Source organism: uncultured Selenomonas sp. (genome assembly GCA_905372355.1).
GTDB lineage: Bacteria > Bacillota > Negativicutes > Selenomonadales > Selenomonadaceae > Selenomonas.
Map to the genome: position 1 here is coordinate 57,672 of CAJPOT010000001.1, position 57,671 is coordinate 115,342.

Genomic DNA, 57,671 nt, shown 5'->3' on the forward strand with positions numbered 1-57,671 from the left:
GATTTCTGAAGCTCGACTCCTCGCGCATCAAGGCGCATCTCGGCTGGCAGCCGCGCTGGCACATCGAGGAAGCGATCGCGCATACCGTCGATTGGGCGAAGGCATGGCGGGCAGGCGAGGACGTCGGTGACGTCATGGAGGCGCAGATTGCCGCCTACTTCGAGGAGGCGGAGGCGTGAATCGACAGGATGAGTGCTTGAAAAAGGTTGCGGCACGGGGGCTGGAGAGCGATGAAGGCGACGGGAAGGGCGCTGCGTCCATCTTCGCGCCTGCCGCCGCGTCGCGACTGTGCCTGCAGCCCGTTTACATGCGCCGCTTCGTCTGCGACGGCAGCCGATGCGGCTCGCTCTGCTGCTGCGCGAAGTGGGGCGTCGCGCTCGATGCGGCGACATTGGCGCGCTATGAGGGGCGGCCGGAGCTTCTGCACGAATTGAAAAAAGGCTTGGAACGCAGCGAGGCGACGGGCGGCTGGATCATGCGCCACGAGAACGGACGCTGCGTTTTTTTGCGCGCTGACGGACTTTGCTCGCTGCAGCGACGCTTCGGCATCGGCGCGATCTCCGACGTCTGCGCTGAGTATCCACGCAAGATGCACGAGGTTGGCGATACGCTTGACCGCGCCCTGTGCCTGAGCTGTCCTGTGGCGGCAGAGGAAGTCTTGTTCACCGAAGAGCCGCTGGCGTTCGAGTGGATGGAATTTGCCGCACCGCGCCCCGATTATGTTGACCGCACGCCGCTTGGCGCACCACTGTCGGCGGCGGCCTTCCGCAGCCTGCAGCTTGCCGGAATCGCGCTCTTGACCGAGCGCCGTCTCTCGCTCGACGCGCGTCTCGCGGCGCTCGGACTCCTGCTCGCGCGCGCCGAAGCGTATGTCGAGCAGGGGGCGGCGGAAGATCTGACAAGGGACGTCGCCGCCATCGCCGATGCCGCCGCAGGGGAGGCAAAGGCTCTCCTCGCGGCGAATCCCTTCGACGCGGCGCTGTATCTGCGCTTCTTCCAACGGCTCTTTCCTGCTCTGGCAAAGGCGACGAAAGATGATTTGCCCGAAACAGCGGCATATTTGGCGAGGATTCGCAGACTCTTCGGCGAAGGGGACGGCGATGTGCCGGGAGAACGGGCAGATGCGGCGCATACGGGCGCGGCGCAGTCTCGGCAAAGCGGCATCGCCGCTTTTTTGGAACGGCGCAGACAATATGCGAAGAGCATCCATTCAAAGTACGGCAATGCTTTGGAGAACTGGCTCGTCAACGAATTTATGCTCGGACGCTACCCTCTGACAGGAGGCACGAGCTTTCTGGCAAACTATGAGGTCTTCGTCGTGCTTTACAAGCTGCTGGAGTTCCTGCTTCTTGTGGATGCCTCGCTCGATGGGGGCGGTGTGTCTGCGCCGCACAGCGTGGTGCGGACGGCTTTTGCTGGCGTGGAGAGTGCAGAAGACGAGGATGATCGTACAAAGAAGTGCATCCTTGCCGCTGTCGAATGGCTTGCCGTGCGCACGAATCACTTTTACGGTTATATCGATGCGTTGGCGGAAGAGATCGCCCGCCTGTTGCCCGGCGGGCGTTTGCTTAGTTTGCTTGATGGCGAGCACATTGTTTAATCAACGCAGCAGGGTGCGGGAAATTGGCAGCTAAGCCGCAGAAAAAAGAGGAATTTTTCCCTTCGTTGGCGAAATAAGAAAATACTTATGGGAGTTTGGGAAATTCCGGGAGGTAAGCAAGATGATGGATTTTAAGGACAGCGAGATTCGGCGGATTCTCGTGCCTTATGATGGTTCGGAGCAGGCGCAGCAGGCCGTGCGGCAGGCGGCGCACATCGCGCGGCTGCAGGGGGCGACACTCATGCTGCTCTCGGTCGTCGATCTCAATGCCGAGGTCGCGGCCTTCGAGCGCGTGAGCATGGACGGCTATGATCCTGCGGCTCTGAAGGAGGGCGCTTACAAGGAGCTGGCGAAGATCCTGCGGGAGGTGCCCGCAGACATCCGCACGAACAGCGTGGTGGAACTTGGCTCGCCCGCCGAGGTCATCGTGGAGACGGCGGACGATGAAGGCTACGACCTCGTCGTCATGGGCAGCCGCGGTCTCGGCCGTCTGACGGGATTCTTGATGGGCAGCGTCAGCCAGTATGTGCTGCAGCACGTCCACTGCCCTGTCATGGTGGTTCGCTGATATGCAGAACGACAAGAAAAAAAGCTTCCTTTCCCGATTCTTTCAGAGCAAGGATGACGCAGCGCGACTGAGGCGCGGCGTCGTCCTTTTTGCGGTCTTTTTCCTCGCAGCGTTCCTCGCGCTCGGCTATCGCGCCTACGACAGCGCACGCACGTCGAACGCGACGATCTGGAAGGAGAAGGTCGACGCTGACATGCGCGGCATTCTCTTGCTGATCGACTCGACGCATCCCGGCGATTGGACGGTGCAGGACGGACGCATCTACAAGGGAGGCAGACTGCTCAACGATAATGGCAGTTTCGTCGATCACTTGAAAGAGGTTACGGGATCGGACGTCGCTCTCTTCGTCGGCGAGCAGTGCGCATCCTCGACGTACGAGACGAGCGGTAAGAGGCTCGTCGGACAGAAGGCGGATGCCGCCGTCACGAGGATCGTGCTCACGGGCTGTACGCCGTATCTCGGTCGCTCCGATTTCGGCGGCGGGCGACCCATCGGTTCGTATCGTACGCTCTTCGATGCGGACGGCGAGGCGGTCGGCATGATTTTCGTCGGCGTGCCCGAGGCGGAGGAGGAACGCTCGCTCGGCGCACTGACGAACTCCATGACTCTGGCGGGGTTGCTGCTGCTCTTGCTCGTGCTCACGGGATTGGGGCTTCTGCTCGCTTATGCCGGGCGCATCGCACTCCCGCTGCAGGGGCAGAAAGAAGAGGAACAGGTTCCTTTGCCAGAGGTCTCGGATGTTCCTGCAGGTGAAGTGCTTGCCGCGCAGGAATTGGGGACGCCTCAAAGAGATGCAGCGTTCGAGGCCGTGCCATCGGAGACGCTTTCGCGCATGGGCGCCTTTTGCACGAAACTTCTCGCGGGGGCGCGGGAGCAGGCGCAGGCGATGGAGTCGGCTCTCGCACAAGCGGGGACATTGAAAGAGCGGGCGGAGAAAGCGGCTTCGGTGCTCGCCGAAGCCGCGGACGGCATGGACGAAGACGCGTCGGACGAAGCGCAGAAAGAAGCCGAAGAAGTGCGCCGTCAATTTGGCGAGAGCCGGAGGGCGGCGCACGATGCGGCAGAGCGCACGAACGCGCTCGCGAAGGAGTTGAAGGCGGCGGACGAGATGGCGCGCGATCTGGGAAAACGTGCAGCGGCGATCGGCGATACGCTCGCCGAAGTCGCGGAGCTTGCGAGCCAGACGAACCTCCTCGCGTTTAACGCGGCGGTCGAGGCGGCGCGTGCGGGTGATGCGGGCAGGCGCTTCGCCGCTGTCGCCGACGAGGTGCGCCGCCTGTCGGAGGATGCGGGTAAGCTTTCCACAAATGCGGCAGAGCTTCTGACGGCGCTCGCCGGCGACGTCTCCAAGGCAGCCGAGGCCATCGAGGCGGGCGGCCGAGGCGCACGGGAAAACCGCACGGCGCTTCGTGCGCTCGCCGATACGGCGGCGCGCCTGGAGGAGGCGGCAAGGCGCACGGCAAGACGCGGAAGTGGGACGGCAAGATCCCTGCCGGCGCTCGTCGAGGCGCGTGCGCTGCACGAGAAGATGGCGCAGGATGCGGGGAAACTCCTCGCAATCAAGGAGGGCGAGGAAGCGAAGATCGCCGAACTGCACGCCGCTGCCGACGGCCTGCGCGCCCTTCTGGGCACGGTTCTGCCGACGCTTGGAGCGGCGGGCGGCACGGATGAAACGTCTGAAGCGGGGGAAGCGAGCGACGCGGATGCCGCAGACAGCGCGACGGAATCGTCTGAGATGCGAGGGGAGGAAAAGCCATGATCATATCGTGGGATGAATACTTCATGGGCATCGCCCTTTTTTCCAAGTACCGCAGCAAGGATCCGCACACGCAGGTTGGCGCCTGCATTGTCAACGAGGACAAGCACATCGTCGGCGTCGGTTACAACGGTATGCCCAACGGCTGCTCCGATGCGGAGTTCCCGTGGGGCAGCACGGGCGAGTTCGGCGACAAGAAGTATGCCTATGTCGTGCATGCTGAGCTGAACGCCATATTGAACGCGAGCACCTCCTTGAAGGGCTGCCGCATCTACACGTCGCTCTTTCCCTGCAACGAGTGCTGCAAGGCGATCATCCAAAGTGGCATCAAGGAGGTCATCTACCTGTCGGACAAGTACGCGGCGACCGACAGCACGCGCGCCTCGAAACGCATGTTCGCTGCTGCCGGCGTTCACTATCGGCGGCTGGAAACGGACATCGAAGAGCTGCCCGTGAATTTTGCGCTGCCAAAAGGCGAGCAGGAAGGATGAATAGTGCGCCGCCCTTACCAGAAACCTAGCCAATCAGTCTGCACCCTTCGGGTTTGACTTCTTGGGGTTTCATGGTACAATAATAAAATGTTGAAACGGATTCTACTGAAAAGCCGCCTAATAACTATTATGCGTCCTTATTTCATGGTACAATAATAGAACGTTGAAACGGAGGGCTGCATTTGGCAGCTGCGACTTTATATTGCCGGCTTTTGCATTTTCCAGCGGAGGAGGATTTCTATTGCCCTTTCAGACGACGATCGCCCGGCGCGTTGATTACGACGGCGTGGGGCTTCATTCCGGCGTCCTCGTGCATCTCTCGCTCCTGCCGGCGCCTGTCGATGCGGGAATCGTCTTCGTGCGCAAGGATGTTGCGGGCGAGCCGAAGATTCGCGCGACCGCGCCGCATGTGACGTCGACGGTGCGCGCGACGACGCTCTCTGAGGGCGGCGTGCGCGTCTTCACGGTCGAGCATCTGATGAGTGCGCTCGCGGCGTTCGGCATCGACAACTGCTTTGTCGAACTCGATGCCGAGGAGCCTCCCGTCGCGGATGGCTCCTCGCTCGTCTTTTTCTCTCTTTTGAAAGAAGCGGGGAAGGTGCAGCAGGAAAAGGAGCGGCAGGAGATCGTCATCGACCGCGTCTACCGCATCGACGACGGCGAACGCTTCCTCGTTGCCGTTCCCTATGGCGGCGGCCTGCGTGTGAGCTTTACGTCGCTCAATGAGCATGCGCTCGTCGGCACGCAGTACCGGGATTTCCTCGTGCGAGAGGACGCTTACGAGAAGGAAATCGCCCCTGCGCGTACGATTGCTTATGAAGGCGAGGTCGAGGCGCTGAAGAAAGCGGGACTCGGACTCGGCGGCACGCTTGAAAACGTCATCGTCTACAACGATGAGCGCTGGCTCAACGAGCTGCGCTTCCCCGACGAGCTTGTGCGCCACAAGATCCTCGACCTCATCGGCGATCTGCGTCTCGCGGGCTTCGTGCGCGGGCATATTCTCGCCGTGAAGTCGGGTCATGCGCTGAACGCGCAGCTCGCGAAGGCGCTCTGCGCCTCGCTGGTGTGAAAGCGCAGAAAGGTGTTTCTGCTTACGGTGAAATCCGGTGCATTTCGTGTCGGTTCCAATTAAGAAAGAAGGAGCGAAACTATATGATTTTGGACATCAATGAAATTCAGAAGATCCTGCCGCATCGCCCGCCGATGCTTCTCGTCGACCGCATCATCGAACTCGTGCCGTTCGAGTCGGCGACGGGCATCAAGTGCGTGACGATGATGGAGGACTTCTTCCGCGGTCATTTCCCCGGCTCGCCGATCATGCCCGGCGTGCTCCTTCTGGAGGCCATGGCACAGGTCGGCGGCATCACGATGCTCTATCCCGAGGAGAACCGCGGCAAGCTCGCACTCTTCGGCGGCATGGAGGGCGTGAAGTTCAAGAAGCCCGTCGTGCCTGGCGATCAGCTCGTGACGAAGGCGAAGATCACGAAGGTGCACGGCGACTTTGGCAAGCTTCATGCCGACGGCTACGTCGACGGTGTGCTCGTCGCCAAAGCGGACTTCACCTTTGCCCTGCAAAGAGCTGAAAATCTCTCTTAAGGGGCAGATTTGCCGGGAAAATGAGTGCCAGTCTTTTATCAACCCCCGAAAATTGCCGATTTTGCCTGAATATCACAGGCAAAAAACGACAGGATTTGCAGGATTATAACAATATGGCGCTTTATCCGCACAGGAATCGCGGATAGTTTCAGCGATTTCTATAGAAAGCATAGATTGAAAATCCTGTCAGCTCTTTTCGAGTGGAATAAGGGGTGGAAAAAATGATGGACAGCAAAGTAGTGGCATATATCCACGAAACAGCGGTCGTAAGCCCTCGTGCCCATGTGGCGAAGGGCGTGGAGATCGGTCCGTATGCTGTGATTGAAGAGAATGTGACGCTCGCTGAGAACGTCAAGGTCGGTGCGCACGCCGTCATCGGTGCGAACGTTTCGATCGGCGAGGGCACGCGCATCGAGCCGCATGCCGTCATCAACAGTTGGACGAGCATCGGCAAAGACAGCCATATCTTTCAGTTCGCTTCGGTCGGCGCGGAGCCGCAGGACTTGAAATTCAAGGGCGAGAAGAGCTATACGATCATCGGCGACCGCACGACGATCCGCGAGTATTCGAGCATCCACCGTGCGACGGGCGAGGGCGAGGAGACGCGCATCGGCAGCGACAGCCTGCTCATGGCTTGCACGCATGTCGCGCACAACTGCGTCGTTGGCAATCATGTCATCATGTCGAACGCGGCGATGATCGCAGGCCACGCCATTGTCGAAGATCGCGCGGTTCTGGGCGGCATGTGCGGCATTCACCAGTTCGTGAAGATCGGCCGCAACGTCATGATCGGCGGCATGTCGAAGATCGTGCAGGACTGCGTGCCCTACACGATCGTCGACGGTCATCCGGCGCGCGTCGTCGGACTCAACAGCGTCGGAATCGCGCGTGCGGGCATCGCGGTCGAGGCGCGGCGAAATATCAAGCGCGCCTACAAGATCCTCTTCCGCTCGGGCTTGAGCCTCGCACAGGCGATCGCCGTCATCGAGCAGGAGGTCGAGACGTCCGAAGAGGTCGAGCATTTCCTGCGCTTTTTGCGCAACGTGGACCGCGGCATCTGCCGCGAGCGCCGCGAGAACGAATAGAAATCGGAGGGAAAATCTTTGGAAAAGATCGGTCTTTTGGCCGGCGTGGGGCGATTGCCCGTCGTCTGCGCACAGGCGGCGAAGGCGCTCGGCATCGAGGTCAGCGCCGTTTCGCTTCTCGCGGGCACGGATAAAGAACTTGCGGAAGTCGCTTCCGATCATCGCGCGATCAACGTCGCACAGCTCGGCGCGATCATCGACTATCTCAAGGAGCGCGGCGTGACGAAGGTGACGCTTCTCGGCAAAGTTACGAAGGAGCTTCTTTTTGCGGGCAGCCACGAGCAGCCCGACATGCGCATGATGCAGCTCCTGATGTCGCTGCCCGACAAGAAGGACGACACGATCATGCTCGCTTTCGTCAGGGAGCTTGCGAAGGAAGGCTTGGAAGCCTTCGATCAGACGGCTCTCTTAAAGGCGCTGATGCCGCCTGCGGGCACGCTGACGAAGCGTGAACCTACCGCAGAGGAACGCGCCGATATGGAGATGGCGCTCGCCATGGCAAAGGAGATCGGCCGGCTCGACATCGGACAGACCGCCGTCGTCAAGGCGAAGGCGGTCATGGCGCTCGAAGCGATCGAGGGGACGGACGCCTGCATAAGGCGCGGCGGGGAGCTTTCGGGCGGCGGTGCTGCCGTCGGCAAGGCGGCGAAGCCCCAGCAGGACATGCGCTTCGATGTGCCGGCGATCGGCACGGCGACGATCGAGTCGATGATCGCCGCCGGGGCGAAAGCCCTCGCCATCGAGGCGGGCAAGGTACTCGTCGTCGATCAAGCGAAGGTCACGGCGCTCGCTGACGAAAACGGCATAGCGATCGCGGCGATTTGACGATTTGCGCGGTGGATGCAAGATCTGCATCCTCGCGCTTTTTCGGCTTAAAGAAGCGCTGATAAAATGAAGTTCTCGGATTTGCGCAGATGGCAGATGCGTGAAGATGGGGGCGGTGTTTGTCCGTGCTTTTCGAAGAGGAGGGGCAAGATGAAGATCATGATGTCGGCGGGCGAGGCGTCAGGCGATTTGCACGGCGCACGCCTCGCGAAAGAAATGCTGGAGATGGAGCCGGACGTGGAGCTTTTCGGCTTCGGCGGAGCCAAGATGGCGGAGGCGGGCGTGCGCCTCGTGCGCGACTGTCGCGACTACAGCATCATGGGCGTGTGGGAGGTTGTCCTGGGACTCGGTCGCCTATTGCAGTTGGAAAAGACGCTCGTCGAGTCCATGCGCGAGGAAAAGCCCGATCTCCTTCTCATCATCGACTATCCCGACTTCAACTGGCGGCTTGCGGCGAAGGCGAAGGCACTCGGCGTCCCCGTCTTTTCCTACATCCCGCCGTCGGCTTGGGCATGGCGCAAGGGGCGTGCGAAGAAGTGCGCGGCGATCGCCAAGGAGATCGTCACGATCTTCCATCACGAGATCGGCCCCTACGTCACGGCGGGCGCGAACGTCTCCTTCCTCGGCAACCCGCTCGTCGACACCGTACGCGCCGATATGGAACCGGAGGCGGCGCGCGCCTTTTTCGGACTCAAGGAGGGCGAGCGTGCCGTGCTGCTCCTGCCCGGCAGCCGACGGCAGGAGATCTCGTTTCTTCTGCCCGACATGCTCAAGGCGGTGCAAATCTTGAAGGAGAAGCGCCCCGAGACGCGCTTTTTCCTGCCCGTCGCGCCGGGACTCGAGCGCCAAGAGCTCGAACGCCATATCGAAAAGTCGGGCGCTTCCGTCGAACTGACGGAGGAGCACGTCTACGACCTCATGGGCATCGCCGACTTCGCCATAGCGACATCGGGAACGGTCGTCATGGAAGCGGCGCTTATGGATCTGCCCGCTGTCGTCTGCTACCGCATGGGCAGGCTCAACTACGCCATCGGCAGGATGCTCGTGAAGATCGACCATTTCAGCCTGCCGAACATCATCCTCGGAGAGGAGGCGGAGCCGGAGCTGCTGCAGGACGAGGTGACGCCGGAGCGCATCGCCGAGGAAGCTGCGAAGCTCTATAAGGGCGAGCCGCAGCGCGACTCCGTCATGGCGCGTCTCAAGGTCGCCGTGCTGCAGCTCGGGCCGCCGGGCGCTTCCGTGCGCGTCGCGGCGCATGTGCTCGCGGCGGCCGCAGGAAGGGAAAACGAGAGGGAAGCATGAAGAACTACATCCGTTTGATGAACTACATACGGCCCTATGTGAAGCATCTGGCGTTTGCCATCGTCTGCATCGTGCTTGCGGCGGCAGCGAACCTTTATGTGCCGTGGATCATCAAGGACATGATCGACAAGGTGCTCATGGAGCGCGACATGGCGATGCTCAACCTCATCGCGGGTGGCATCATCGTCGTCTTTTTCTTCCGCGGCATATTCTACTATGGGCAGAGCTACCTCGTTTCCTTCGTTGGGCAGCGCGTCGTCATCGACATCCGCGAGGCGCTCTTCGAGAAGTTCCAGCGCATGCCGCTCGCCTACTTCGACCGCCATCAGACGGGGGAGATCATGAGCTACGTGACGAACGACGTGCAGGCATTGCAGAATGCTCTCGTTGACAAGCTCATCGAGCTTGTGACGGAAAGCTCCGTGCTTGTTGGCTCCATCGTGCTCATGTTTTATCTCGACTGGAAGCTCACGTTCATCACGCTCATCACCGTGCCGCTCGTCGGACAAGCGATGAATATTTTTGGCAAAAAGCTCAAGCAGTCGGGCATCGTCATACAGGAAAGGCTTGCCGACATCAATTCGCTTCTGCAGGAAAGCATCTCTGCCGTGCGCGTCGTCAAGTCCTTCGTGCGCGAGCGCTACGAGATTGAACGCTTTCATCGGCAGAACGAGTTGAATTTCCAGGCTGAGATGAAGAACGTGCAGCTTACGAGTCTCCTGACCCCGACCGTGGAGTTCCTAGCGGCGATCACGGTCACCTTTATCTTGTGGATCGGTGGCTACGAGGTTGTGCAAGGCGATCTGACGGCAGGCGCTCTCGTTGCGTTTCTGACGTATGCCGTGAATCTCGCGAACCCGGTCAAGCGCATCAGCCGCATCTACGGCACCGTGCAGCGTGCGATGGCGGCGGCCGATCGCGTCTTTGACGTGATTGATATGGAAGAGACGATTCATGACAAGGAAGGTGCCGTTCCGCTGCCCGAAATCGAAGGGCGCGTCGCTGTCAAGGACGTGTCCTTTTCCTACAAGGAGGGCGCTCCCGCGCTCTCCCATGTGTCGCTTGAGGCGAGTCCCGGCCAGCTCGTCGCCTTCGTCGGTCCTTCGGGCGCGGGCAAGTCGACAATCGCGAACCTCATCCCGCGTTTCTACGAGGTGAACGAAGGTGTGATCGAGATCGACGGTCACGACGTGCGCGACGTGACGCTCGACTCTTTGCGCGAGCAGATCGGCATCGTGCCGCAGGAAACGATGCTCTTTTCGAGCAGCGTGCGCGAGAATATCCGCTATGGCAGGCTCGACGCGACGGATGAGGAGATCGAGGAGGCGGCGCGTGCGGCGAACGCCGAGGAATTCATCCTGCAGCTTCCTGAAGGATATGAGACGAAGATTGGCGAACGCGGCTTGAATCTTTCGGGCGGCCAGCGTCAGCGCATCGCTATCGCACGCGCCATCCTGAAGAATCCGCGCATCCTGATCCTCGACGAGGCGACGTCGGCGCTCGATACGGAGAGCGAAAAGATCGTGCAGGCGGCGCTCGACAAGCTCATGGTGGGCAGGACGTCCTTTGCCATCGCGCACCGGCTGTCGACGATCTTCAACGCCGACTGCATCTACGTCATCGACGGAGGATGCATCGTCGAGCAGGGAACGCATGCGGAACTTCTGGCGGCGGGCGGGCTTTACAGCACGCTCTACAATATCCAGTTCCGAGGCGAGGGAGAAGGCGAGAAGAAGGGCGAAGGAGCTTTGCAGCCCGCTACATGAAGGAGAGGAAATATGCGGTTACTCTATAATCTCGCGGCGATCCTCGCCGTCGTCCTCATCATACCCGTGTTCCTCGTGCGCGCCGTGCGTGAGCGCGGCTTCGTCGAGCGCGTGCGCCAGAGCCTCGGCTTCTTTCCTGAGCACGCGCTCGACAAGGTGGCGAAGAAGAACTGTATATGGGTTCATGCGGCGTCCGTTGGCGAGATCGTCGCCGCCAGCCCACTGATCCGCGAGTTCCACAAGGAATTCCCGAAGAACCCGATCCTCGTATCCGTTGTCACGACGGCGGGGTACGAGATGGCGAATCGCATCATCAAGGATGCGGACAGCATCATCTACTTCCCGCTCGACCTGCCGTGGCGCGCCGGCAGCATCCTGCGCCGCATCCATCCGCGCGTCTTCATGCCCGTCGAGACGGAGCTGTGGCCGAACTTCCTGCGGATGGCGAAGAAGCTCAAGATTCCCGTCATGATGGTCAATGGGCGCATCAGCGACAAGAGCGTCAAGCGCTATAAGCATCTGCACAGTGTCCTTGATGACATGATCGGCACGGTCCGAAAGTTCGCCATGCAGTCACCCATCGACGCCGAGTACATCATGCGCCTCGGCGCACCGCCCGAGCTTGTAACCGTCACGGGGAATACGAAATTCGATCAGACGTACACGGACGTGAGCCTCGCGGAGAAGGAAAAGCTCCTGCGTGAAATGGGACTTCGCAAGAATGGTGGCATTTTTCTCGCAGGCAGCACGCATCGCGGTGAGGAGACGCCCGTCCTCGAGGCGTTTGCCGCACTCCGGGAAAAGTTCCCCGAGGCCAAGCTCATCATTGCGCCGAGGGAGCTTCTGCGCACGACGGAAGTCGCCACGCTCTGCAGGCACAAGGGATTTTCCGTCGCGCGCCGTACAGAACTTTTGAAAGAGCCGAGCGAAGATCACGACATTGTGATCCTCGATACGATCGGTGAGCTCGGCAAGGTCTATAGCATCGGCGACGTCGTCTACGTCGGCGGCAGCCTCATCGCGCACGGCGGTCACAACATCTTGGAGCCTGCGGCGCACGGCAAGGCGATCGTCGTCGGGCACAACATGTTCAACTTCAAGGATACACATGTACTCTTCACGAAGAGGAACGCCTGCATCACGGTGCACGATGGAGAAGAACTTTCCACAGCTGTCTGCAGGCTCTTTGAGGACGAAGGGGAACGGCGGCGCATGGAGCGCGAGACGCTCGCCATCATCGGCGAGAACAAGGGCGCGTCCCGAAAGACGGCTGTGCTCCTGCATGACTTCCTGGAGGACTTCGAGCAGGGCGAGAATGCGGGCAAGGTGCGCACGACGGAGCGCGTTGAAAACTTCCGCACCTATGTCACCGACCTCATGCGCCGCCGTCATGCCGATGGCTTTTGTCTGCGCGTCGTCATGGGGACGCTCTACAGTTTTTCCCTCATCTACCGCCAACTCGTGAACTTGAAACTCTGGGGCTACAAGGCGAGACTTTTCAAGCGCAAGCATCTCTCCTGCTACGTCATCAGCCTCGGCAACATCACGGTCGGCGGCACGGGCAAGACGCCGACCGCACAGTACTTGGCGGCGGCGATCCGCGACATGGGATATCGCGTCGTCATCTTGAATCGCGGCTACCGTGCGAAGTGGCGCGGCGACGTCGGCATTGTCTCCGACGGGCAGAAGCTCTACATGGACGCGACCGAGGCGGGCGACGAAGCCTTCATGCTCGCCAAGCATCTGCCTGAAGTGCCCGTGCTCATCGGCGCCGAACGATCGCTTACGGGGCAGTACGCGATCGAGCACTTCGGCGCGGAGGTCGCGATCTTGGACGATGGATACCAGCACTGGCAGCTCGCGCGCGACATGGACATCCTGCTCGTCGACGCGGTCAATGTCTTTGGCAACGGCTACATGCTGCCGCGCGGCACGCTCCGAGAGCCTGTTTCGCACATCGAGCGCGCCGACGTGTGCCTTTTGACGAAGGTCGATCAGGCGGTCGGCGTCTCGCGCGAGCACATCAAGAACACGATACGCAAGTACAACGAAAAGGCGCTGATCATGGAGAGCATCCATCAGCCGCGCCGCTTCGTCAACCTCAAGGACTGGCATCGCGACATCGCAGGCGAGGGCGTCGACATCAAGACGCTCGCGGGGAAACGCGTCATGGCGGTCTCCGCCATCGGCAATCCGATGTCGTTCGAGCAGACGCTCTTCGATATTGGCGCGAAGATCGTCGAGAGCCTGCGCTTCCCCGACCATCATGAGTACACGACGAAGGAACTGCAGGACGTCCTCGATCAGGCGATCTCCCTCGGGGCGGAAGCCATCGTCATTACGGAGAAAGACGCCGTGAAGATTCCGCTGACGATCATTGAGGCGAAGGTGCCGATCCCTGTATTCGTCATCTGCGTCGAGGTCACGTTTCAGGAGGGAGCGAAGGAGTTTCAGAATATGCTCGCCGCACATCTGCAGGAAAGGATCGCTGCCTTGCGAAAGGGAGGAGAAGAAACATGAGGACACTTTGCGTGATTCCGGCGCGCTACGCGTCGACGCGCCTGCCGGGAAAGCCGCTTGCCGACATCTGCGGCAAGCCCATGATCTGCCGCGTCCTGGAGCGTGCGAACCGCGCGCAAAAGCCCGAGAAGGTGATCGTGGCGACGGACGACCAGCGCATCTACGATGTCGTGCGAGCGGAAGGCGGCGAGGCGCTCCTGACGCGTGCCGACCATCCGACGGGCACGGATCGGCTCGCTGAGGTGGCAGAGGCGTACCCTGAGGTCGACCTCATCGTCAACGTGCAGGGAGACGAGCCTCTGATCGAGCCGGCCGTGATCGACGATCTCATCGCGCCTTTCGAGATGGATGAGAACCTGCCGATGGCGACTGTCATGACGCGCATGGAAGACGCGGCGGAACAGCTCAATCCGAACAACGTCAAGGTCGTTGTGGACAAGCTTGGCTACGCACTCTACTTCTCGCGCTCGCTCGTGCCCTATCCGCGTGCAGCGGCTGGCCCCGTGTACAAGCATATCGGCATCTACGCCTATCGACGCGACTTTTTGCTGCGCTACGCGCGCCTTGAACCGACGCCCTTGGAGAGGGCGGAGTCGCTGGAGCAGCTTCGGGCGCTGGAAAACGGCTATGGCATCCGCGTGCTGGAAACAGACTGCCGCTTCGTCGGCGTCGATACGCCGGAAGATCTCGCGCTCGTGAACAAGATTTATCGCGAGCAGGGGCTGGCGTAAGAAATGTGTTTCGGATCAAAACGATATGGCGCAAGGAATCTATCAGCGAATCCTTAATTGTTTTTAAGAATTTGCTGATAAAATGAGGTCGCTCGGATGTGTGAAGCTGGGCAGTTGAGTTTATCCGTGACTCCCCAAGAGAAAGGCGGTACTATGATGATGAACAAGGTGAAGGTCAGAGATTTCACGATCGGCGGGGGAAGCCCGCTCGTGCTCATGGCGGGGCCGTGCGTCCTTGAGGAGATGGAGCGCTGCCTTTTGATCGGACGCACGATCAAGGAAATCACATCGAGGCTCGGCATCCCCTACATCTTCAAGGCCTCGTTCGACAAGGCGAACCGCTCGTCTTTCAACAGCTTCCGCGGCCCGGGGCTCAAGAAGGGACTCGAAATGCTGCAGGCGATCAAGGAAGAGCTCGATGTGCCCGTCGTGACCGACGTCCACAAGGAGTCGCAGATCGCGCCTGCGGCGAAGGTTGTCGACGTGCTGCAGATCCCTGCGTTTCTGTGCCGCCAGACAGACCTCATCTACGCGGCGGCAAAGTCCGGCTGCGTCGTCAACGTCAAGAAGGGGCAGTTCCTCGCGCCGCGCGACATGGGAAACGTCGTCGACAAGCTGCACGAAGGCGGCTGCTCTGACATCCTTCTGACGGAGCGCGGCGCCTCGTTCGGCTACAATAACCTCGTCGTCGACATGCGCAGTTTTCCCATCATGCGCACGTTTGGTGCTCCCGTCATCTTCGATGCGACACACAGCGTGCAGCTGCCGGGCGGCGCGGGCACATCGTCAGGCGGCAACCGCGAATTCGTCGAGCCTTTGGCACGCGCCGCCGTCGCCGCTGGCGTCGACGGACTTTTCATGGAAGTGCACGACAATCCTGAGGAGGCGCTCTGCGATGGCCCGAATAGCCTCTACCTCGACAAGCTCGAAGAGCTTTTGAAGGAAGTGCTGGCAATCTACGACGTGGTGAAAGGGAAGCTGGTCTAAATGATTCTTTCTGCAGATGCGATGGAGCGTGCGCGTCGCGTGCGCTTCCTCATCTTCGATGTCGACGGTGTCCTGACGGATGGCGGCATTTATACGGGTGAGATGGGCGAACTGATGAAGCCGTTCCATGTGCGCGACGGTCTCGGTATATGTCAGTGGCAGAACGAAGGTTTCGGTACGGCGATTATCACAGGGCGCGACTCTGCCATTGTATCCCGACGTGCCGCCGAGTTGAAGATCGGGGATGTCTACCTCGGGCACGCCGACAAGCGCAGCGCCTATGCTGAGATCAAGGAGCGTCATGGTCTTCAAGATGATGAGGTCGCTTATGTCGGCGATGACCTCATCGACCTCGCTGTTATGGCGCAGGTCGGCTTTCCTGCCGCGCCCGCTGATGCGGTGGCCGAGGTGCAGAGACTCGCATGCCTTGTGTCCGGAAAGCCGGGAGGCAAGGGAGCTGTGCGCGAGATCATCGAGTTCCTTCTGAAGGCGCAGAGGCGCTGGGAAAACGTCGTCGCACGCTTCACCGCGTCGGCGAAGGTCACAAACGTCTCGCAGTGATGGCTTTGGCAAGGGCGACGCAGCGCTATATGAGGCGGACGTGCGTGCGCCCAAGATCTCACATATCTGAAGACAGCAGGTGAATGTTCATGCTCTACAACTCGTTAATGGCGCTGAGCCGTGCGCTGCGCTTCCTGCCGCACGGCGCGTTGCTCTTACTCGGCGCGCTGCTCGGCAGGCTCTATTATATGATCATCAAGAAGCAGCGCGAGCGTGCCGTGCGCCAGATGATGCAGGGGCTTTCCATTTCGGAGAAGGAAGCACGGAAAATCGTGCGCGCCTCCTTCGTGAACCTCGCGCAAAACATGCTGGAGATTCTCTACATGCCGAAGCTCAACCGAGAGAACCTGCATGAATACATCGAGATCGAGCACCTGGAGCGCCTTAAAGACGCGCTAGCCGAAGGGCACGGCGTCGTCGTCCTCACGGGTCACATCGGCACGTGGGAGTGGCTGTCCGCCGCTTTCTCACTGTCGGGCCTGCCCGTCACGGCAATCGCTAAGACGCAGCCGAATGCCGAGTATTCGCGCGTCCTCGATGATCTTCGTGCGACGATCGGTGCGGAGATCTTTTCGCGCGGCACGAGCGAACTTTTGGCGGCGGGGCGCGCCTTGAAGAATGGCAAGATCCTCGGTTTTCTCGCTGATCAGGATGCAGGTCCCGGCGGCGCTTTCATCGAGTTTCTCGGCAAGACGGCTGCGACGCCCTTGGGACCTGCCGTCTTTTCGCGCAAGTTTCGTGCGCCCGTCATTCCCGCGTTCATCCTGCGCCGCCCCGACGGCAAGCATACGGTGCGCGTCTATGAGCGCATGGAGTACGTCGACACGGGCGATACGGAAAAGGATCTCTACGACCTGACCGTGCGCATGACGCGCCTTATGGAGGAGGTCATCCGCGAAAATCCGACGCAGTGGCTGTGGTTTCAGAAACGCTGGAATACGCCGCCTGAGATGAAGAAGGAGAAGCGCCACGGCGCGATGCTGCAAGGAGGGAAAGATGAAGCATAGGAAGACTCTTCTCGCAGTCCTCGCCGCAGCCCTCTTCGCCGCTGCACTCGCATGGGCAGTGCTCTCCGTTCCCGAGGTTCCGGCCTTGAACGATCCTGCGCGCACGTTGCGTTATGAGGGAAATACGCTGAGCTTGGAGAAGGACGGGCGTACCGTCTGGCAGCTGACGGCGGAATCGATCGAGGCGGATGCTGATGGCAAGGCGGCAGAGGCGAGAAACATCGAAGGCGTTTTTCATGAGGAAGGCGGGTGCGAACTGAAGCTCACTGCGCCTCGTGCTCATTATGATCTGACGTCTAAGGATCTTACCGTCGACGGCGGCGTGAGGATCGAGACATCGGACGGCATACACCTGACGAGCCGAGAGGTCATCTGGTCGTCAGAAAAGGAGACGCTCGCCGCCGTCGGCGACGTCCTGCTCACGCAGGATAAAGAGAAGCTTCGCGTGAGCGCGGAGCGCATCGAAAGCTCAGACGGCTTCGCGAAGTTCACGGCGAGTGGCAAGGAAGGCAAGAAGGCGCGGATTGAAAAGGGGAGTGGAGCGAATTGAGGAAGAGAAAAGGGAAGGCTGCACTCGTAGCTGCCGCCTTGGCTGCAGCTCTGAACATGGGGACGCTGCAGGCGGCGGATGAGCCATCGTCCTTGGAGGGAGAGAGCGTCAGCTACGACATGGCGACGGGCGAGATCACGGCGGAGGGCGGCATTACATTGAAGCGAGGCGCGGCGACCATCACAGGGGCGAGAGCCAGCTACAACACGAAGACACAGCAGGGCGAGATCACGGGCGGCGTCATCGCTGTGCGCGATGCGATGCGTCTGACGGCACAGACCGTGACGCTCGAATCTGTCGACGCCATCCATGCGACGGGCGGTGCAGAGATCACGAAGGATGATCTTTGTCTGACTGCTGCAAGCCTCTCTGTATTTGATAAGGATCGTTACGTCGCGGAAGGTGACGTTCGTGCCGTGAAGGCGGATAAGACGTTTACAGGCACGCGCGCCGAATTTACGCAGTCGGCGAACTACATGCTCGTTCCGGCGGGCGGCACGATGACGACGGCGGACGGCACCTTCACGGCAGATCGCATGGAAGGCTGGCTGACAGAAGAGCATTACCGCGGCACGGGCAACGTGCATGTCGTCAGTCCGCCGAGAAGCTTCGAGGGCGGCGGCGATACGGTCGACTACTTTGCCAAAGCTGAGGACGGCAAGGGCAAGTGCGTGCTCGATGGCAACGCCTGGGCATATCAGGGAAATAACATGCTCAAGAGCAAGCATCTGACGGTTTACCTTGCCAACACAGGCAATCTTGCGGTAGAATGAGAAGGATTCAATATAAGAAGAGAGGTGGAGGGTCTTGCATCTGGAAGCGAAAGATCTGGTCAAGACGTTCAAGCGGCGCAGTGTCGTCGATCATGTGTCCCTGCGCGTCGACAAGGGCGAGATCGTCGGGCTTCTAGGGCCCAACGGCGCGGGCAAGACGACGACGTTCTACATGATCACGGGGCTTGAGCGGCCGACCTCGGGCGATGTCTTTGTTTCCGATGTGCGCATCACGAGCATGCCCATGTATGCGCGTGCGCGTCTCGGCATCAGCTACCTCGCGCAGGAAGCCTCGATCTTCCGCAAGATGACCGTAGAGGAAAACCTCCTCTCGATCTTGGAGATGACGAAGCTCTCCGCGCAGGAACGCAGAGAGAAGATGGAGAATCTGCTCGCGGAGTTCCGCATCGGCCATGTGCGTGACCGTCTCGGCACGGAGCTTTCGGGCGGTGAGCGCCGCCGCGTTGAGATCGCGCGCTGCCTCGCCATCGAGCCGCAGTTCATCCTGCTCGACGAGCCGTTTGCCGGCGTCGATCCCATTGCCGTCGCCGACATACAGGAGATCATCGCGTATCTGCGCAGGCGCGGTATCGGCATCCTCATCACCGACCACAACGTGCGCGAGACGCTGCACATCGTCGACCGCGCCTACATCCTGAACGACGGCAAGATCCTCCTCGAAGGGGACAGTGCGACCATCGCTGCGAGCGATCTCGCACGCAAGTTCTACCTTGGCGACAACTTCACGTTATAGGAGCGTCCTTATGCAGATACGACTTTTGGACAAATACATCTTTCGTGAGGTCTGCCTCGCCTTCTTCTTCGGTATATGCGGCACGTCTGCCGTATTCGTTGGCTCAGGCACACTCTTTCGCATCGCACAGTACATTACGGAATACGGCGCATCGTTTGGCTCTGTCGTAAAGATGTTCATCTTTAGCCTGCCCGCTATCGCCATCTATACATTTCCCATGTCGATGCTCTTGGCGGCACTCTTGACGTTCGGCAGGCTGTCGAGTTCGAGTGAGATCACGGCGATGAAGTCGTGCGGCGTGAGCTTCTACCGCATCGCTGCGCCCGTCATTGTGCTCGGCGTCGTCGTCAGCATCTTTTCCATCCTCTTCACGGAGCATGTCGTACCGCGAGCGAACAACGCCTATGAGAATGTCATCGCCTACGAGATTCAGGGAAACGCCGCACCCAAGTCGCAGGATCATATCGTTATCAAGGAGATCAAGGACGGCGAGATGCAGCGCCTCATGTATGCGCGTCGCTACGATGCTGCAACGGAAACGCTCGAAGGCGTGACGCTGCAGTCGTTCGAGCAGGGTGAGACGAAGTACGTGCAGGATGCCGCTTATGCGAAGTGGGAGGGCACGCAGTGGACGATGTATCGGGGAGCGATCTACGAGGTTTCCGGCGGCAAGTCGGAGCATACGATGCGCTTCGACAAGCAGGTGCTGCCCATCAACGCTGGTCCCGGGCGCATCGTGCGTGAGCAGAAGAAGCCGGAGGAGCTGACGATGAAGGAGCTGCGTCAGCAGATCGAACTCATGCGCACGCAGTTCGTCGATACGAAGAAGTTGGAGACGGAGCTTTATCAGCGCATCACGATTCCGATGGCGAGCCTCGTCTTCGCCATCATCGGCGTGCCGCTCGGCATCCAGCCGACGCGCAGCAGCTCCTCGCGCGGCATCGGCTTGAGCCTCTTGATCTTCTTTTGCTACTACGTTCTCATGACGCTCGCGGGGGCGCTCGGGCAGTCGGGTGCACTGAACCCCGCTTACGCCGTCTGGCTGCCGAATGTCGCAGGGCTTCTCATTGGAGCGTATCTGATGCGCGAGGCGGCGCACTGATAAGGAAAAGGCGGATTTTCCCGCCTTGCCAAGGGAAAACTCTCGGGAGAGAAAGGAGCATGTCTTGATGTACGGGATCGTCTTGATACTCGTGCTGATCATCACGGGTGGCGTCATTGCCGTCATCGGCGACCGCGTGGGCACGAAGGTCGGCAAGAAGCGCTTGTCTCTCTTCGGCCTCAGGCCGCGTCATACGTCGACCATCGTTACCATCGTCACGGGCTTCGTCATCACGACGCTGACGTTCATCATCCTTGCCGCCGCTTCAGAAAACGTGCGCACGGCGCTCTTCGGCATGGAGCAGCTCAACCGCTCGATGCGGGAAACGGAGGAAAAGCTCAAGGATGCGTCGGCCGAACTTACGTCGGCGCGCGCCGAGCAGGCGGCGGCGGACAAGGCGCTTGCCGATCTCAAGGGCAGTGTACGCTCACTAGAGGAGGAAGCCGAAAAGCTTTCTGCGGGCAACCGTGCGCTCGCAGCGAAGAACGATGAGCTCGCAAAGGAAAACACTGCGCTCGATGGGGTGAACCGTACACTTGCGGCAGAAAACGATGCGCTCGGTGCGGCGAACGAAACGCTTGGCACGGAGAATGCGGCGCTTGCGACGAGCAACGCGCAGCTTGCCGGCGATAAGAAGGCGCTGGAAACGCGCACGCAGGAGCTGCGCCGCGGGCTTGAGATCATCCGCGAGGGCGACATCGTCTATCGCGCGGGCGAGGTCATCGCGGCGGGCGTCATCAAGGGCGGACGGCCCGAGGACGATGTGCGCGCCGATGTCGCTGCACTCGCACAGCTCGCGAGCCGCAACGTCTCAGCACACCTCGGCAAAGATCTGCCCGACGGCGAGATCTGGGTCTACTCGCCCGAGGTCGATGACGCCGTCGCACGCATAGCCAAAGGCCCGGGCGATATGGTCGTGCGCATCGTCGCAGCGGGCAATCTCGTGCGCGGCGAAGCCGTGCGCGCCGCCCTCGACTTGCATCCGAACAGCATCGTCTATCGGCAGGGAGAATTCATCCTCGCGCAATCGTACCGTCTGACGGGTACGGGCGGTGCGCAGGCATCACAGGAAGTCGTCATGGACTTCTTGAAGCGCGTGAATGCCGCTGCTTCGGCACACGGCATTCTGCCCGATCCGATCCGCGGCACGGTCGGCGTCATCGATGGTGAGCAGATGTATGGCATCATGCAGACACTCGAACCGCTTTACGGCATGATCCTCCTCTCCGCCTATGCGCGAGATGACACCGATGCACTCGGTCCTCTGCGGCTCAACATCAAGGTTGAGCGAGCAGCCGAATGATGGAGAACGGGACGCTCGCCGCCGTCGATCCCGGTCGCGAGAAGTGCGGGATTGCGGTTCTCGATGTACATGGCGTGGTGCTTTTTCAAAAAGTGATCGAGACGCTTAATCTTGCGCGTGAAATCAACGATAAATATTCTAGGTATGCGTTTACTGTTCTTGTGCTTGGAAACGGCACGACGAGCAAGGAAGCGAAGGAACGCATAGAAGAGGCCGTGCCTGGTTTGCGCGTGGTGCTTGTCGACGAGTACCGTACGACGGACATGGCGAAGCGGGCGTACTGGCAGGCACGTCCGCCGCGTGGCTGGCGGAGGCTTCTGCCCGCCTCGATGCTCGTGCCGCCCGAGCCTGTCGATGATTTTGTTGCCATCATCCTTGCACGGCGCTTTCTTGAAAAAGCGCCGTTAAGCGATGTTTGAGAGCAGGAAACCTGGTTTCCGCAAATGTTAAAGATGTGTTGACGAACCTTTGGGCAGCACAATCCTTCCACAATGAAAAGGAGAGTTCACATGGCAGAAAAAGAAGAAAACCTCGAGGTAGAAACGAAAGGCGCGAAGAAGACGGCGAAGGCAGCAGAGGCAGTAGAGACTGCGGAAGCTGTCAAATCCGAAAAAGCCGCGAAGTTTGACGCGATGCTCAAGGAGCTTGACATTCAGGCGTTCCAGAAGCAGGAAGTCGGCGATGAGTACGGTACGGTGCTCTACCGCTCCTCGATGGAAATCAAGGGGCAGTTCCTGCCCGTCATCGTCATCCTTGACGCCTCCATCTACGGTATTGTGCGCGTCATCGTCGGCAGCAAGGTCGTCAACGAGAAGAACGAGAGCGACCTCGCGGCATACATCAACGAGATGAACAGCCGCTACAAGGTGTTCAAGTACTACACGGTGGAAGACGGCAGCCTCGTCCTCGATGCCTGCCTGCCCGCCTCCGACGAGGGATTCGAGCCGGACATCGTGCGCACGATCCTCGACGTCATCCTGCAGCACCTCGATGAGACCTTCGGTGATACGATGAAGACCATCTGGGCGGACAACTGAGAAACGAATCAAGAGGGGCTGCTCCGAAAAGCGAGATTTCGCTTCTTGGAGCAGCCCTCTTTGCTTGGGAAACGCATGAAAAAACTGCCGCAAGCCTTCTGGCTTGCGGCAGTTTTTTCGTGCAAATCAGCCCGCGGTGACAGCTTCGTTCAGACCCTTCATCAAGGCGTCGATGTCGATGCCGTGCGCGAGTGCACCCTGCTCGATGTTCTCGAAGTGCGAGGCGGCGCAGCCGATGCAACCCATGCCGGCACTCATGAATACGGGAACGGTGGCGGGATATTTCTGGACAACCTCTCCGATGCCCATATCTTTCGTTATGGTCATACAAAAACCTCCTTTGTTACAGGGAAACTCCCAAGAAGCCGACAGAAGTCAGCCGGTTGATTGGTTCCTTGTAAGGGCGAGTATACGGCAGAGCCGCATACGAAAAACACCTTACTACTGGCTAAATTATATCATGTTTCCTAGCCGATAGCTAGAGGATATTTCGATTCTTGAGAATAGTTGCTGTCATGTTGCGTGGAATGCAGCGCATCTATAGGATGCGAAAAGGAGCTGTCGTACATGCTTGCGACAGCTCCTTTTCCGTGTTTTGCATTTCGTACGCTATGCCTGCCAGTAGTGGGCGTGCGACTGACGATAGGCGGCGGAATCCTTGCCCTTGATCTGCGCGTCCAACTGGCGCAGCTGCTGCTGAATCGCCGTCTTCTCATCGGGCGAGGCTGCTTCGGCGAGCTGCGCCTGCATCTGCTGCTTCTTGGCCTTGAGCTTCTGAATCTCGTCGTCCACGTTCTTGTCGGAGGACATTGTCACCTCTTGGCCGTCCTCTGCGTCTTTCGCCGCAGGAGCAGCGCTCGCGTTCGCATCTGCGTCCTCGGCAGGGGCAGGGGCGTCGGATGCCGGCGCGTTGGCTGCCTGGACTCCGTACGCCTGCGCGGCTCGCATCTGGTTGATGCCGAGCTGCAGCGAGGCGATTTCCTTCTGCCTGTTTTGCATGGCCTCCGGATTCGTCAGCCGAAGCGCTTCTATGGGATGGTTTGTCGCATAGTCAAGCTCGCGCTCCATGCGCTGTGCTGCAGACTGCGCCTTTGCTGCGAACGCGCCGCTCTCTTTCGACTGCTGCAGCGATGCTCCTGCAGAGAGCAGATTGGCGAGGCGTGCATCTTCTCGGCTCTTCTTGTCGACCTTTTTGTCCTGGACGCTCGCCGTGCCGAAGCGGTCACGAGCGCTGCCGGACGCATCGCTTTCGTCCTCGCTCTTCTTGTCCGCCCGCGTCGCTTCCGCCATTTGCTTCTGCAAATCGGCAAGCTGCTGCATCATCGTTTTCAGCAGGGCGTCCTTCGCCTCCGGGCGCATCTCGTCGTTGCCCTTGACTTCTTCGATGCGTGCCTGCAAGCGTGAAATGTTTTCCTGCAAGGGATTGGCTTTTTTCGAGCCGGCAGGATTTGCAGCAGGAGCACCGTTGGACGACTGCACGAGATTTTCCGTTTTGTTCTGCATGGCTGCAGCAGTCATGCCGCCTGCAGCACGGCGATGCAGGACGGGCGACATCAAAAATCTGGATATCTGCATGATGACCCTCCTCATTAAAAAAAGATTAGACTTCTTCCCTTGATTTATTCGTTTATTTGGGAGGAAAACTTAAGGAATCACTGATAAATTCAGCTACCCATCTTCACACATCTACACTGTCCTGTCGTCGTCGACAAATCCTCGACGTAGCCACTGCTACGCCTGCGGTTTGTCTCCTAGACAGGAACAGCGTATCTGTGCAAATCTGGGCAACCTCATTTTATCAGCGTTTCCTTAAGGCCTTGCTGCCTTAGGGAGAATTTTCCTTGCATTTTTCTACAACTGCGCTATAATGAATACTGCAAAAGGGGAGTCCACGAATGGGCTGAGAGGGAGCTTTTCGCTCCGACCCGAAACCTGATTTGGATCATGCCAACGTAGGGAATAGAAGGCGATTTTGACCGCATACACCACTTTGGCGTGTGCGGTTTTCTTTTTGGGAGGGATGAAGATGGTGAAGGTCAACGGCGAGGAGGCTGCGGCGGACGGCAGGATGCTCTTGGACTATCTGCGAGAAGCCGGCTATGTGCCCGCACGCATCGCCGTCGAGAGAAACGGCGAGATCGTGCCGCGGGCGACGTATGAATCGGTGCGGCTTGCGGCAGGCGATGTCGTGGAGATCGTGAGCTTCGTCGGCGGCGGCTGAGGCGATGAGGCGCGTCGTGCTTTTGTAGGGACGTGCCGTCGATGGAGGGAAGGCTTCTCCCAAAGGGAGGGCGAAGGGGGAAATCGTATGGAAAAGAAGCAAGGGGAAGATATGTTGAAGCTCGGCGGCAAAATGTTCCGCTCGCGCTTCATCCTCGGCTCGGGCAAGTATTCGCTCGAACTCATCCGCGCCGCCGTGGAAAATGCGGGCGCGGAAATGGTGACGCTCGCCGTGCGGCGCACGAATACGCGCGAAGGCGAGAGCATCCTCGATTACATTCCTGAGCATGTGACGCTCCTGCCGAACACGTCGGGCGCACGCACGGCAGAGGAAGCCGTGCGCATCGCACGCATGGCGCGCGAGCTTGGCTGCGGCGACTTCATCAAGGTGGAGATCATGCGCGACGCGAAGTATCTTCTGCCAGACAACGAGGAGACGGTTCGCGCGACGAAACTGCTCGCCGCCGAGGGATTCACCGTCCTGCCGTACATGTTCCCCGACCTCTATGCGGCACGCGCCCTTGAGACGGCGGGAGCGGCGGCGGTCATGCCGCTCGCCGCTCCCATCGGCTCGAATCAAGGGCTGCAGGCGAAAGCGTTCATCAAGATTCTCGTCGAGGAGATCGACGTGCCGATCATCGTCGATGCGGGCATCGGCAGGCCGTCGGAAGCGTGCGAGGCGATGGAACTTGGCGCCGCCGCCGTCATGGCGAACACGGCGATCGCGACGGCGGGCGACGTGGCGCGCATGGCGGGGGCGTTCAAGTCGGCGATCGAGGCGGGGCGCGCGGCGTATCTTGCGGGGCTTGGCCGCGTCTTGGAGCGCGGCGCGTCTGCTTCCGATCCGCTGACGGGCTTTCTGCACGAGGGAGAGGCGACGAGATGAGAGAAGATGCAAGCTACTTCATAGATTCGGTGCGCTTGAGCGGCGCGGCGCTCGAAAGGAAGCACCGCCTCGAAAACGATCCGACGAGCCGCACGGACGTCATGGCGTATGCGAGAGATATGGAGCGGATTGATTCCGATGTGCGCGAAAAGGTGCTTTCTGCGGCAGCGGAGTACGATCCTGCCGCTTACAGCGCCGCCGACGTCGAGCGTGCTCTCGCGCACGAGCGGTGCAGCATCGAGGACTTCGCGGCGCTCCTTGCTCCTGCCGCCGCGCCCTTTTTGGAGCGCATGGCGAGGCGTGCCCAGCAGGAGACGGGGCGTCACTTCGGCAACACGGTCTACGTATTCACGCCGCTTTACATCGCGAATTACTGCGATAATTACTGCATTTACTGCGGCTTCAACCGCTACAACGACATCGTGCGTCGAAGGCTCACAGAGGCGGAGATCGCACGCGAGATGGAGGTCATCGCGGCGTCGGGCATCGAGGAGATCTTGCTGTTGACGGGCGAAAGCCCCGCGATGAGCGACATCGCCTACATCGGCGAGGCGTGCCGCCTGGCGCGGCGGCATTTCCGCAATGTCGGACTCGAAATCTATCCCGTGAATACGGCGGACTATCGCTATCTGCACGAGTGCGGCGCGGACTATGTGACGGTGTTTCAGGAGACGTATGACGCCACGCGCTACGAGGAGCTTCACCTCGCGGGCCGAAAGCGCGTCTTTCCCTATCGTTTCGAGGCGCAGGAACGCGCCATCTTGGGCGGCATGAGGGGCGTTGGCTTCTCGGCTCTTCTGGGACTCACCGACTTTCGGCGCGACGCCCTGGCGACGGCGCTGCACGTCTACTTCCTGCAGCGCAAATATCCGCATGTCGAATACTCGCTCTCCTGTCCAAGGCTTCGCCCCATCGTCAACAATGCGGGAATCAACCCGCGCGACGTGCATGAAAGGGAGCTTTGCCAAGTGCTATGCGCCTACCGCATCTTCCTGCCCTACGTCGGCATCACGGTTTCCTCGCGCGAGTCGGCGAGTTTTCGCGACGGCATCGTGAAGATCGCGGCGACGAAGGTGTCGGCGGGCGTCTCGACGGGCATCGGCGACCACGAGGAAAAGTACGAGGGAAAGGAAGCGCAGGCGGCGGGCGACGAGCAGTTTGAAATCGCCGACGCACGCTCACTCGCTGAGATGTACGCAGGACTCTCGCGCGGCGGTCTGCAGCCCGTGCTGAACGATTACGTCTATGTATAGGGGAAAAATCATCGCATGCATCACGAATCGCCGTCTGGTCGAGGGCGATTTCCTCGCCCAGATCGAGCGTGTCGCCGCGATGGAGATGGTGGACTGGATCATCGTGCGCGAAAAGGATTTGCGGTTTGAGGAGTATCGGCAGCTTTTCGTGCAGGTCGCACGCATCGCGCATAAGGGCGGCAAGAAGTGTCTCGCGCACGGTCGGATTGCGCTCGGCATGATGTCGGAACTGGGCGCGGACGGCATCCATCTGCCGCTCGACGTCCTGCGCGAATGGCGAGCGGCGAGCGGGCGGCAGTCAGGCGGCGAGGGCGCTGTGCAGCTCGTCGGCGCATCGGCGCATTCCGCCACCGAAATAGCCGAAGCCGCCGCCCTTGGCGCAGACTACGCGACGCTCAGTCCCATCTTCGCCACGGCGTGCAAGCCGGGTGTTGCCCCTCTCGGCACGGCCGCCCTCGCCGCCGCCTGCAAGGCGTCGCCGCTCCCCGTATTCGCGCTCGGCGGCATCGGCATGGACAAGCTCGACGCTTGTATCGAAGCCGGCGCGGCGGGCTGCTGCATGATGTCGGAGCTGATGCGGTGCATTTGTTCGATCTGCTCTGTACCTTTGGGGCTTGAGTTCTTGAAGGTTCATGGTACAATAAAATAGAAGGGCGGGAAAGGACGATGTCCTTTCCCGCCATATCCTTTTGTGCTGCTTTCAAGGAGGTGAAAGCGGCGCCTTGCCTGTGCGATGCGTCGCGAAGTGTATGGGAATCTTATTTATCGGAGGAATTGTTGGCGCCGTTGTGCTGGTCGTCGTGCTCTTGGCGATTTTAGCAGGCGGCTATGTGAAGGCTTCGCCGTCGACGGCACTCATTATTTCCGGCATCAAGAAGCGCCCGCGTATCCTCATCGGGCGGGGCGGAGCGCGCATCCCTTTCTTTGAGCGCATGGACAAGCTTTTCCTCGGGCAGATTTCTGTGGACATCAAGACGGAGACACCCGTGCCGACGAACGATTACATCAATGTGAATGTCGATGCTGTCGCCAAGGTCATGGTCGGGCGCGACGAGGAGAGCGTGCAGCTTGCAGCGCGGAACTTCCTGAACTTCACGGGAGAACAGATCGCGAAGGATCTGCAGGATTCCCTTGAGGGCAACATGCGCGAGATCATCGGTACGTTAACGCTGGAAGCCATCAATACGGATCGTGATAGCTTCTCTGATCAAGTGGTCAACAAGGCGGCGCAGGATATGAAGAAGCTCGGCATCGAGATCATTTCCTGCAACATACAGAATGTCACGGACAACAATGGTCTCATCGTCGACCTCGGCGCGGACAACACGGCGCGAATCAAGAAACGCGCGGCCATCTCGCGCGCCGAGGCGGAGCGCGATGTCGCTGTGGCCAAGGCGCAGGCGCAGAAGGAAGCGAACGATGCGCAGGTCGAGGCGGACCTTGAGATTGCACAGAGGCAGACCGATCTTGCCATCCGACAGGCTGAGCTTAAGCGGGCGTCCGATATCAAGCGCGCGGAGGCGGATGCGGCCTACGAAATTCAGGCGCAGGAGCAGCAGAAATCCGTTCAGGCCGCTACGGTCAACGCGCAGATCGCGAAGGCGGAGCGTGAGCAGGAGCTGAAGAAGCAGCAGGTGTCCGTGCGTGAGCAGGAGCTTGCGGCGCAGATTCAGAAGCAGGCGGACGCAGAAAAGTATGCCGTCGAGCAGAAGGCGGCTGCCGATCTTGCCAAGCGTCAGCGTGAAGCGGAAGCCGCGCTCTACGAAACGCAGCGCAAGGCGGAGGCGAAGAAGGCTGAGGCGGAGGCCTCGCGCTATGCGGCAGAGCAGGAAGCGGCAGGAATCAAGGCGCAGGGCGAGGCTGAAGCTGCCGCAATTCAGGCGAAAGGCGAGGCGGAAGCCGCTGCAATGGATCGCAAGGCAGAAGCGCTGAAGAAATACGGCAAGGCGGCTATGGCGCAGATGATCGTTGAGATTCTGCCGCAGATCGCTTCGGAAGTGGCAAAGCCGCTTGAGCGCATCGGCAATGTATCCATCATCGGCGGCAGCAGCGCCTCTGCGGTCGAGCCGATGGCAGATAACGTGCCGCTCGTCATGGCGAAGACGTTTCAGACGGTCAAGGCGGCGACGGGCATCGACCTCGCGGACATCGTGCGCGGCGAGAGCTACGAGGCGAAGGTCACGAAGAATGTCAACGTCACGGGGGCGGATGCTGATGCTATAAAAGCGGCTGCCGTCAAGGCGGCGACGATTGCCAATGCGATTCGCGACTGAGGAGGAAAGAGATGACAAAATTTCTGCGGCGGTTTCTGCCGCTCTTCGTGCTGTCCTTTGCGCTGCTTCTGGCGGCGGGCACGGGGGATATTGACGCGCGTATCGCGCAGGAAGTCGAGCAGGGGGCGAAGGTGCGCATTCTGAACTACCACATGGTCAACGACATGAATCATTCACTCGCCGTCGCACCGAAGGACTTTGATCGCCAGATGGCGTGGCTCAAGAAGAACGGCTTCCAGTCGATCACGCCTGAAGAGCTTTACGGCGCATTGACGGGAGCAGGCGATTTGCCTGAAAAGCCCGTGATGATTACATTTGACGACGGCTATGTCGACAACTATGAGAAGGCGTACCCGATTCTCAAGAAGTACGGCTTCAAGGCGACGATCCTCGTCGTCACGGAGATGGTGGGAAAGAAGAAGGGCTATCTGACGTGGGAACAGCTGCGCGAGATGGAACAGAACGGCTTTTCCATCGAGGGGCACACGATGACGCACCGCGCCTTGACGAGCCTCACGGATGATGAAGTCAAGGAGGAGCTTTCCGCTTCGAAGCGCATGATCGAGGAGAAGCTTGGCAAGACGGTCACATGTTTCGCCTACCCGGGGGGCGCGTACAACCTGCACATCGCGAATCTCGTGAAGGAAGCGGGCTACAAGATGGCGTTCACCGTGCGCTACGGCAACGCGGATCGCGCGAGCAATCTCTATGCGATCGACCGCGTGCCGATCTTCCATACGGAAAATACGGAAGGATCGTTTCAGAAGCGTCTGCGCTACTTGCCGATTTTCGAGCATTCCGGCTGGCAGAAGCGGTAGGGAAAAGCGCGGCTTCTTCTTGCCTAAAAAAGAAAATATGTTTGTGGGAAAGCAGTCCCTTGCCTTTGGCAAAGGGGGTGCTTTCTCTTTATTTTTGCGGCAAAAAGGGGCGCATGAAGAAAAAAATGAAAGCGAGAGGCAGGAAAAAGACGGGAAAGAAAGAATTAAAACTAGACAATGAAGTGGCGAAAAGTGGGGAAATGTGGTTTAATATAGAGAGCACTGGTGAAGGAGGTGGCAAGCGAGATGTTGATGGGCGAATACACGCATACGATCGACGCGAAGGGGCGCGTGATCCTGCCTGTGGATTTTCGCCCGGAGCTCGGCAGCTCGTTTGTCATCACGAAGGGGCTTGACAACTGCCTCTTTCTCTACGGCGAGGAGGAATGGGAGCGGCTGTCGGCAAAGCTCAAGGCGCTGCCGATGTCGAAGCCCGAGGCTCGCGCCTTTGCACGCTTCTTCTTTGCGGGCGCACGCAAGCTGGAATTGGACAGGCAGGGACGCTTCCTCGTGCCTGCGAACCTGCGCGCCTATGCGAGCCTCAAGAAGGACGTCGTCCTGAACGGCGTCATGACGCGCGCCGAGATCTGGAGCCGCACGGCTTGGGATGCTTACAACGCCGAGGTGAATCCGATGGTCACGAAGATCGCGGAGACGCTGACGGATCTCGGGATTTGAGGTGAGTGCATGGAGTTTCGCCATACGAGCGTGATGCCGGAGGAGACTCTGGCGGCTCTCGCCGTGAAGCCTGCGGGCACTTACGTCGACTGTACGCTGGGTGGCGCGGGTCACGCGCGGCGCATCGCTGACAGGCTCTCTCCCGCAGGACGGCTCATCGGACTCGATCAGGACGAGGCGGCGATCCGAGCGGCGAAGGAGCGGCTTGCCGGCGTCTCGTGCCGCGTCGACGTCGTGCGCTCGAATTTCCGTGCGCTAGCCTCGGTTCTGCAAAGCCTCGGCGTCACATCTGTCGACGGCGTACTCTTCGACCTCGGCGTGTCGTCGCATCAGATCGATACGGCAGAGCGCGGCTTTTCCTACATGCAGGACGCGCCGCTCGACATGCGCATGGACACGTCGCGCCTCCTCTCGGCGCACGAGGTCGTCAACGAATATGACGAGGCGGAGCTTTGGCGTATCTTCCGCGACTACAGCGAGGAACGCTGGGCGAAGCGCATCGCCGCATTCATCGTAGCGGCGCGGCAGGAAAAGCCCATCGAGACGACGGGCGAACTCGTCGACATCGTATGCCGCGCCGTGCCCAAGAGCGTGCGCCGCGCGGCGGGCGGCCATCCGGCGAAGCGCATCTTCCAGGCGATCCGCATCGAGGTGAATGACGAACTCGGCATCCTGCAGGCGAGTGTCGAGAATGCGGTGCATGCGCTCGCGCCCGGCGGCAGGATCGCCGTCCTCACGTTTCACTCGCTCGAAGACCGCATCGTCAAGCAGGCATTCAAGGAACTTGCACGCGGCTGCATCTGCCCGCCCGGACTTCCCGTCTGCGTTTGCGGTCACGAGCCCAAGGTCAAGCTCTTGGGCAAGGCGCAGAAGCCGAGCGCTGCAGAATCTGCAGAGAATCCACGCGCCAAGAGCGCGAAATTGCGCGTGGCTGAGAAATTATAGGAAGCCGCTCTTCGGTAGGGCGTATGAGGAAGCAGGCGGAGGCCGCAGGAAGCGGCAGCACCGCTATCAAGGAGGGATCGACAGATGCTCGCAAGACAAAGGGAGTATGAGTATTATGAGGAGGAGCTGCAGCCGCAGCGGATCGAGAAGCCTGCGCCACCTCCTAAGAGGCGGCCGACGCTCAACACGCATCTGCGCTCCCGCTGCTTCTTGCTGCTCGCGCTGGTCTCTATCATGGCGATGGCGGTGACGATCCGAAGCGGCATCACGGCGAGCCGCGGCTACGATCTCGTGAAGATCCAACAGCAGGCGGAAACGCTCGAAAAGGAAAATGAGCATCTGAAGATCGAGATCGCACAGATGAAATCGCCCGAGCGCGTGCGCCGCATCGCGACGGAAAAGCTCGGCATGAGCACGCCGAAGACGGTCTACTTTGCGACAGGTGCGAAGGAATAGGTCCGATAAATTTCATGGAGGGATGGCAATGAAGACGCTTGCCGAGTTGGCGGCGCTCGTCGAGGGCGCTGAAATCAAGGGAGATGCAGCTGCGAAGATCGCGGACATCGTGCACGATTCGCGCGAGGTGACGGAGGGGACGCTCTTCGTCGCCATCGAGGGGCTGCATGTCGACGGCCATTCCTTCATCGCGCAGGCGGTCGAGAAGGGCGCGTGCGCGATTCTGACGGAGCGCGAGATCGAGATTCCCGAGGGTGCGGCGGCGGTTCTTCGCGTGCCGAACCTTGCGGCGGCGCTTGAGGTCATCGTGCCGTTCTTCCATGACTACCCATCGCGAAAGATGCGCATCATCGGCATCACGGGCACGAACGGCAAGACGACAACGAGCTACATGACGCGTGCCATCCTGCGCGAGGCGGGGTACAAGGTCGGACTCATCGGCACGATTCAGATCCTCGTCGAGGATGAGGCTCTGCCGATTCACAATACGACGCCCGATGTCGTCGTCCTGGAGCGAACGCTCGCCTATATGGTGCGGCGCGGCATGGATTTCGTCGTCATGGAAGTCTCTTCGCACGCGCTCGATCAGAACCGCGTGGCGGGCATCGAGTTCGATACGGCGGTCTTCACGAACCTCACGCAGGATCATCTCGACTACCATAAGACGCTCGAAAACTACAAGCGCGCGAAAGCGCGCCTTTTCGACCTTGTGAGCCGAAAGGGCGCGAAGACGGGCAAGACGGCCGTCGTCAATGATGACGATGCAGCGGGCGAGACGATGCTCGCCCATGCGAAGTGTGCGCATCTCACGTATGCCGTGAAGAAGGAAGCTGCCCTTCGCGCCGAGAATATCCGCGTCCATGCGCGGGGCATGGAGCTGACGCTTACAGGCGCTTTCGGCAGGATGGATCTTTCGCTCGGCGTCACGGGAATCTTCAATGTCTACAACGTCATGAGCGCCGTCGGCGCGGCGCTCGCGGAAAGGATCGCGCCCGAGGCGATCAAGAGGGCGCTCGAAGCTTTCAAGAGCGTGCCTGGGCGCTTTGAGCTCGTCGATGCAGGGCAGGCGTTCTCCATCATCGTCGACTATGCGCATACGCCTGACGGCTTGGAGAACATCTTGAATACGGCGCGGGAGATTACGGCAGGACGCATCCTCACGGTGTTCGGCTGCGGCGGCGACCGTGACCGCACGAAGCGGCCGATCATGGGACGCATTGCGGCGGCGCTTTCCGATGTCGTGCTTGTGACTTCGGACAACCCGCGCACGGAAGATCCCGCGCGCATCCTCGATGAGGTCGAGGTCGGCGTGCTTGAGAAGATCGGCGACAAGCGCCATGAGAAAATCGCCGACCGCCGCACGGCGATCGTGCGTGCCGTGGCGCTCGCCGAAAAGGACGACATCGTCATCATCGCGGGCAAGGGGCACGAGAATTACCAGATCTTGAAGGACAAGACGATCCACTTCGACGACAAGGAAGTCGCACGCGAGGCCGTCGCCGCGCGGGAAAAAAGCTATGCAATGCGCTTTTCGCTCGCCGACGTCGAGCGTGCGGCGGAGGCTGAAGCCGTGCGCACGGCGGCGGACATCGCATTTTCCGACATCGTGACGGATACGCGAAAGATTGCGGCGGGATCGCTCTTCGTCGCGCTTCAAGGCGAGCGCTTTGATGGCGCGGACTTCGCGGCGCAGGCGGTCGAAAAGGGCGCGGCGGGCGTGCTCGTAGCGGCTGATACGCCCGAGGCGAAGCTGCCGAAGACGGGCGTCGTGCTCAAGGCGAAGGACACCCTGCTCGCCTATCAGCAGATCGCCGCCGCGTGGCGCAGGAAGTTTTCCATCCCCGTCGTCGCCATCACGGGATCGAACGGCAAGACGACGACCAAAGACTTGACGGCCGCCGTGCTTGGCGCACGCCTTCTTGTGCAGAAGACGGCGGCGAACTACAACAACGAGATCGGCCTGCCGCTGACGCTCCTTGGCCTTCGCGCCGCGCACGAGGCGGCTGTCGTCGAGATCGGCATGAGAGGACTTGGGCAGATCGCCGCGCTCGCGCCGCTCGCCGCGCCGACCGTCGCCATCGTGACGAACGTTGGCGAGGTGCACATGGAGCTCCTCGGCTCAATCGAGAACATCGCGAGGGCGAAGGCGGAGCTTGTCGAGGCAGTGGAGCCGGGCGGCACGGTCATACTGAACGCCGACGATGCGCGCGTCCTCGCGATGCGCGAGAAGGCGAAGGCGGGCGTGCGCGTCGTGACCTTCGGGCTTTCGCGCGATGCCGATGTGCGTGCCGTCGCTGTCGGCAAGGCCGAGGGCGGCATGAGATTCATGCTGGAATGGAAAAACGAGCGCGGGCGACTGGAACGGCACGAGCTCTTCCTGCCGATGCCCGGGAGACACAACGTGTCGAATGCGCTCGCCGCCATCGCTGCGGCCCGCGTGCTCGGCCTTTCGCTCGTGGATGTCCGGCGCGGACTCGCCGTGCCGCCTGCGCAGAAGATGCGCTTCGCTGTCGAAAAGTGCGGCGCATACACCTTCGTCAATGACGCCTACAATGCGAGTCCCGCATCGACACGCGCGTCCTTGAAGACGCTCGCCGAGATGTTCGCGGGCAGGAAGATCGCCGTTCTCGGCGATATGCTCGAACTTGGCAGTGCGTCGAAGAGCGGCCACGCGAGCGTGGGCGAGGAGGCGGCGCATCTGGGCTTTGCCGCCGTCCTCTCGCGCGGCGAGGAGAGCCGCTTCATCGCGGAGGCCGCAGAGGCGGGCGGCGTGCCGCTCGTTGAGCGCATGGCGTCGCACGAGGCGGCGGCGACAAGGCTCAAAGAGATCCTGCAGCCGGGCGACGCCGTGCTCTTCAAAGGCTCGCGCGGCATGAAGATGGATGAGATCATCCCCCTGTTGAAGAAGGCGCTGGAGGCAGGCAAATGATGGATGTGAATACGACGGCGCTTTCTCTTGCAGGAGCGGCGGCGCTCGCCGCCGTCCTCGTGCTCGCGGCCGGCCCCTTCGTGATTCCCGAGCTGCACAAGTTGAAGTTCGGGCAGAGCATACGCGAGGAAGGGCCAAAGAGCCATCAGGCGAAGAGCGGCACGCCGACGATGGGCGGCATCATGATCATCGCCGCCATCACGCTCGCGACGCTTGCCGCCGCGCCCTTGACGGCGGGCGTATGGCTCGCGCTCTTCGTGATGCTCGGGCACTTCGCGCTCGGCTTCCTCGATGACTACATCAAGGTCGTGAAGAAGCGCAACCTTGGCCTCAAGGCGCGGCAGAAGCTCTTGGGGCAGATCGTCATCGCCGTCGTCGTCATTTTTTTCGCACAGCACGAACTCGGCATTGCGACGACGGTCTGGCTGCCGCTCGTACACGCGGAGCTTGACATCGGACTCTTCTACTATCCGCTCGTGCTCTTCGTGCTCGTCGGCACGAGCAACGCCGTGAACCTCACGGACGGCCTCGACGGGCTCGCGGCGGGCACGGTCACGGTCGCCGCGCTCGCCTACATGGCGGTCGCGCTCGCCTTCAGCGCGACGGGGCTTGCCGTGTTCGCGGCGGCGATTGCGGGCGCTTCGTGCGCCTTTTTGCGCTTCAATCATCATCCGGCTCGCGTCTTCATGGGCGATACGGGATCCTTGGCGCTCGGCGGCGCGGTCGCCGCGCTCGGCATTCTCACGCATACGGAAATTTTGCTCGCCGTCATCGGCATCGTCTTCGTCGCCGAGGCGCTTTCCGTCATCATCCAGGTCATCTCCTTCAAGACGACGGGAAAACGCGTCTTCCTCATGAGTCCGATTCATCACCACTTCGAGCTAAAGGGGTGGCAGGAGACGCGCGTCGTCCATACGTTTTGGCTCGTCGGCGCAGTCTTTGCGGCGCTCGGCGCATGGCTTGCATATTGACGCAGGCAGACGTCTGACATCTTGGGACGCCTCCCTCGGCTGCGGGGAAGAGATAAAGCGAGGAGGAAGCATATTGCATCTCGATACGGATTTCAAAGGAAAGAAGGTTCTCGTCATCGGCGCCGGGATCAGCGGCTTTGCGGCGGCGAAGGTTCTCAAGAGGCTCGGCGCGAAGGTCACGCTTTCCGATGCGAAGGACGAGGCGGCGATCAAAGAAGACGTCTCGGAGCTTCGCGTACTCGGCATCGGGCTGATCTTCGGCGCACAGGAAGCCGCGCTCCTGGACGGCTGCGATCTTCTCGTGCTCTCGCCCGCCGTTCCCATCGCCATCCCGCTCGCCGAGGAGGCGAAGCGGCGCGGCATCCGCATCACGAGCGAAGTGGAATTGGCGGCGGCACTTGCCAAGTCGCCGATCTTCGCCGTGACGGGGACGAACGGCAAGACGACGACGACGATGCTCCTGGGGCTGCTGCTCGCCGAGAAGTTCGGCAAGGAGAAGACGCGCGTCGGCGGCAATATCGGCTATCCGCTGTCAGAAGCGGTGCTGGAGGCGGGCGAGGGCGGCGCGGTCGCCGCCGAGATTTCGAGCTACCAGATGGAGGCGACGGAGCACTTCCGTCCGAAGGTCGCCGCCGTCCTCAACGTGACGCCCGACCACATCAAGCGCCACGGTTCGATGGAAGTCTATCAGGCGATGAAGGAGCGGCTTTTCCGCGAAATGGCAACAGGCGATTGGCTCGTCCTGAACTACGACGACGAGAGGACGCGCTCGATGCAGGAGCGTGCCGCGTGCCCCGTATTTTTCTTCAGCCGCAGGGAGGCGCTCGAAGAGGGCGCTTTGCTCCTGGGCGACAAGCTCGTCCTGCGCCGGGGCGGCGAGGAGATCGCGCTCGTGACGACGGCGGAGCTTGGCATCAAGGGGGCGCACAACGTCGAGAACGCGCTCGCGGCGGCGGCGATGGCGCACCTCGCGGGCGTCGAGGCTGAGGCGATCCGCCGCGTGCTGCGCTCCTTCAAGGGCGTCGAGCACCGCATCGAGCATTTTCTCGATCTCGCGGGCGTCGCCTGGTACAACGATTCCAAGGCGACGAATACGGACTCGGCGATCAAGGCGCTCGAATCCTTCTCGGACGGCATCGTGCTGATTGCGGGCGGCGACGACAAGATGACGGATCTGACGGACTTCATGCATCTCGTTTCGGAGCGCTGCACGGAACTGATCCTCGTCGGCGATGCCGCCGTTCGCTTCGCCGAAGCCGCGCGCGCAGCGGGCTTTCCCGCCGCGCACATCCACGACGCCGCGTACTCGATGAAGACGGCGGTCTACATCGCTGCGCGGCTCGCGAAGCCGCCTGCCGTCGTGCTCTTGTCGCCCGCGTGCGCGAGCTTCGACATGTTCGACGGCTTTGAGGAGCGCGGCGAGGTGTTCAAGCGCTTGGCACGCGAGCTGGCATAGGAGTTTGCAGAAAAACGCAGAAATGGCAGGCAAAGGGGAACAGGCATGAAGATCATCGTTTCGGGCGGCGGCACGGGCGGCCACATATATCCGGCGCTGACGCTCGTGAGCGCTCTCGCCAAGAAGGAGCGCACGGCGGAATTTCTCTACGTTGGCACGCAGAAAGGTCTGGAAGCCGACATCATACCGAAGGAAGGCATCCCCTTTGAAACCGTCGATATCGAGGGGCTCAAGCGCAGCTTCTCGCCCGCGAACATCGTGCGGCTCGGACGCGCCATGCACGGCGTTGCAGAGGCGGCGGCCATCGTGCGCCGCTTCCGCCCCGACGTCGTGATCGGCACGGGCGGCTACGTCTGTGGGCCGATCCTCATGGCGGCAAGCCTCGCGCATGTGCCGACGCTCATTCAGGAGCAGAATGTCGTGCCCGGCGTGACGAACAAGATCTTGTCGAAGTTCGTGACGAAGATCGCCGTCGGCACGGAAGAGGCTCTGTGCCGCTTCCCGCGCAAGAAGGCGGTCTTTACGGGAAATCCCATCCGCCGCGAGGTCATGACGGCGAGCCGCGAAAAGGCGCTCGAAACGTTCGGCTTCGATGCGGCAAAGCGCACGGTGCTCGTCTCGGGCGGCAGCCGCGGCGCGAGGAGCATCGACCGCGCGATGGTCGGTGTCCTGCAGGCGGCGCAGGAGTATCCCGAGGTGCAGTTCCTGCTCGTCACGGGAAAGGGCGAGTATGAGAACGTCATGTGCCGTCTGGAGGAAGCGGGCGTGGATCTCGCCGCCGCGCCGCACATCAAGGTCGAGCCTTACCTCTACAATATGCCCGAGGCGATGGCGATGGCGGATCTCGCCGTCTTCCGCGCAGGTGCGACGGGGCTTGCCGAGCTCACGGCACGCGGCGTGCCCGCGATCTTGGTGCCGTATCCGTACGCGGCGGAGAACCATCAGGAGTACAATGCACGCGCCTTGGAGCGCGCGGGCGCGGCGCGCGTGATCTTGGATCGCGATCTCACGGACAAGACGCTTTCGGCCCTGCTCGGCGAGCTTTTGTCGGAAGAAGGAAAGCTCCGCCGCATGGCAGAGCAGAGCCGTGCGCTCGGCCGCCCCGAGGCGGCCGATGAGATTGCCGATCTCGTGCTGGAGATTGCGAAGGATTAGGAGGAGAGAGAGTTGCTGAAGGACATCCATAAGATACATTTTGTCGGTATCGGCGGTGCGGGCATGAGTGCGCTCGCGCACATTCTGCTGGAAAAGGGCTATGAAGTAACGGGCTCCGATCTCGGCTCTTCCGCGCTGATCGAGCAGCTCAAGGGTCTCGGCGCGCACATCCATCACGGGCATAGGGCAGAGAACGTGCACGGGGCAGAAGCCATCGTCGTCTCGACGGCGATTCCTGAGACGAATCCCGAGATCGTTGAGGCGGCGCGACTCGGCCTGCGTCGCTTCCATCGTTCGGACATCAATGCCGCGCTCCTCAATGCGGCGAAGGGCATCGCTGTGGCGGGAGCGCACGGCAAGACGACGACGACCTCGATGCTCGGCGTCGCGCTCGACCATGCGGGCATCTCGCCGACGATCATCATCGGCGGCGAGGTCGATGTCCTCGGTGGCAACGCGAAGCTCGGCAAGGGCGAGTATCTCGTCTCCGAAGCCGATGAGAGTGACGGCTCGTTCCTAAAGCTCCGGCCGCACATCGCCGTCGTCACGAACATCGAGGACGATCATCTCGATCACTATGGCACGCTCGCGAACATTCGCAAGGCATTTCGCGAATTTCTGGAAAACATAAAGCCCGGCGGCCACGCCGTCCTGTGCTTTGACAACGAGAACGTGCGAGACATCGCTCAGACGCTCGGTCGCAAGGTCATCTCCTACGCCATTGACCATGAGGCGGACTACCGCGCGGGCAAGATTGAGATGCACGGCGCGGGCGTTGATTTCTCCGTGCTGCACGAAGGAAAAGATCTCGGCCGCGTGCGCCTCAATCTGCCCGGCAGGCACAACGTGCTCGACGCGCTCGCGACCGTTGTCACGGGGCTGTCCATCGGTTTGACGGTCGAGCAGATGGCGGCGGGACTTGCGCTCTTTCACGGCGCGAAACGGCGCTTCCAGACGAAGGGGCGCGTGCAGGACGTATGGGTCGTCGACGATTACGCGCATCATCCGACGGAGATCGCGACGACGCTCCTCGCGGCGCGTCAGACGAAGCCGCGCCGCATCATCTGCGCCTTTCAGCCGCATCGCTACTCGCGCACGAAGCTTCTTGCCGCTGAATTTGGCGGCGCTTTTCGCGAGGCGGACGTGCTCGTACTGACGGATATTTATTCGGCGGGAGAAGCGCCGATCGAGGGCGTGTCGGGGCGCACGATCCTCGACGCCGTGCGGCAGACGACGGGGCAGGATGCGGTCTATATTCCGCAGCGGGAAGATATTGCCGCGCACCTCGCCGCCATCGCACAGTCCGGCGACATCGTCCTCACGATGGGTGCGGGCGATATATGGAAGACGGGCGAGGAACTGGTCGCCCTTTTGGAGGGGAAGTAATTTCATGAAGCAGGGAAAGATCGTCGTCGTCATGGGCGGGCCGTCGAGCGAGGCGGAAGTCTCGCGCCGCACGGGTGCCGCCATCGTCAGCGCCTTGGAGTCGAAGGGCTATGCAGTCGAGGGCATGGAACTCGACCCGCCGCACTTTGCCGAGGCGATAAGAAAGAGCAGCTGCGCCATCGTCTTCAACGCGCTGCATGGCAGGTACGGCGAGGACGGCGTGCTGCAGGGCACGCTCGACATGCTCGGCATCCCCTATACGGGTTCGGGCGTCCTCGCCGCCGCCGTCACGATGGACAAGGTCATGTCAAAGCGCGTGTTCCTCGGCGCCGGCATCTCGACGCCGCGCTCCGAGACGTTTCATCGCTTTGAGTTTGACGCGGAGCTTCCCTCGCGCATCCGAAAGGCTTTCTCGCTGCCCGTCGTCATCAAGGCGTCGTCGCAGGGATCGAGCATCGGCGTCGCCATCGTCGAGAAGGAGGAGGAGCTTGAGTCGGCGCTCAAGGACGCCTTCCGCTACGACGAGGAAGTGCTCGTCGAGGAGTTCATTCGTGGCAAGGAGCTGACCGTCGCCGTCTGGGGCGACACGAGAGAAGCGCAGGCTTTTCCCGTCATCGAGATCACGACCGTTTCGGGACGCTACGACTACGCGAGCAAGTACACGAAGGGCGCTTCGACGCACATCATTCCCGCACGCATCCCTTTAGATGTGACGGAGCGCGTGCAGAAGCTCGCCGTCGACGCTTTCCGCGCCTGCGGCTGCCGCGGCGTGGCGCGTGCCGACATGATGCTCGGCGAGGACATGACGCCCTATGTGATTGAGATCAACTCGATGCCCGGCATGACGGAGACCTCGCTCGTGCCCGATGCAGGACGCGCCATGGGCGTCGAGTTCCCCGAACTCTGCGAGAAGATCTTGGAAATGGCAGGGTACAAGAAGCAGCAAGATTGACGAAGATGCAAAGAACGGCGATATTTTCTCAGAGCCGAAGACGGATATTGTATGAGAAACGGCAAGACCGACAAAGATGCAAAGAGGAGGCGGGACGATGGCGGAGGAAAGGCAGGAGAATCTCGGCTTTACCGAGCCCGGCGCATTGCCGGGCGAGACGCATATCGTGCGCCGCCGCAGCCCGCGCCGCGTCCTCAAGGGATTCCTGTTCCTCGTCGTCTCGGGCGCGCTCCTCGCCGTTGCCGTCTACTCGCCGCTCTTTTCCGTGCGCGATGTGCGCATCATCGGCAACCACTACATGCCAGCCGATGACATCCGACGCGTCGCCGGCGTCTACCCGGGCGTGCCGCTCTTCCAGGTGAAGACGGCGGAGATGGCGCAGCTCCTGATGAAGGATCTGCGCGTCGAGCAGGCGAGTGTGCGACGCTCCTTGCCCTCGACGCTTGAGATCCAGATCGTCGAGCGCCGCCCCGTTGCCACCGTCGACTGCGACTTTGGCTACGTCGATCTCGACCGTGAAGGCACGGTCATCGACGCCTACAAGACGCTGAAGAAGATGGCGATTCCCATGGTCACGGGCATCAAGCTCAAGGACATCTACATCGGCGACAAAACGACGGATGAAAATCTCAAAGCGGCGCTCGTCTATCTCAATGCCCTGAAGCCTGAGACGAATGCGCAGATCTCCGAGGTGTCGCTGAAGAAGCCGGACGACGTCATGGCATATACGACGGGCGGTGTGCAGATCCGCCTCGGTGCGCTCGACCGCTTGGAAGAAAAGGCGCATCTGACGGACAGCTTCATCGTCGATCAGGAGGTCAAGCAGCGTCCCGTCGAGTACGTCGACTTCAAATACACGGCGCCGTTTATCAAGCTCAAGCAGTGATTCCTTTACATTCTCGAAATGCGGCAGTATAATAACCTTGAAGAGGTGTGAGACGGTGCTTCGATGGAAGCCTTTTGCTGTGTGAATCGGAAGGGTGGCTGTCATGGCGACAAAGAGTTTCTTGAAGAGCGTGAATATCAAAGAGGACAGGCAGGTTCGGATATTTGCGAATGCCTTGGAAAAGGCGGAGCAATACCGTGCCAAGAATTTGGGGCAGCCTGTATATGAGGTTCCGCAGGAGAAGATGCGCGTCTTGTTGTCGAAGTATCGAAATGCGTAGGGCTTCATAATGCTCGGTACACCGATTGTCAATTTGCTGGATTTGATCGAGGGCGGCGAAGAAGAGGCGCTCAACAACATCCTCGTGGAGTTTTCATGTCCCTGCAATAAAGATGTGGAGAACTTTCTCAAGGAAAAGGCGGTTGCTTTTTCAAAGCAGAGAATAGCCGCCACATATCTTGTCTTTAAGCAATATAAAGGCGAAGATGTTGTGGTCGGCTATTTTTCTATCGCACAGAAGTATTTTCATATTGATTTGAAGCGAGGGGCATTAAGCAAGACTTTGCGAAAAAGGATCAACAAGTTTGCCGTATGGGAAGAGTCGCTGCATAGATATATCGTTTCCGCCATCTTGATCGGACAGCTAGGGAAGAATTATGCGCATGGTTACGATCGACTGATTCGCGGCGATGAACTTCTGGAGATCGCCTGTGACAAGGCAGCGCAGATTCAGCGTATATCCAGTGGAAAGGTCGTGTATTTGGAGTGTGAGGAAAAGCCTGCCCTCGTAGAATTTTATGAACGCAATGGGTTTCATACTTTTGGTAGACGTATGCTCGATAGGGATGAGGCAGATGTTTTGGAAGGCGGCTGCCTGGTGCAGTTGTTTAGATATTTGTGATTTCCCGCATGGTAGAGCGGCGGGGGTATTCTATTGGCAGATAAGATCTTTTGCGTTATAATTCCTTTATTATCTCATTTCAGCAACAGTTCGGGAGGCATTTTATGATCAATTTCAAGCAGGGGCGGTGGTCCATCGCCTTTGTCTGCATGGTGCTGGGCTTCATGCTCGCCGTGCAGTTCCGTGCGACGGAGGACATGCGTCAGTCCGTATCGCAGCAGCGTGTGGAGGAACTTGCCACGCGTCTTCTGGAGACGGAGAAGGAGCGTGACCGTCTGCAGGAAGAACTGAAGGATACGAAAGACGCAGCGTCAGAGGGGCCAAGCAACGACTACCAGCGCATGAAGGGCGGCTTCACGGCGCTCGCGGGACCGGGCGTCATCGTCACGCTCGACGACAGCAAGGCGACGTCGAAGGCGGGCGAGAATCCGAACCTCTACCTCATACATGACGACGATCTCCTGCGCGTCATCAACGAACTGCGTGCCGCAGGAGCAGAGGCCGTGTCCATCAATGGGCAGAGGCTCACGGGCACGTCGGAGATCCGCTGCGCGGGGCCGACGCTCTCCGTCAACAATGTGCGTTCGGCACCGCCCTACAAGATTCATGCCATCGGCGACCCCGACAGTTTGGAGAAGTCGATCAAGATGCGTGGCGGCGTCGAGGACACTCTGAAGGTCTGGGGCATACAGATCGACGTCAAGAAGGAAGAGCATGTCGAGGTGCCCGCCTACAAGGGCGCGGCGTCGTTCAAGTACGCGAAAGCCATCGAAACGCTTTCGGATGAAAAGGAGGGAGCAAGATGATCCTGCCCGTTCTCGGACTTCTTGTCGGCGTCGCCGTCGGCATGCTCTCGCCGATCACTGTGCCGCTCGCCTACGCGAAGCTCTCCTCCGTCGCCTTGCTCGCCTCGCTAGATTCCGTTTTCGGCGGCCTGCGGGCGGCGTCGGAAAACCACTTCGACAATGCCGTATTCATCTCGGGCTTCTTTATGAACGCTCTCATGGCCGCCTTTCTCGTCTACATCGGCGATCGCCTCGGCATCGACCTCTACTATGTGGCGCTCTTGGCGTTCGGCTTGCGTGTCTTCCAGAATCTGGCGATTCTGCGCCGTCATTTCTTCGAAAAGCATAATTAGAGAGGCAAAAAGAGAAAAAAGCAAGCATTTTCATAATTTTTTTATGGCGTACGTATTAAAATAATGATAGAATGGTAGGGAAACTTTTGAGGACGACTGCCGTACTCCCTCTGGTGGGACGAAAGGCGGACTATGCTATATTTTGGGGGTTGCTATCGTGTTTGAATTGGATGATATGGGTTTGGACCAGTTCGCCAAGATCAAGGTCATTGGCGTGGGAGGCGGCGGCAGCAATGCTGTGAACCGCATGATTTCAGCGGGATTGCAGGGCGTGGAGTTCATCGCTGTCAACACGGACGCGCAGGCTCTTTTGCACGCGATGGCGCCGAAACGCATCCAGATCGGCGAGAAACTTACGCGCGGCCTCGGTGCGGGTGCGCGTCCTGAGATCGGCGAGCAGGCGGCGGAGGAGAGCCGCGATGACATCCTGCAGTCGCTGCAGGGCGCGGACATGGTCTTCGTGACCGCCGGCATGGGCGGCGGCACGGGCACGGGAGCGGCGCCCGTCGTCGCTGAGTGTGCGCGTGAGATCGGCGCTCTGACCGTCGGGGTCGTCACACGCCCCTTCACGTTTGAAGGACGTCTGCGCCAGAAGAAGGCGGAGGCGGGCATCGAGAAGCTGCAGCAGCACGTCGACACGATCATCACGATTCCGAATGACCGCCTGCTGCAGGTCGTCGACAAGAAGACCTCGATCACGGATGCGTTCAGCTTCGCCGACGACGTCCTGCGCCAGGGCGTCAAGGGCATTTCCGACCTCATCGCTGTGCCGGGGCTGATCAACCTCGACTTCGCTGACGTCAAGTCCATCATGAGCAATGCAGGCTCGGCGCTCATGGGCATCGGCGAGGCGACGGGCGAGAACGCTGCAGTCGCCGCCGCCAAGTACGCGATCGAGTCGCCGCTCTTGGAGACGAGCATCGAAGGGGCGCACGGCGTTCTCCTCAATATCTCCAGCTCGGCGGAGAACCTCAGCATGTACGAAGTCAACGAAGCCTCGTCGACGATTCAGGAGGCCGTCAACGTCGATGCGAACATCATCTTCGGCGCTTCCCTCGACGAAACGCTCGGCGATACCGTGCGCGTGACCGTCATCGCGACGGGATTTGACAACGATACGGTAGGCATCCAGCGTCCCGCTGCGACGGCTGCCCAGGGAAAGCCCGCGCAACCCGGCGCAAAGCCCGTCCCCCAGGCCGACACGCCGCTGCCGAAGGCGCCGAGCTTCAGCAACTTCGACATCCCCGAATGGATGAATCGAAAGCGCGACTGAGGACGTGCGGAGAAATAACGCGAAAAACAACAGGCATCTTTCCGATGATGGAAGGATGCCTGTTTTGCGTGTGCATGATGCGGCGCATGTTCCGTTCCTTCGTTAAAGGATTTTCAGTCAAAGATTTTCCACCGATTCGCTTGAATCCGTGCTATAATAGTCTTCACTAGATGGATTTTGAGGGGATGGCGAGAGTATGAGGAAGATGGCGCTGAGTCTGGCTTTGGCTCTGGCGGTGGCCTTGGGAACAGATGCCGTTTCTTTTGCGGCACTGCCGCAAACGCAGGCTCGTGTGCAGGTGCAGCAGCAAGCGGCGAAGACGCTGACGGGCGTGCGCTTTGGTACGAGCGACGAGCGTGAGCGCGTCGTCTTCGACTTGACGACGCTGCCCGCCTACGAAGTCCATACGGAAAACGACGGACAGAGGATCGTGCTTTTCCTTGCGGGCGCACGCAGTCAGGCCGTGCAGCCGGAGATTTCGGGCAGCATGGTCGAGAACGTGCGTGTATCGGCCGTGCCGCAGGGCGTCAAGGTCGTCATCGATCTTGCGGCGCCGGCATCTTACGAGGTCAAGACGCTGGCGAACCCGACGCGCCTCTTCATCGATGTACAGAAAGAGTATGAGGTCGTTTCTGAGGAGACGCCTGCGCCCGGTTTGAAGCTCTCGACGCTCAAGAGGCTCGACGCTCGCGGCCGTCTGACGGGATGGGTGCTGGAGGCTGATCCTGCTCGCTACCGCGTTGTGCCTGTACTCGCCAAGGGAGCTGTGCCAGGACGCGCCACGGTCAGCACGATGTCGGATATGGCAGAAGCCGCCGCGGCGATCAATGCATCCTACTTTGCACCGAGCGGCGAGATCCTTGGCCTTTTGAAGCTGGACGGCACGATCGTCGGCACGACGTACTTTCGGCGCAGTGCCGTGGGGTTTGCCGCTGACGGCAGGACATATTTCGGCCCTGTCGATTACAGCGGAACGGTGACGCTCGGCAAGAGAAGCTGGCCCGTGGGCGGCGTCGATGCGGAGCGCGGCGAGGACAGTCTCGTGATTTACAATCATTACTATGGCTCGACGACGCGCACGAATGAATATGGACAGGAGTACATTGTTCGAGGCGGCAGGGTCGCTGCGGTCAACTTGTCGGACAGCCCAATTCCGAAAGACGGCCTCGTCATCTCAGTGCACGGCAAGGCGAAGGACGCCTTCGCCCAAGTGAAGGTCGGCGACGCCGTGCGTGTGGAGGAGGCGATCGGTGCGCCTTGGGAGAGCCTGCCGACAGTCATCGGCGCAGGCCCGATGCTTGTCAAGGACGGCATCGCTCATGTGACGGCGGAGGAGGAGGAATTTCCTCCCGACATCGCACGCGGCCGTGCGCCGCGCACGGCGTTCGGCGTGACGGCGGCCGGGCATTACCTGCTCGCTGTCGTTGACGGACGCCAGTCGCACAGCATTGGCTGCACGCTGCAGGAGATGGCGGAGTTCATGCTGCAGTTCGGCGCCGTTCAGGCGATCAACTTCGATGGCGGCGGTTCGAGTGCGCTCGTCGTCGGTGGCGAGCTCGAAAACAGTCCGTCCGACGGGCAGGAGCGCGCCGTCGGCTCGGCGCTCGCGCTCTTGCCGCGCTGACGACGGTCTTCTTATAGTTTTTGTTGGCACATCAGAAAGAATTCGCTATAATGGAGGAGATGTAAATGAAAAAAATACTGGCATTAGGCCTTTTTCTTGGCGTTATGATATTTGCTGTCCATGCGCTGACGGCAGAGGCGGCAGTGGACGCAACGTCCGGTATTGCTGGAACAGTTACATGGCGGGCTGAGCCGGGAAGTATGCTTGCGGCGGGTGCGGAGATCGTGCGCGTGCGCACATTGACGGGCGAGGTCGCGGCGGCGCGTGCCGAAGAGAATTGCAGCGTGAGTGAGATGCTCGTCTCCGTCGGTGATGACATCGTTGCGGGACAGGTCGTCGCGCGCTTGAAGAAACAAGATGAATGATTGCGAGGGGAGGCTTCCTCTTTTGTGCTGCTCTCCAATCTGTACGAGGTGATATATTTGCGTAATTTCAAAAAGAAGATGCTCGCGCTCGGTCTGTCCCTGTCTCTTTCCATGGGAGTGGCGGCAGCGGCTTCCCTGCCGCCGACGCTGCCGCTTTCGGAGGTATACCCGGGCATGGAGGGGACGGCGTACACCGTGGTCGATGAGTCGGGCGAGATCGTGCCATTCCATGTTGATGTCGTCGGCACGTACGAGGAAGGATCGTCGACGAACCGCATCATGGCGAAGGCATCAGGCCCTGTCGTTGAACGCACAGGCGGCACGCTGCAGGGCATGAGCGGCAGCCCCGTCTATGTGGACGGGGCACTTGTCGGGGCGCTTTCGGCAGGCATCAAGGGCATGAGCCTCTATACGTTTTTCATCACACCGATCGATGAGATGCTGCCCATCTGGGATATGCCCGACTACAAGGCGGTTCATCTAAAGAAGGAAAAGAAGGAAAAGGCAGCGGACGCCGATGAGCCGATGGGCGAGGGCATGGGCGAGGGCATCGGTGAAGGTGCTGGCGAAGGCGGCGAAGGTGGGACGGAGCAGACGGCAGGAAAGCGTGCCAAGCTCGAAAAGGAAGAACTGCCTGAGCTAGCCAAGGAAACGGCGGAAAAGCCCGACAAGAAGCCGGCAGGAAAGCAGGGGAAAGACTCCGAAAAGAGAAAGAAAGCAGAGAAGGAAAAAGCTGCAGCTGCTGAAGAAAAGAAGACAAAGGCAGAGAAGAAATCTGCGGCTGAGAAGGGGGAATCTGCAAAGGCAGAAAAGAAGCCTGCGGGAGAAAAGAAAAAGCCTGCAGAAGCGGAGAAGAGGCCTGCAGCGGAAAGAGAAAGATCCGAAGAAGCGAGGAAGAAGCCTGCCAAGGCGAAGGGAGATCCTGCTGAGACAGAGAAGCAACCCGCCGAGGCGATGAAAGAGCCAGTGAAGGAGACGAAAGAACCGGCAGGAGCATCAAAGAAACCGGCGGAAGAGAAACCTGCGGAGAAGAAGCCCGTCGCTGAAGAAGGCGTGAAGCCCGCAGCGAAAAAGCACGAGGCGCAGGCGAAGTCAGCGCTCTATCTCGCAGGCTTCGGCAGAAGCGGTTCCGCCTATATGAAGGAGAAGCTTTCCGCCCTCGGTTTCAAGGCTGGCGAGATGCCGGCTTTCGGCACGCCGACGCCAGGTGCGCATGTCGTCTATGATGCGGCTCTTGCGCCAGGAAGCGCCGTCGGCGTCGCCGTTTCCTACGGCGATTTTTCCGTCGGTGCGACGGGGACGGTGACGGCGGTCGACGGAAAGCGCGTGCTTGCCTTCGGGCATCCGTTCCTGCACAAGGGAAATGTCAACTACTTCATGACGGATGCCAAGGTCGTCGGCACGATCAGCGGCCCGACGGACGGCATGAAGATTGCGAGCATTGGCAACATCATCGGGCGCATCAATCAGGACCGAGAGGCGGGTGTCGCCGGCATCATCGGCGCATTTCCTGAGAGCGTGCCGATGCGCGTGCGCGTGAAGGACACGTCACTCGGCTACGACAGGAAGTTTGCGGCGCAGATCGCCTACGACGAGGATTTTTTGCCGGTTCTCGTGCCGGGCATCGCTTACGCGGCGATGGGCAAGACATCGGATACGCTCGGTGAGGCGACGGCGAACCTCAAGTTCACGATCCGTACGACAGCGGGCGAAGATGGTAAAATTGAGCGCTCGAACATGTACTATACAGCCTCCGATGTTGGACAGGCTTCTGTGGGCGAGTTGGCGCAGGTCATGACGCTCCTCTGTCAGAATGCGGAGGAGGAGGCCGACGTGACCTCGATCGACGTCGACATCGAGATGGAGAGTACGCGCAAGACGGCCTCCTTGATTTCCGCCGTGCCCGAGAAGCCCTCGGCAAAACCGGGCGAAACGGTGAACTTCCGCACGACGATCAAGCCCTTCCGCAGGGAGAAGGAAGAGCTGCTGATTCCCTACCATGTGCCGGAGAGCCAAGCACCGGGTGTCCTGAGCCTCGATGTGCGCGGCGGAAGCTTCATCCCCGTGACAGCGGCTCTCCTACAGAACGCGCTCGGCATCGATACGAGCGCCGAGGAGGACAAAACGCAGACGACGGCGGACAAGCTCAAGCAGTTCCTGCAGCTCGGCAGGAACAATGAGATCATCGTAGCGCCTGCGATCGCGCCCAAACTGCCCCTTTCAGCGGAGGAGAAGAAGGAAGCGAAGAAGCGCCTGAAGAAGCAGGAGGGCGCACCGCGGAAGAAGCAGGAGAAGCGCATTGACCTCCTCGGGCAGAAGGCGAAGAAGCAGGGCAATCCCTTTGAGGCGAAGTTCGAGACGGGCTATGTCATAGACAATGTGATCCATACTTCATTGCTGATTGAGGAAGAGGACAAGAGATGATGACGCGGCTGTTGGAGAAAATCGGTTCGTTCGTGCTCGAAAGATTCGAGTGGGTCGGCTCCGTCATTTTGCTCCTCGCCGCCGCCCTCAAAGAGATGCGCCGCCCCTTGCGCTTCCGACACGTCTTCGCACAGATGTCGCATCTCGGCGTAGACTCGCTCGCCATCGTCTCTTTGACGATGCTTTTCACGGGCATGGTCATGACGCTGCAGGTCGCGCATGAGTTCATCCGCTTCGGCGCACAGTCGACGATCGGCGGCGTCATAGCCATCGCCGTCGGGCGCGAGCTTGGTCCCGTGCTCGTCGGCGTCGTCTGCGCAGGGCGCGTGGGGTCTGCCATCACGGCGGAGATCAGCACGATGAAGGTCACGGAGCAGATCGACGCCCTGCGCGTCATGGCGACGAGTCCCATCGGCTACCTCGTCGTGCCGCGCATGATCGCGTGCATGTGCATGGTGCCGCTCCTGACGGTCTTCGGCGATGTCATCGGCGTCTTCGGCGGCTGGTTCGTCGCCACGCAGTATGCGGGCATCGCCTCCTATACCTTCACGAACTCCATCCATGTCTTTGCTGTGCCGCACGACGTCACGGGCGGACTCATCAAGGCGGCGGTGTTCGGCGTCGTCATCGCCGTCCTCGGCGCATGGTACGGGCTTCATGCGCCCGAAGGGGCGGAGGGCGTGGGACGCGCCACGACGAAGAGCGTCGTGGCGGCGATCGTTTGCATTTTCTTTTTGAATGTGTTCCTGTCGTTCTTGCTTTATTGACGGGCTGAGGTGGAAGATATGATACGGCTGGAAGGTGTGACGAAGAGCTTCGCTTCCCATGAGGTGCTGCATCCTCTCGATCTCTGCGTTGAAGACGGCGAGACGCTCGCCGTCATCGGCGGCTCGGGCTCGGGAAAGAGCACGCTTCTCCGGCTCATCATCGGGCTGATCCGCCCGACCTCGGGCAGGATCTGGATCGATGACGCCGAAATCTCACAGATGACGGAAACCGAGCTTGACCGGGTGCGCCTGAGGATGGGCATGGTCTTTCAGTATTCGGCGCTCTTCGATTCCATGACCGTAGGGGAGAACGTCGCCTTCGGGCTTCGCGAGCACAAGCGCCTCAAGGAGACGGAGATTATGCGCATCGTGCGCGAGAAGCTGCATCTCGTCGGCCTCGACGGCAGCGAGCGCATGATGCCGGGGGAATTGTCGGGCGGCATGAAGAAGCGCGTGAGCTTGGCGCGCGCCATCGCCATCGACCCGTCCATCATCCTCTATGATGAGCCGAGTTCGGGACTCGATCCCCTGACGTCGGCGAAGATCGACGACCTTATCATCGAGACGCAGAGGAAGCTTGGCGTGACGAGCGTCGTCGTGACGCATGACATGGCGAGCGCCTGCCGCATCGCCGACCGCATCGCCATGCTGCACAAGGGATCGCTCATTGCACTCGATACGGTCGAAGGGTTCAGGAAGCTCGAGGATCCGCGCGTCCGCGCGTTTTTTCGCGCGGTGGAGACGGAAGAGAAGGAGGCGGGTTTATGACGACGGAAGCGAAGGTGGGAGCGTTCACGCTTCTCGGCATCGCGATTTTGACGGCAGTGCTCCTGCAGCTTCAAGGATTTTCTTTTTCGACGAGCCGCAATTATACGATTTATGTAGGCTTTACGCAGGTCGTGGGGCTTGCCCCGGAAGCGGACGTGCGCTATGCGGGCGTGCCCGCGGGCAAGGTCAAAGCCATTGAGCCGGAGGGAACGGGCGTGCGCGTGACGCTCTCCGTCCATCCCGACATTCAGATCCCGCGTGATGCAAGAATCTCGCTCTCAGCGAACAGCGTCCTCGGCGACAAGTTCGTCCTCATCTCACCGGCGGGATCGAAGAGTACGGATTACTTGAAGGACGGCGACTTCGTCATCGGCACGGATGAGACGAGCGTCGATTCCGTGCTTGAGAACGTGAGCGAGGCGGTGTCCGACGTGCACGATCTTCTCGGTTCGTTGAACGACATCCTCGGCAATCCGCGCATGAAAGAGTCCGTTCTCGGCTCGGCGGAAAATGTGCGCGAGGTCACGGCGCACATCCGCGATCTCACGGCTGTGCTCGGGCGCGTCGCGCTGCAGAACGAGGGCAATATGCACGCGATGATGCAGGAGATGCGCACGATCTTGACGAACCTTGCTGCGACGACGGAGACGGTGCGCCAGATGGCGGCGGACGTCTCCGACGGCGGCGCGACGGCCGCGAATCTTCGCTTGACGCTGCTGAACGTCGCCAAGGCGAGCGAGAACATCCGGCAAGTGGCGGAGGAACTGCACGACGTCACGGGCGATCCCACGGTGCGCGAAGATCTCAAGGCGACGATCCATCAGGCGCGCGCTGTCACAGAGAAGGCGAACGACACGCTCGATAACTTGAAGAGCATCGAGGCGCAGCCTTCGCTCGACGTCCTATACAGCGGCAAGGATCGCGACTGGATCACGAACTTCAATGTCGACGTTTCCAAGGAGGACAGGCCCGATCGCTTCCTGCGTGTCGGCGTCGAGGATATCGGCGAGGGGAACGATTTGAATCTTGAGGTCGGCCGCACGAAGGGCAGGCTCGGCGCACGCGCGGGACTCATCGCGGGCGAGCCGGGCATCGGACTTGATGCGAATGTGGGAAATCGCTGGTGCTTCTCCGCCGACGCCTACGACCCCGACGATTTCCGCCTGCGCCTTTCCGCGCAGTATCGTCTGCGTGAAGATACGTATCTGATGGGCCAACTCAAAGATCTCAACCGCAGCGAGCGGCGCACCGCCTACTTCGGTCTGCACCAGTCATTTTAGGAGGAATCATTGTGAAGCAGTCAAAACATTTTTCCAAGAAGCTTGCGGCGCTCGTCGCGGGCGGGCTCTTCTCCCTGAGCTTCGCATCTGCGTCCGCAGCGGAGACGCGCTCTCTCGCACTCTCCGAGAGCGTGGAACTGGCGCTTGAGAACAATCGCTCGATCAAGTCGTCCGTGACCGATGTGGATGCGGCGGACTGGGCATACCATGAGGCGCGCCGCACGGCAGGCCCGAAGCTCACGCTCTCGACGCAGGGCAACCGCGTCGGCGGCAAGGCATACAAGATGTACGACCACGACTATGCTTTTCGGAGCAGCGCGGCGCTTTCCTTCCCGCTCTACACGGGCGGCAGCATCGAGCGCGGCATCGAGGCGGCGCGCTACGGCGTGAACAATGCCGATCTCGCGCTCGAAGGCACGAAGCAGGCGGTGCGTTACCAGACGACGGGACAATATTTCAAGGCGCTCGAATACCGCAATCTCATCAAGGTCGGCGAGATGTCCGTCGCCAATTTGAAGAGTCATCTGGCAAATGTCAACGCGCAATACAAGGTGGGCACGGTCGCGCGTTCCGATGTGCTCGCATCCCAGGTCTCGCTCGCGAATGCTGAGCAGAGTCTCGTGAACGTGACGAACAACTACGACGTCGCCATCGCTGAACTCAATAAGATCATCGGCTTGCCGACGGACACGAAGCTCTCGTTGGCGGACGAACTCGCCTACAGAAAGTATGATCTGAGCCTTGAGGACTGCACGGAGTACGCGCTCGCGCACCGTGCGGACGGCATCGCGGCGGACTATGCCGTGCGTCAGGCGAACGCTGCCATGGAGGCGACGCGCGGCGCTGCGCTGCCGCAGGTCAGTGCAGCGGCATCCCGCACGGTCGGCGGCGACAGCCTCTTTTCCAACAACACGGATTCGGCGGACACTTGGTCGATCGGCATACAGGCGAACTGGGCGGCCTTTGATAACAACGTGACGCAGGCGCAGGTGAACCAGAAGCGTGCGGCGGTGCACAAGCTGCAGCAGGCGGCGGAGGACACGCGCGAGCAGATTGCGCTCGACGTGCAGACGGCGTACCTGAGTCTTCTGGCGGCGGAGAAGAATATCGAGACGACAAGTGTCGCCGTCGAGCATGCCATGGAGGACTTCAAGATCGCGCAGGTGCGCTACACGGCGGGCGTCGGCACGAACCTCGACGTGACGGACGCCGACGAAAAGCTTGTCGCGGCGCAGACGAATTACTACGATGCGCTCTACAACTACAACCTCAGCAAGGCGGCGCTCGATCGGGCCATGGGCCTGCCCGTCGATCTCGACACCGTTTCCTACCGTGAGAAAGTCGACGGCAAGTACTATAAGGCGGCGAAGGAACAGGCCGAGACAGCGCTCTACCATACGGATGAGGCGGCGGAGAAGATGGCCGCTGAGCAGAAGCTGCTCGATGAGAAGAGCAGGAAGAGCCGCACGGCGAAGGACGATGCGATGATTCCCGTGACGCACGGCGCACCCGTCAAGACCGCACCTGTCAAGACCGCAGAGAAGGATGCGGCAGCTGAAGCGGCTGCAGCGGGGGAGATGTAAAGCGCATCGAGCCGCGATGTCCTTTCGTGCCGCATAACTTGAAAAAGAGACAACGAGGAGGAAGAGCCGATGAAGAAGGGGTGCATTGTTTTCGCTGCAGTCGTCATCGCACTCTTCCTTTTTGCGCTCGTTTGCGGCATGGCGGCTTACATCGCCCATACGGGCGCTTACGTTGAGGAGGCGGGCAGGACGCTTTCTGCAAAGGCGTCCGATTCGCTCGGCGTTCCCGTCGCCATCGACGCCGTGCGGGTCGAGTCTTGGCATACGCTTGCCCTTGACGGCATCGCGGTGCAGGATAGGGCGGGAGAGGAGATCCTGCGCGCTGCGCACGCCGAGGTGGAAATGAGTCTCTTTGCGGCTCTTTCCGCCTCGCCTGTTGCCGCGATTTCCCATGTGACGGTCATAGAGCCGGAGCTTTCCCTGCAGCAGCGCGCGGACGGAAGCTGGAACGTCGCCGACCTCGTGCAGCAGGAAGCAGGGGAAAATGATTTTTGCGGCAAGGTCAGCGTGAAGGAAGGAAAGGCGAACGTTGCCGTTTCGGGCAAGGAAATCGCCTTGGAAGATATCGGGGCGGAGCTTGACTTCGTGCACAAGTCTTCTGTCTCCGTTGAAGCTGAGGCCAGCTGCAAGGGCGCACCGCTCGCTGTCGAGGGAGAAGTCTCGAAAGAGCGGCAGGAACTGAAGCTCAAGGGGGAAAATATCAATGCGATGGATTATATCGCATTCCTACCCGAAGGCGTGCTTCCCGACGAGATCGAGCTGCAGGCGCTGCACGTCGACGAGACGGCGCTGAAGCTCGTGCGCGAGGCGGATGACGTTTCGCTTGCGGGCGACGTGCGCCTTTCGGGTGCGAAGGCGCTCGTCCATGGCATGGAGGTTGAGGCGTCGCGTGGACTCGTCGTCTTTTCGGGCAAGGAGGCGCGCATCTTTTTGCGTGCTTCTGCCGAAGAGCAGCAAGCGTCCATTCATGGGAAGGTCGCTTGGCAGGAGGAAGTGCCGAGCTTCAACTTCGTCGTCGAGTCCGCGGCCTTTGATCCGTCGAAAATCTTGGCGCAGAGCCCTTTCCAAGGTTCGGTGCGCGTCCTCGCTTCCGTTTACGGCACGCCGCAGGACTGGAAGGTTGACGGAGAGTGCGAAGCCCCGGTCGTGACGCTCTACGGCACATCGCTTTCAGCGGTGAAGGCAAAGGGGCACTACGAGGACGGCCTTCTGACGGCGAGCGGCGAGGCAGGAGCCTTGGGAGGCACGTTCGAGGGCGGGGGGATGCTCCGCACGGCGGACGGCTCCTACAGCGCACACGTCGAAGCGAAGGGGCTTTCGGGCGAGGAAATCGCCGCCGTGCTGCCTGTGGACGGTCTTTCCCTGACGGGGAAGTGCGCTGCGGACATCGCATTGAGCGGCAAGGGGACGGATTTGGCAGATCTTCTCGCTTACGGCACCTTTTCGGGCGAGGGCGCGTCCTTCGGCGGCGTTGCGGCCGAGAAGGTTTCCGCATCGTTCTTCAAGCAAGGGGAGCTTCTTCATTTTGATAACCTCAACGCGTCGTTTGCGGCGGGCGGCACGCTCGTTGTCGAGGGTGACGTGCGGGGCGGCACGGCGCTCGACCTGCGCTTTTACGGTACGGCATTGCCGCTGGCGCTCGTCGACGCCTTTGTGCCGGAGGCCGAGGGAGCGGGTACGCTCGACATCGCGGGCGCAGTGCGCGGCGACGCGTCGAATCCTGCCATTGAGGCGGATTTCGAGGGAACGGCGGGAAGTCTCTTCCATCAGCCTTTCGACGCATTCCACGGCGCCGTGCACGGCAGCACCGACGGCATCGCCATTGACCGCTTCTCCGTGGAGCGTGCGGGCAAGGAGACGTGGATCGCCGAGGGCAGCGTCGGCCTTACGGGTGAGAGGCGCATCGACCTGCGCGTCGATTCCATTGGTGCGCGCATGGAGGACATCGCGGCTCTCGTCGCTCCCGACCAGCCGATCACGGGCAATGTCGACAATACGATCCGCTTCACGGGCACGCTCGACAATCCGTCGGCGGTCGGCTACATCCATCTCTATCGAGGCAGCTACAATGGCTACATCCTCTCGGGCATGGATGGCGACTATTATCTGGAGAACGGCGTCGTGCGCCTGCAGGACTTCCATATCTTCTCCCCACTCGTCGACGTCGACCTCAACGGCACGGTCACGCGCGACGGTGCGCTTGACCTCTATGCCGATGTGCACGATGTGAGCCTCGACCGCTTCGGCAGCAGACTGCCGTATCCGGTCAGCGGCCACGGCACGTTTGCCGGGCATATCGCGGGTACGCTGCAATCGCCTGAATTCATCGGCGTGCTCGATGCAAAGACGCTTCGACTCAACGGACAGGCGATCGAGTCCGTGCACGGCGAGATCGTCTATGGCGCAGATGTGCTGCGCGCCGAGAATATCCGCTTCCAGCAGAACGGCGGCGCCTACGCGATGAAATGCACGGCGAATCTCGAAACGCAGGCGCTTGACGGCATCTTGAACGTCGAGAACGGTGACGTGCGCGCGCTCTTTGCGATTGCGAACCTCAAGAATGACATTCTCGACGGAAGACTGAACGGCACGATCCGCCTTGGGGGCACTTTGGATAATCCCATGGCGGCGCTTGACGCCGTCGTCGTCGAGGGAAAGGCGGCAGGCTACGAGATTCGTGATATGGCTCTGGACATCAAGCTCGCCGACCACGTCGTGACGATCGATGAACTGCACGGCAGGCAGGGCGACGGCGTATTCGCCGCCAAGGGGCGCATTCCATTGGACGGTGCAGTGATGGATGCGCAGTTTGCCGCGAACGGTATCCCTGCCGGTATGGTTGCGAAGGCGGCGGGGGCAGACGCTGACGTGCGCGGTACGATCGATCTTGCCGTGCAGTTCGGCGGCACGCTGGAGAATCCGCAGGCGAATGCCTCCGTCGAAGTGAAGAACGGCGGCGTGGGCGCGTCGACCTTCGACGATATGACAGGCTTGGCGAGTCTCAAGGACAGCGTCATCAACATCGAGCAGCTTCGCGTGAAGAAGAAACTTGGCGAGCGCGAATACAGCGCGAGCGCCAAGGGTAAGATCCCCGTGAGAAGCCTGACGGCGGCCGCCGATGAAACGGTTGCGTCGTCCGAGCAGATCGATCTTTCGCTCGCGCTCGACGATGCCGATCTTTCGCTTCTGCCGATCCTCTCGCCCGCCGTCGAGTGGGCGATCGGTCCGACGAAGGGCAAGGTGCGCGTGACAGGGACGCTCGAAAGGCCGCAGTTCGCCGGTGAGGTCAGTCTCGCGGACGGAGCGCTGAAGTTCAAGGACGTCGCGACGCCCGTCACGGAGATGAAGGCGCGGTTGCGCTTCTTTGGCAGCAGCATCACGCTTGAGGACTGCACGGGCAAGATGGGCACGGGCTCTTACCGCATCGCAGGCAGGACGTCGTTCGGCGGCGGCAGGTGGCGCGATTATGCGCTCGATTTTAAGGCGGATGAGCTTTCTGTCGTCAGCAGTTTCTATGACGGCCCCTTGAGTGCAGACTTTCACATCGAAGAGGGTGAGATGTTCGGACAGAAGATGCCGAAAATCACGGGGGATGTCCGCATCCATCATGCGACGCTTTCCGTTCCCTCCCTTCCCGATGCCGAGAGCGCACTGCCCGAGATGATCTTGGACGTCGGCGTGACACTTGGCGAGCGCGTGCGCTTCTACGATCCCGCACTCTACGACATGCGCCTTTCGGGTGCTTTCCGCTACGGCGGTACGACGCAGCACGTCGAGCCTTCCGGCACGATCCTCGTCGAGCGCGGCACGATTACATACAACAAGACGCGCTTTACAATCCGCGACGGTGAGGCGTACTTCAACCAGATCGGTTCGTTCTTGCCGAGCCTCACGCTCGAAGCGGAGGCGCACGTCGGCAAAGTGCGCATCTTCCTGCACTCGAAAGGTCCTATCGGGGCGATGGAAACGC

At 60.6% G+C, this 57,671-nt stretch carries 55 protein-coding genes and 1 riboswitch (2 of these 56 cut by a window edge); of the genes, 53 read left to right on the forward strand and 2 right to left on the reverse strand.

The annotated features are described in order from the left end of the window. From rfbG to QZ177_RS00370, 23 genes are all read left to right on the forward strand, one after another. Positions 1-179 carry the end of a CDP-glucose 4,6-dehydratase gene (rfbG, locus tag QZ177_RS00260; RefSeq protein WP_265070945.1) on the forward strand. The gene continues 910 nt to the left of window position 1, outside the view, so only the last 179 of its 1,089 coding nucleotides appear in the window; the start codon falls outside the window, past its left edge; the stop codon is at positions 177-179. Continuing rightward, entirely contained in the window at positions 176-1,600 is a 1,425-nt protein-coding gene (gene fliB, locus QZ177_RS00265; RefSeq protein WP_265070946.1) for a flagellin lysine-N-methylase, read from the forward strand. The genes rfbG and fliB overlap by 4 nt, the downstream gene beginning before the upstream one ends. A 121-nt stretch (positions 1,601-1,721) precedes the next feature. Further along, positions 1,722-2,168: a universal stress protein gene (locus tag QZ177_RS00270; protein ID WP_006190680.1), complete on the forward strand. Its 447-nt coding sequence runs from the start codon at positions 1,722-1,724 to the stop codon at positions 2,166-2,168. A gap of 1 nt (position 2,169) precedes the next feature. Beyond that, a complete protein-coding gene (locus tag QZ177_RS00275) occupies positions 2,170-3,927 on the forward strand; it encodes a cache domain-containing protein (RefSeq protein ID WP_265070947.1) in 1,758 nt (585 codons plus the stop codon). Then, positions 3,924-4,415, forward strand: a complete 492-nt coding sequence (locus QZ177_RS00280; protein WP_009646319.1) for a dCMP deaminase family protein — start codon at positions 3,924-3,926, stop codon at positions 4,413-4,415. Before QZ177_RS00275 ends, QZ177_RS00280 begins: the two co-directional genes overlap by 4 nt. Positions 4,416-4,656: 241 nt before the next feature. Then, the gene (gene lpxC / locus QZ177_RS00285; protein ID WP_265070948.1) at positions 4,657-5,484 is read left to right on the forward strand and encodes a UDP-3-O-acyl-N-acetylglucosamine deacetylase; all 828 of its coding nucleotides are present in this window, start codon (positions 4,657-4,659) and stop codon (positions 5,482-5,484) included. 83 nt (positions 5,485-5,567) lie between these two features. After that, complete coding sequence (fabZ, locus tag QZ177_RS00290) at positions 5,568-6,011, forward strand: 3-hydroxyacyl-ACP dehydratase FabZ (RefSeq protein WP_006190687.1); 444 nt, start codon at positions 5,568-5,570, stop codon at positions 6,009-6,011. Between the two features lie 221 nt (positions 6,012-6,232). Then, positions 6,233-7,096, forward strand: coding sequence for an acyl-ACP--UDP-N-acetylglucosamine O-acyltransferase (gene lpxA, locus QZ177_RS00295; protein WP_006190689.1), 864 nt, complete (start codon positions 6,233-6,235; stop codon positions 7,094-7,096). An 18-nt stretch (positions 7,097-7,114) separates the two neighbouring features. Continuing rightward, complete coding sequence (gene lpxI / locus QZ177_RS00300; protein WP_294175019.1) at positions 7,115-7,921, forward strand: UDP-2,3-diacylglucosamine diphosphatase LpxI; 807 nt, start codon at positions 7,115-7,117, stop codon at positions 7,919-7,921. A gap of 150 nt (positions 7,922-8,071) precedes the next feature. Beyond that, entirely contained in the window at positions 8,072-9,223 is a 1,152-nt protein-coding gene (gene lpxB / locus QZ177_RS00305) for a lipid-A-disaccharide synthase (RefSeq protein ID WP_294175020.1), read from the forward strand. Further along, entirely contained in the window at positions 9,220-10,989 is a 1,770-nt protein-coding gene (locus QZ177_RS00310) for an ABC transporter ATP-binding protein (protein WP_294175021.1), read from the forward strand. Before lpxB ends, QZ177_RS00310 begins: the two co-directional genes overlap by 4 nt. 12 nt (positions 10,990-11,001) lie before the next feature. Further along, positions 11,002-13,509 carry a tetraacyldisaccharide 4'-kinase gene (lpxK, locus tag QZ177_RS00315; protein WP_294175022.1) on the forward strand — a complete coding sequence of 836 codons (2,508 nt, stop codon included), beginning with the start codon at positions 11,002-11,004 and terminating at the stop codon, positions 13,507-13,509. Further along, positions 13,506-14,240, forward strand: a complete 735-nt coding sequence (gene kdsB / locus QZ177_RS00320; protein ID WP_294175024.1) for a 3-deoxy-manno-octulosonate cytidylyltransferase — start codon at positions 13,506-13,508, stop codon at positions 14,238-14,240. Before lpxK ends, kdsB begins: the two co-directional genes overlap by 4 nt. Positions 14,241-14,399: 159 nt before the next feature. Continuing rightward, on the forward strand, positions 14,400-15,227 hold the full coding sequence (gene kdsA, locus QZ177_RS00325; protein ID WP_265071832.1) for a 3-deoxy-8-phosphooctulonate synthase: 828 nt from the start codon (positions 14,400-14,402) through the stop codon (positions 15,225-15,227). Then, positions 15,228-15,788: an HAD hydrolase family protein gene (locus tag QZ177_RS00330; protein ID WP_294175025.1), complete on the forward strand. Its 561-nt coding sequence runs from the start codon at positions 15,228-15,230 to the stop codon at positions 15,786-15,788. It begins immediately after the preceding gene. 89 nt (positions 15,789-15,877) lie between these two features. Continuing rightward, positions 15,878-16,795 carry a lysophospholipid acyltransferase family protein gene (locus QZ177_RS00335; RefSeq protein ID WP_294175026.1) on the forward strand — a complete coding sequence of 306 codons (918 nt, stop codon included), beginning with the start codon at positions 15,878-15,880 and terminating at the stop codon, positions 16,793-16,795. After that, positions 16,785-17,345 carry an LPS export ABC transporter periplasmic protein LptC gene (gene lptC / locus QZ177_RS00340; RefSeq protein WP_294175028.1) on the forward strand — a complete coding sequence of 187 codons (561 nt, stop codon included), beginning with the start codon at positions 16,785-16,787 and terminating at the stop codon, positions 17,343-17,345. Before QZ177_RS00335 ends, lptC begins: the two co-directional genes overlap by 11 nt. Further along, positions 17,342-18,118, forward strand: a complete 777-nt coding sequence (locus tag QZ177_RS00345) for an LptA/OstA family protein (protein ID WP_294175029.1) — start codon at positions 17,342-17,344, stop codon at positions 18,116-18,118. Before lptC ends, QZ177_RS00345 begins: the two co-directional genes overlap by 4 nt. Before the next feature lie 34 nt (positions 18,119-18,152). Next, positions 18,153-18,872: an LPS export ABC transporter ATP-binding protein gene (lptB, locus tag QZ177_RS00350; RefSeq protein WP_294175030.1), complete on the forward strand. Its 720-nt coding sequence runs from the start codon at positions 18,153-18,155 to the stop codon at positions 18,870-18,872. A 10-nt stretch (positions 18,873-18,882) separates the two neighbouring features. Next, positions 18,883-19,974 carry an LptF/LptG family permease gene (locus QZ177_RS00355; protein ID WP_265070958.1) on the forward strand — a complete coding sequence of 364 codons (1,092 nt, stop codon included), beginning with the start codon at positions 18,883-18,885 and terminating at the stop codon, positions 19,972-19,974. A gap of 67 nt (positions 19,975-20,041) precedes the next feature. Then, complete coding sequence (locus QZ177_RS00360) at positions 20,042-21,277, forward strand: DUF3084 domain-containing protein (RefSeq protein ID WP_009646295.1); 1,236 nt, start codon at positions 20,042-20,044, stop codon at positions 21,275-21,277. Continuing rightward, positions 21,274-21,696 carry a pre-16S rRNA-processing nuclease YqgF gene (locus QZ177_RS00365; RefSeq protein ID WP_294175033.1) on the forward strand — a complete coding sequence of 141 codons (423 nt, stop codon included), beginning with the start codon at positions 21,274-21,276 and terminating at the stop codon, positions 21,694-21,696. The genes QZ177_RS00360 and QZ177_RS00365 overlap by 4 nt, the downstream gene beginning before the upstream one ends. Before the next feature lie 90 nt (positions 21,697-21,786). Continuing rightward, positions 21,787-22,314 carry a YbjN domain-containing protein gene (locus QZ177_RS00370; RefSeq protein ID WP_294175035.1) on the forward strand — a complete coding sequence of 176 codons (528 nt, stop codon included), beginning with the start codon at positions 21,787-21,789 and terminating at the stop codon, positions 22,312-22,314. A gap of 126 nt (positions 22,315-22,440) precedes the next feature. On the opposite strand, the gene QZ177_RS00375 is transcribed toward QZ177_RS00370, so the two are convergent. After that, the gene (locus tag QZ177_RS00375) at positions 22,441-22,641 is read right to left on the reverse strand and encodes a DUF1858 domain-containing protein (protein ID WP_009646335.1); all 201 of its coding nucleotides are present in this window, start codon (positions 22,639-22,641) and stop codon (positions 22,441-22,443) included. 282 nt (positions 22,642-22,923) lie between these two features. Continuing rightward, positions 22,924-23,889 carry a hypothetical protein gene (locus QZ177_RS00380; protein ID WP_294175036.1) on the reverse strand — a complete coding sequence of 322 codons (966 nt, stop codon included), beginning with the start codon at positions 23,887-23,889 and terminating at the stop codon, positions 22,924-22,926. Positions 23,890-24,185: 296 nt separating this feature from the next. After that, positions 24,186-24,290, forward strand: a riboswitch (TPP riboswitch). A 50-nt stretch (positions 24,291-24,340) separates the two neighbouring features. Between QZ177_RS00380 and thiS the strand changes: the two genes are divergently transcribed. From thiS to QZ177_RS00535, 30 genes are all read left to right on the forward strand, one after another. Next, the gene (gene thiS / locus QZ177_RS00385; RefSeq protein ID WP_294175037.1) at positions 24,341-24,535 is read left to right on the forward strand and encodes a sulfur carrier protein ThiS; all 195 of its coding nucleotides are present in this window, start codon (positions 24,341-24,343) and stop codon (positions 24,533-24,535) included. Between the two features lie 87 nt (positions 24,536-24,622). Then, a complete protein-coding gene (locus QZ177_RS00390; protein WP_294175039.1) occupies positions 24,623-25,420 on the forward strand; it encodes a thiazole synthase in 798 nt (265 codons plus the stop codon). Next, a complete protein-coding gene (gene thiH / locus QZ177_RS00395; protein WP_294175040.1) occupies positions 25,417-26,673 on the forward strand; it encodes a 2-iminoacetate synthase ThiH in 1,257 nt (418 codons plus the stop codon). Before QZ177_RS00390 ends, thiH begins: the two co-directional genes overlap by 4 nt. Then, positions 26,666-27,322 carry a thiamine phosphate synthase gene (locus QZ177_RS00400; protein WP_294175041.1) on the forward strand — a complete coding sequence of 219 codons (657 nt, stop codon included), beginning with the start codon at positions 26,666-26,668 and terminating at the stop codon, positions 27,320-27,322. The genes thiH and QZ177_RS00400 overlap by 8 nt, the downstream gene beginning before the upstream one ends. A gap of 100 nt (positions 27,323-27,422) precedes the next feature. Further along, complete coding sequence (locus QZ177_RS00405) at positions 27,423-28,946, forward strand: flotillin family protein (protein ID WP_265070966.1); 1,524 nt, start codon at positions 27,423-27,425, stop codon at positions 28,944-28,946. 11 nt (positions 28,947-28,957) lie between these two features. After that, positions 28,958-29,764, forward strand: a complete 807-nt coding sequence (locus QZ177_RS00410) for a polysaccharide deacetylase family protein (protein ID WP_294175042.1) — start codon at positions 28,958-28,960, stop codon at positions 29,762-29,764. Between the two features lie 19 nt (positions 29,765-29,783). Beyond that, a complete protein-coding gene (locus QZ177_RS00415) occupies positions 29,784-29,945 on the forward strand; it encodes a hypothetical protein (protein WP_294175043.1) in 162 nt (53 codons plus the stop codon). Positions 29,946-30,010: 65 nt separating this feature from the next. After that, positions 30,011-30,442 carry a division/cell wall cluster transcriptional repressor MraZ gene (gene mraZ, locus QZ177_RS00420; RefSeq protein ID WP_009645462.1) on the forward strand — a complete coding sequence of 144 codons (432 nt, stop codon included), beginning with the start codon at positions 30,011-30,013 and terminating at the stop codon, positions 30,440-30,442. A 9-nt stretch (positions 30,443-30,451) separates the two neighbouring features. Next, positions 30,452-31,387, forward strand: a complete 936-nt coding sequence (gene rsmH / locus QZ177_RS00425; RefSeq protein ID WP_294175045.1) for a 16S rRNA (cytosine(1402)-N(4))-methyltransferase RsmH — start codon at positions 30,452-30,454, stop codon at positions 31,385-31,387. A gap of 84 nt (positions 31,388-31,471) precedes the next feature. Beyond that, complete coding sequence (gene ftsL, locus QZ177_RS00430) at positions 31,472-31,843, forward strand: cell division protein FtsL (protein ID WP_006191060.1); 372 nt, start codon at positions 31,472-31,474, stop codon at positions 31,841-31,843. Between the two features lie 28 nt (positions 31,844-31,871). Continuing rightward, the gene (locus QZ177_RS10450) at positions 31,872-34,772 is read left to right on the forward strand and encodes a UDP-N-acetylmuramoyl-L-alanyl-D-glutamate--2,6-diaminopimelate ligase (protein WP_366461449.1); all 2,901 of its coding nucleotides are present in this window, start codon (positions 31,872-31,874) and stop codon (positions 34,770-34,772) included. Next, the gene (mraY, locus tag QZ177_RS00445) at positions 34,769-35,743 is read left to right on the forward strand and encodes a phospho-N-acetylmuramoyl-pentapeptide-transferase (protein ID WP_009645481.1); all 975 of its coding nucleotides are present in this window, start codon (positions 34,769-34,771) and stop codon (positions 35,741-35,743) included. Before QZ177_RS10450 ends, mraY begins: the two co-directional genes overlap by 4 nt. A gap of 73 nt (positions 35,744-35,816) precedes the next feature. Further along, positions 35,817-37,199, forward strand: a complete 1,383-nt coding sequence (gene murD, locus QZ177_RS00450; protein ID WP_294175050.1) for a UDP-N-acetylmuramoyl-L-alanine--D-glutamate ligase — start codon at positions 35,817-35,819, stop codon at positions 37,197-37,199. Positions 37,200-37,244: 45 nt separating this feature from the next. Further along, positions 37,245-38,354, forward strand: coding sequence for an undecaprenyldiphospho-muramoylpentapeptide beta-N-acetylglucosaminyltransferase (murG, locus tag QZ177_RS00455; protein WP_294175051.1), 1,110 nt, complete (start codon positions 37,245-37,247; stop codon positions 38,352-38,354). Between the two features lie 12 nt (positions 38,355-38,366). Then, positions 38,367-39,740 (forward strand): UDP-N-acetylmuramate--L-alanine ligase, encoded by a 1,374-nt coding sequence (murC, locus tag QZ177_RS00460; RefSeq protein ID WP_006191071.1) that lies wholly within the window; start codon positions 38,367-38,369, stop codon positions 39,738-39,740. A gap of 4 nt (positions 39,741-39,744) precedes the next feature. Then, on the forward strand, positions 39,745-40,692 hold the full coding sequence (locus QZ177_RS00465) for a D-alanine--D-alanine ligase (RefSeq protein ID WP_294175053.1): 948 nt from the start codon (positions 39,745-39,747) through the stop codon (positions 40,690-40,692). 97 nt (positions 40,693-40,789) lie between these two features. Continuing rightward, a complete protein-coding gene (locus QZ177_RS00470) occupies positions 40,790-41,578 on the forward strand; it encodes an FtsQ-type POTRA domain-containing protein (protein WP_009645443.1) in 789 nt (262 codons plus the stop codon). A gap of 103 nt (positions 41,579-41,681) precedes the next feature. Beyond that, complete coding sequence (locus QZ177_RS00475; RefSeq protein ID WP_294175054.1) at positions 41,682-41,858, forward strand: hypothetical protein; 177 nt, start codon at positions 41,682-41,684, stop codon at positions 41,856-41,858. 9 nt (positions 41,859-41,867) lie between these two features. Then, positions 41,868-42,479: an N-acetyltransferase gene (locus tag QZ177_RS00480; RefSeq protein WP_294175055.1), complete on the forward strand. Its 612-nt coding sequence runs from the start codon at positions 41,868-41,870 to the stop codon at positions 42,477-42,479. Positions 42,480-42,583: 104 nt separating this feature from the next. Further along, positions 42,584-43,285, forward strand: coding sequence for a DUF881 domain-containing protein (locus QZ177_RS00485; RefSeq protein WP_265070976.1), 702 nt, complete (start codon positions 42,584-42,586; stop codon positions 43,283-43,285). Continuing rightward, positions 43,282-43,617: a small basic family protein gene (locus tag QZ177_RS00490; protein WP_006191080.1), complete on the forward strand. Its 336-nt coding sequence runs from the start codon at positions 43,282-43,284 to the stop codon at positions 43,615-43,617. The genes QZ177_RS00485 and QZ177_RS00490 overlap by 4 nt, the downstream gene beginning before the upstream one ends. Positions 43,618-43,774: 157 nt before the next feature. Then, the gene (gene ftsZ, locus QZ177_RS00495) at positions 43,775-44,890 is read left to right on the forward strand and encodes a cell division protein FtsZ (RefSeq protein WP_037369620.1); all 1,116 of its coding nucleotides are present in this window, start codon (positions 43,775-43,777) and stop codon (positions 44,888-44,890) included. A 196-nt stretch (positions 44,891-45,086) separates the two neighbouring features. Then, a complete protein-coding gene (locus tag QZ177_RS00500) occupies positions 45,087-46,514 on the forward strand; it encodes a phosphodiester glycosidase family protein (RefSeq protein WP_294175058.1) in 1,428 nt (475 codons plus the stop codon). Positions 46,515-46,579: 65 nt separating this feature from the next. Next, a complete protein-coding gene (locus tag QZ177_RS00505) occupies positions 46,580-46,879 on the forward strand; it encodes an acetyl-CoA carboxylase (RefSeq protein ID WP_294175059.1) in 300 nt (99 codons plus the stop codon). A gap of 48 nt (positions 46,880-46,927) precedes the next feature. Continuing rightward, positions 46,928-49,303 carry a SpoIVB peptidase S55 domain-containing protein gene (locus tag QZ177_RS00510; RefSeq protein WP_294175197.1) on the forward strand — a complete coding sequence of 792 codons (2,376 nt, stop codon included), beginning with the start codon at positions 46,928-46,930 and terminating at the stop codon, positions 49,301-49,303. After that, positions 49,303-50,070, forward strand: a complete 768-nt coding sequence (locus QZ177_RS00515) for an ABC transporter permease (RefSeq protein WP_294175199.1) — start codon at positions 49,303-49,305, stop codon at positions 50,068-50,070. The genes QZ177_RS00510 and QZ177_RS00515 overlap by 1 nt, the downstream gene beginning before the upstream one ends. Positions 50,071-50,088: 18 nt before the next feature. Continuing rightward, entirely contained in the window at positions 50,089-50,838 is a 750-nt protein-coding gene (locus QZ177_RS00520; protein ID WP_294175060.1) for an ABC transporter ATP-binding protein, read from the forward strand. Then, entirely contained in the window at positions 50,835-52,118 is a 1,284-nt protein-coding gene (locus QZ177_RS00525) for an MlaD family protein (RefSeq protein WP_294175061.1), read from the forward strand. Before QZ177_RS00520 ends, QZ177_RS00525 begins: the two co-directional genes overlap by 4 nt. Positions 52,119-52,129: 11 nt before the next feature. Then, positions 52,130-53,701 carry a TolC family protein gene (locus QZ177_RS00530; protein ID WP_294175062.1) on the forward strand — a complete coding sequence of 524 codons (1,572 nt, stop codon included), beginning with the start codon at positions 52,130-52,132 and terminating at the stop codon, positions 53,699-53,701. Between the two features lie 69 nt (positions 53,702-53,770). Next, a protein-coding gene (locus tag QZ177_RS00535) for a translocation/assembly module TamB domain-containing protein (RefSeq protein ID WP_294175064.1) crosses the window boundary here: on the forward strand, positions 53,771-57,671 show its 5' portion. 434 nt of this gene lie beyond the right edge of the window; only the first 3,901 of its 4,335 coding nucleotides appear in the window; its start codon is at positions 53,771-53,773; its stop codon lies beyond the right edge, outside the window.

Bases quoted from the DNA above. Each gene is read 5' to 3' on its own strand.
- QZ177_RS00270 (WP_006190680.1), top strand. From the start codon at position 1,722: ATGATGGATTTTAAGGACAGCGAGATTCGGCGGATTCTCGTGCCTTAT.
- QZ177_RS00275 (WP_265070947.1), top strand. From the start codon at position 2,170: ATGCAGAACGACAAGAAAAAAAGCTTCCTTTCCCGATTCTTTCAGAGC.
- QZ177_RS00280 (WP_009646319.1), top strand. From the start codon at position 3,924: ATGATCATATCGTGGGATGAATACTTCATGGGCATCGCCCTTTTTTCC.
- fabZ (WP_006190687.1), top strand. From the start codon at position 5,568: ATGATTTTGGACATCAATGAAATTCAGAAGATCCTGCCGCATCGCCCG.
- lpxA (WP_006190689.1), top strand. From the start codon at position 6,233: ATGATGGACAGCAAAGTAGTGGCATATATCCACGAAACAGCGGTCGTA.
- lpxB (WP_294175020.1), top strand. From the start codon at position 8,072: ATGAAGATCATGATGTCGGCGGGCGAGGCGTCAGGCGATTTGCACGGC.
- QZ177_RS00310 (WP_294175021.1), top strand. From the start codon at position 9,220: ATGAAGAACTACATCCGTTTGATGAACTACATACGGCCCTATGTGAAG.
- lpxK (WP_294175022.1), top strand. From the start codon at position 11,002: ATGCGGTTACTCTATAATCTCGCGGCGATCCTCGCCGTCGTCCTCATC.
- kdsB (WP_294175024.1), top strand. From the start codon at position 13,506: ATGAGGACACTTTGCGTGATTCCGGCGCGCTACGCGTCGACGCGCCTG.
- kdsA (WP_265071832.1), top strand. From the start codon at position 14,400: ATGAACAAGGTGAAGGTCAGAGATTTCACGATCGGCGGGGGAAGCCCG.
- QZ177_RS00330 (WP_294175025.1), top strand. From the start codon at position 15,228: ATGATTCTTTCTGCAGATGCGATGGAGCGTGCGCGTCGCGTGCGCTTC.
- QZ177_RS00335 (WP_294175026.1), top strand. From the start codon at position 15,878: ATGCTCTACAACTCGTTAATGGCGCTGAGCCGTGCGCTGCGCTTCCTG.
- lptC (WP_294175028.1), top strand. From the start codon at position 16,785: ATGAAGCATAGGAAGACTCTTCTCGCAGTCCTCGCCGCAGCCCTCTTC.
- QZ177_RS00355 (WP_265070958.1), top strand. From the start codon at position 18,883: ATGCAGATACGACTTTTGGACAAATACATCTTTCGTGAGGTCTGCCTC.
- QZ177_RS00360 (WP_009646295.1), top strand. From the start codon at position 20,042: ATGTACGGGATCGTCTTGATACTCGTGCTGATCATCACGGGTGGCGTC.
- QZ177_RS00365 (WP_294175033.1), top strand. From the start codon at position 21,274: ATGATGGAGAACGGGACGCTCGCCGCCGTCGATCCCGGTCGCGAGAAG.
- QZ177_RS00370 (WP_294175035.1), top strand. From the start codon at position 21,787: ATGGCAGAAAAAGAAGAAAACCTCGAGGTAGAAACGAAAGGCGCGAAG.
- QZ177_RS00375 (WP_009646335.1), bottom strand. From the start codon at position 22,641: ATGACCATAACGAAAGATATGGGCATCGGAGAGGTTGTCCAGAAATAT.
- QZ177_RS00380 (WP_294175036.1), bottom strand. From the start codon at position 23,889: ATGCAGATATCCAGATTTTTGATGTCGCCCGTCCTGCATCGCCGTGCT.
- thiS (WP_294175037.1), top strand. From the start codon at position 24,341: ATGGTGAAGGTCAACGGCGAGGAGGCTGCGGCGGACGGCAGGATGCTC.
- QZ177_RS00390 (WP_294175039.1), top strand. From the start codon at position 24,623: ATGGAAAAGAAGCAAGGGGAAGATATGTTGAAGCTCGGCGGCAAAATG.
- thiH (WP_294175040.1), top strand. From the start codon at position 25,417: ATGAGAGAAGATGCAAGCTACTTCATAGATTCGGTGCGCTTGAGCGGC.
- QZ177_RS00400 (WP_294175041.1), top strand. From the start codon at position 26,666: ATGTATAGGGGAAAAATCATCGCATGCATCACGAATCGCCGTCTGGTC.
- QZ177_RS00405 (WP_265070966.1), top strand. From the start codon at position 27,423: ATGGGAATCTTATTTATCGGAGGAATTGTTGGCGCCGTTGTGCTGGTC.
- QZ177_RS00410 (WP_294175042.1), top strand. From the start codon at position 28,958: ATGACAAAATTTCTGCGGCGGTTTCTGCCGCTCTTCGTGCTGTCCTTT.
- mraZ (WP_009645462.1), top strand. From the start codon at position 30,011: ATGTTGATGGGCGAATACACGCATACGATCGACGCGAAGGGGCGCGTG.
- rsmH (WP_294175045.1), top strand. From the start codon at position 30,452: ATGGAGTTTCGCCATACGAGCGTGATGCCGGAGGAGACTCTGGCGGCT.
- ftsL (WP_006191060.1), top strand. From the start codon at position 31,472: ATGCTCGCAAGACAAAGGGAGTATGAGTATTATGAGGAGGAGCTGCAG.
- QZ177_RS10450 (WP_366461449.1), top strand. From the start codon at position 31,872: ATGAAGACGCTTGCCGAGTTGGCGGCGCTCGTCGAGGGCGCTGAAATC.
- mraY (WP_009645481.1), top strand. From the start codon at position 34,769: ATGATGGATGTGAATACGACGGCGCTTTCTCTTGCAGGAGCGGCGGCG.
- murG (WP_294175051.1), top strand. From the start codon at position 37,245: ATGAAGATCATCGTTTCGGGCGGCGGCACGGGCGGCCACATATATCCG.
- QZ177_RS00465 (WP_294175053.1), top strand. From the start codon at position 39,745: ATGAAGCAGGGAAAGATCGTCGTCGTCATGGGCGGGCCGTCGAGCGAG.
- QZ177_RS00470 (WP_009645443.1), top strand. From the start codon at position 40,790: ATGGCGGAGGAAAGGCAGGAGAATCTCGGCTTTACCGAGCCCGGCGCA.
- QZ177_RS00475 (WP_294175054.1), top strand. From the start codon at position 41,682: ATGGCGACAAAGAGTTTCTTGAAGAGCGTGAATATCAAAGAGGACAGG.
- QZ177_RS00480 (WP_294175055.1), top strand. From the start codon at position 41,868: ATGCTCGGTACACCGATTGTCAATTTGCTGGATTTGATCGAGGGCGGC.
- QZ177_RS00485 (WP_265070976.1), top strand. From the start codon at position 42,584: ATGATCAATTTCAAGCAGGGGCGGTGGTCCATCGCCTTTGTCTGCATG.
- QZ177_RS00490 (WP_006191080.1), top strand. From the start codon at position 43,282: ATGATCCTGCCCGTTCTCGGACTTCTTGTCGGCGTCGCCGTCGGCATG.
- QZ177_RS00500 (WP_294175058.1), top strand. From the start codon at position 45,087: ATGAGGAAGATGGCGCTGAGTCTGGCTTTGGCTCTGGCGGTGGCCTTG.
- QZ177_RS00505 (WP_294175059.1), top strand. From the start codon at position 46,580: ATGAAAAAAATACTGGCATTAGGCCTTTTTCTTGGCGTTATGATATTT.
- QZ177_RS00515 (WP_294175199.1), top strand. From the start codon at position 49,303: ATGACGCGGCTGTTGGAGAAAATCGGTTCGTTCGTGCTCGAAAGATTC.
- QZ177_RS00520 (WP_294175060.1), top strand. From the start codon at position 50,089: ATGATACGGCTGGAAGGTGTGACGAAGAGCTTCGCTTCCCATGAGGTG.
- QZ177_RS00525 (WP_294175061.1), top strand. From the start codon at position 50,835: ATGACGACGGAAGCGAAGGTGGGAGCGTTCACGCTTCTCGGCATCGCG.